The sequence below is a fragment of the Rubrivivax sp. A210 genome, assembly GCF_904426505.1.
In the GTDB taxonomy this organism is placed as follows: domain Bacteria; phylum Pseudomonadota; class Gammaproteobacteria; order Burkholderiales; family Burkholderiaceae_C; genus Rubrivivax.
Map to the genome: position 1 here is coordinate 163,578 of NZ_CAJGBN010000012.1, position 54,374 is coordinate 217,951.

Sequence of the window (54,374 nt, forward strand, 5' to 3'; positions counted from 1 at the left end):
GTGACGCGCCCGCCGCTGGCGCGCGCCAGGCCAGCCAGCACCGAGATCAGCGTCGTCTTGCCGGCACCGTTGGGGCCCAGAAGGCCGAAGAACTCGCCCTTGGCGATGTCGAAGGAGACGCCGTCCAGCGCCTTCAGCTCGCCGCGCGGAGTGCGGAAGACCTTGGAAACCTTGTCGAAACGGACGGCGGGAGCGGCGGGCGTAGGAGGCATGGAGCGCGGGATTGTAGGCAGTCGCAAGCGCGGGCCCCGATGCAAGAATGTCCGCATGGCCCCACCGCCCAAGAAGCCGCGCCGCACCGCCGAGCGCATCCTCGAGGTCACCCTCGATCTCTTCAACCGTTTCGGCGAACCCAATGTCAGCACCACGCTGATCTCGGCCGAACTGGGCATCAGCCCCGGCAATCTCTACTACCACTACCCGGCCAAGGACGAGCTGATCAACACGCTGTTCGGCCGCTGCGAGCGCGCGCTGGACGAGATCCTGCGCGCCGCCGACGGGGTCGAGAACGTCGAGGACGCCTGGCTCTTCTTCCACATGCTCTTCGAGCTGATCTGGAGCTACCGCTTCCTCTACCGCGACCTCAACGACCTGCTCAGCAAGAACCGCCGGCTGGAGACGCATTTCCAGTTCGTGCTCGAGAACAAGCGGCGCGCCATGCACGCCCTGCTCGACGGCCTGGCACGCAGCGGCGCGATGCGCATCACCGGCGCCGAGGCCGCGCCCACCGCCACCGCGATGGTGGTGGTGGTGACCTATTGGCTGAGCTACGAGTACGTGCGCGAGCCGCGCAAGGCGCTGGAGCCGGCGAGCGCCGCCGCCGCCATGGGCCGCGGCGCCTTCCACGCGCTGGCCCTGCTGCTGCCCTATCTGGACACCGCCTCGCGCGAGCACCTGCACACGCTGGCCGCGGCCTATCTGGGCGATTGAAAGCATAAAAGTCAGGAGACAGGACGATGAAGTTCAGCAAGAGAAAGTGGCTGCTGGCCTGCCTGCTGGCGGGCATGGCAGCAGGGGCCCAGGCGCAAGCGGCCTACCCCAGCAAGCCGGTGCGCATGGTCGTCACCTTCCCGGCCGGCGGCGCGCCCGACATCCTGGCGCGGCTGTTCGCCGACAAGGCCCAGCTCGGGCAAGCCGTGGTGGTCGACAACGTGCCAGGTGCCGGCGGCAACATCGGCGCCGACCGGGTGGCCAAGGCGCCCGCCGACGGCCACACCCTGGTGATGGGCACGGTGGGCACGCATTCCATCAACGGCAGCCTCTACGCCAAGATGCCCTACGACATGGTCAAGGACTTCGTCCCCGTGGCCCATGTCGCCAGCGCGCCCAACCTGCTGGTGGTCAACAACGACTTGCCGGTCAAGACCGTGGCCGAGCTGATCGCCCACCTCAAGGCCAACCCCGACAAGCTGAGCTTCGGCTCGCCCGGCATCGGCAGCTCGGTGCATGTCTCGGGCGAGCTGTTCAAGAGCCTGACCGGCACGCGCATGCAGCATGTGCCCTACAAGGGCCGCCAGTTCGCCATCCCCGATCTGGTGGGCGGGCAGATCCAGCTGATGTTCGACAACATGCCCTCGGCCCTGCCCATGGCCCGCGAGGGCAAGATCCGCGCGGTGGCCCAGACCACCGCCAAGCGTTCATCGGCCGCGCCCGATGTGCCCACCGTGGCCGAAACCGTGCCCGGCTTCGAGGCCACGACCTGGTTCGCCGTCTTCGCCCCGGCCGGCACGCCGGCCGCCGTGGTGGCGCGCGTGAACGCCGAGTTGCAGCGCGTCTTCGCCCTGCCCGATGTGGCCGACAAGCTCAAGACCCTGGGCCTTGAGCCTTGGATCTCCAGCCCAGAGGAACTGACGCGCTTCCAGGCCGCCGAGATCACCAAGTGGGCCAAGGTGGTGAAGGAATCCGGCGCCAAGGCCGAGTGAAACGAGGGGAACCGCCATGACGACCCGCCGCCAGTTCATCACCGCCACCACCGCCGCCGGCCTGGCCCTGCCCTCGTGGGTGGGCGCGCAAAGCTTCCCGTCGCGGCCCATCCGCTACATCTGCCCCTGGCCCGCGGGCGGCTCCACCGACGCGGTCATCCGCGCGCTGGCCGAGAGCGCGTCCAAGAGCCTGGGTCAGACCATCATCGTCGACAACAAGCCCGGTGCCGGCGGCCTGCTGGGCGCCAACGAGCTGGTCAATGCCAAGCCCGACGGCTACACCCTGAGCCAGCTGCCGCACGGCGTGTTCCGCATCCCCCACATGCAGAAGACGGCCTTCGACGTGCTGAAGGACTTCAGCTGGATCGCCTGCCTCACCGGCTACACCTTCGGCCTCGTGGTGCCGGCCGATTCGGCCATCAAGAGCATCGCCGACCTGGTGGCCTGGGCCAAGGCCAACCCGGGCAAGTTCACCTACGGCTCCACCGGCACGGGCACCAGCCCGCACCTGGCGGTGGAAGAGTTCGCCCAACGCGCCGGCATCGTGCTGAACCACATCCCCTTCAAGGGCAATGCCGACAATATGCAGGCCATCCTGGGCGGCCACACCATGGCCGCCAGCGACGCCACCGGCTGGGGTCCGCATGTCGAAGCGGGCAAGCTGCGCCTGCTGGCCACCTATGGCAGCAAGCGCACCAAGCGCTGGCCCAATGTGCCGACGTTGGACGAGTTGGGCTACAAGACAGTGAGCGATTCGCCCTTCGGCGTCTGCGGCCCCAAGGGCATGGACCCGGCCATCGTGCGCAGCCTGCACGACGCCTTCCGCAAGACCCTGGACGACCCCGCGGTGCAGGCCACCTTCGACAAGTACGACCAGACCGTCATCTACATGGGCACCGAGGCCTACACCCAGTTCGCGCGTGACAGCTTCGCGGCTGAGAAAGCCACTATCGAAAGACTGGGGCTGGCCAACAAAGGATAGGCCGCAAGCCAGTGCCGCCATGTCACCCATTGCGCCTTTCCCTGCCGAAGGCGGCTGCGACTGCCGCGCGGTGCGCTACCGCCTGCTGAGCGCGCCGCTTGTCGTGCATTGCTGCCACTGCCGCTGGTGCCAGAGAGAGTCCGGCGCAGCTTTCGCGCTCAACGCCATGATCGAGGCAGACCGCGTGCTGTCCCTGGGAGTGGAGCCTGAAGTCATTGCCACGCCCTCCGACAGCGGCGCGGGCCAGCACATCGCGCGCTGTCCGGCGTGCAAGCTGGCGCTCTGGAGCCACTACGCCGGTGCCGGCCCCGTCGTCAGCTTCGTGCGCGTGGGCACGCTCGACAACCCGGATCTGCTGCCGCCGGACGTTCACATCTTCACCGCGTCCAAACAGCCCTGGGTGCAATTGCCCGCCGACCGGCCCGCATTCACCGAGTATTACGAACGCGAGCAGGTCTGGCCGGCCGCCAGCCTGGAGCGCCGCCAGGCCATCCTGCCGCTGATCGAGGCCTACCAGGCTTCTCGCCGCTGACCGCTTGCTTGGGCGAGGCCGCCGCCGCGTCTACAGCAGCGCCTCGATCAGGCAAGGCCCGTTGCTGGCAAAGCCCTCGCGCAGCGCACGCGCCAGGCCCTCGGCGCTGTCGACCCGCGTGGCCGGCAGGCCGTGGCCGCGCGCCAGGGCCACCCAGTCCAGCGCCGGCCCGTCCAGCGACAACATCGCCGCCGCCTTGTCGCCGCTGAGGCGAGCGCCCACGCCCTGCAACTCCGCCTGCAGGATGCGGTAGGCGCGGTTGGCGAGGATCAGCACGACGATGGGAAGCGATTCGCGCGCCATCGTCCACAGCGCCTGCACGGTGTACATCGCGCTGCCGTCGCCCTCGAGCACCAGCACCGGCCGCCCCGGTGCGCCCAGCGATGCGCCCACCGCGCCGGGCAGGCCGAAGCCAATGGCGCCGCCCATCACCGCCAGCCAGTCGTGCGGCGCCGCGGCCGCCATCGGCCCGCCCAGGCCGCGTCCGCTGCTGACCGATTCGTCGACGACCACGGCGTCGGCCGGCAGCGTCGCGGCCACGACGGCGGCCAGCGTGTCGGGCGTGAGGGGGCCGATAGGGATAGCCGCATCCGGCGGCGCCAGCACAAAGGGCGCCGCGGCGGCCGTGGCGCCCAACTCATGGGCCAGCGCCTGCAGCACAGGCGTCACGTCATGGCGGGGCTCGGCCAGGCTCAGCAGCGCGGCGCCAGGCGGCTTGAGCTGCGACGGCTTGCCCGGATAGGCGAAGAAGGCGATGGGCTCCACCGATCCGGCCAGCACCAGGGCCTCGAGCCCGGCCAGCCGTGCTTGAGCGGCGTCGACGTTGTAGGGCAGGCGTTCGATGCGCGGCCGGCCGCGGCCACCAGGCATGCGCGCGTTGTAGAACTCCGCCATCAGCCGGCAGCCGGTGCGCTCGGCGATGGCGGCGGCGAGATGCTGGGCCTGAACGCTGGCCGCCCCGCCAGCGCCCAGCAACAACAAGGCGCGCGGGCCCAGGCGGGTGAGCAGCCGGGCGGCCTCCGCCACCGCGCCCGTCGGGGCCTGCGGCGGCAGCGGCGACGGCGCCACGGCCGCGCGGCCGCCGACGCCCCAGGCGGTGTCGGCCGGCAGCAGCAGCGTGGCGATGCGGCCCACGGCGCCATCGCGCGTGGCCTGCAGCGCCGCCGCGCCATCGGCACCGACATCGGCCGCGCTGGTGCTGCTGCGCACCCAGTGCGAGACGGTGCGCGCGATGGCCTCGGCCTCGCCCTTGAGCGGCGATTCAAGGCGCGCGTGATCGAGCGCGTGGTCGCCAACGATGTTGACCAGGCCCGAGCGCGCCTTGCGCGCGTTGTGCAGATTGGCCAGGCCGTTGCCCAGGCCCGGCCCCAGGTGCAAGAGTGTGGCCGCCGGCTTGCCGGCCATGCGCCAATAGCCATCGGCCGCCGCCGTGGCCACGCCCTCGAACAGCGCCAGCACGCAGCGCGGGCCGTCGCGGCGGTCGAGCGCGGCGACGAAGTGCATCTCCGAGGTGCCGGGGTTGGCGAAACACAGTTCCACGCCGCTGGCGGCCAGCGTCGCGACGAGGGATTCGGCGCCATTGAGCGGCGGGCTGGGGTGCTTGTCCATCGCCCCATTATTGAAGCCGGCCGCCCTGCCCGGCGCACGGTCTTTGGCCAGTCTTTGGCCTGCAGGCGGCAGCCGCCTAAACTGCCTTCCGCCCGAGGCCCGCAAGGGCTGCCGGCGCGGCCCGCAAGCCAAGCCCGAACCCGGAGGACGACCGATGAAACGACTCTTCTTCGCCGCCATCGCCATCGCGGCCCTGGCCGGCCCGGCCCAGGCCCAGACTGCCGCGCCGGCAGCCGCGCCGACGCCGCCGCGCGCACCCATCTCGACCACCCTGGTCGAGGGCACGGACAACGTCTACATCTTCCGCAATGGCTTCCACCAGTCCATCTTCGTCGTCACGCGCGATGGCGTCATCGCCACCGACCCGGTGGCCTATGGCCGGCCCACGGGGGGCCAGGCCTATCTCGACGCCATCCGCAAGGTCACCGACAAGCCGCTGAAGTACGTCGTCTACAGCCACCACCATTTCGACCACATCGCCGGCGGCCAGGCGCTCAAGGCGGCGGGCGCCACCTTCGTCGCCCACCACCGCGCCAAGGCCCGGCTGGAGGCGCTGAAAGACCCCCACACCGTGCTGCCCGACGAGGCCGTCGGCGACCAGGGCCGCACGATCACCCTGGGCGGCACGACGCTGGAGCTGAGCTACCACGGGCTCAACCATTCCGACTCGACGCTGGTGATGCGCCTGCCGAAGGAGAAGCTGCTCTTCGTCGTCGACACCATCCCGGTGGGCACGGTGCCGGGGCGCGGCATGATCGATTTCCACCCGCTCGAGGCCGAGGGCTTCATGCGCGGTGTGCTGGCGCTGGACTGGGACCGCCTCATCCCGGGCCACCCCGGGCCGGGCGACCGCCTGGGCACGAAGAAGGATGTCGAAGACCAGCTCAGGCTGCTGCAGACCGCCTCGGCCGAGATGAAGAAGCTGGCCCAGGACGGCAAGTGCTGGGACCAGGCCGAGAAGGACTTCGCCCTGCCCGGCTTCGAGGCCTGGCCCGGCTATGCCGCCGGCCTGCCCTTCATTGCCCGCCGCTACTGCGGTCTGTGGGGCCGCGGCACCTGATGCTGCAGCGCGGCGGCGGGTGCTAGCCTCGCGCCTGGGAGCCCCGCCATGCACGCCTTGCACCAGACCCTGATCGTCCTGCACTTCTTCGGCCTCGCGCTGGGCTTTGCCGCCAGCATCGCCAATCTGGTGATGTTCGGCCTCATCGCCCGCGCCGCGCCGGCCGACCAGGCGGTGCTGCGACGCTTTCCACCGAAGATGGCACCGCTGGCCGAGATTGGCGTGGGCCTGCTGTGGGCCAGCGGTGTGGCGCTGGTGCTGGGCAAGTGGGGCGGCTTTGGCACGATGCCCGGGCTCTTCCACGCCAAGCTCGGCGCGGCCACGGTGCTGGTGGCGGTGCTGGTCTATCTGCGCTGGCTGCGCGGTCGCGCCCAGGCGGGTGACAAGCAGGCCGGCTCACGCATCCCGAACGGGGTGCGCGTGGCGGCGGTGCTGGCCTCGACCGCGCTGGTGCTGGCCGTGCTGTCGTTCAAGTAGAGGCCTTCAGACAGCCGTTCAAGCCCGGCCGGTCGAGCCGAAACCGCCCGCGCCGCGCGCCGAGGCGTCGAAGTCTTCGACGACGCGAAAGGCCGCCTGCACCACCGGCACGATGACCATTTGCGCGATGCGCTCCAGCGGTTGCACCGTGTAGGCGGCGCTGCCGCGGTTCCAGCAGCTCACCATCAGCGGTCCCTGGTAGTCGCTGTCGATCAGGCCCACCAGATTGCCCAGCACGATGCCGTGCTTGTGGCCCAGGCCCGAGCGCGGCAGCAGCATGGCCGCCAGGCCCGGATCGGCGATGTGTACGGCCAGGCCGGTGGGGATGAGGGCGGCCTGGCCGGGCGCGAGCCGCAGCGGCTCGTCCAGGCAGGCGCGCAGGTCGAGGCCCGCGCTGCCGGGCGTGGCATAGGCCGGCAGCTGCGCCGCCACGCGCTCATCCAGAACCTTGATCTCGATGACGGTCATGCGCCACCCTGGGCCGCCATACGGCGCGCGATCTCGATCACCAGCTGGCGCGCCAGCGTGAGCTTGTCGCCGCGCGGCAGCGCCTGCTCGCCATCGGCATCGACCAGCACCAACTCGTTGTCGTCGCGGCCGAAAGTGGCGGGGCCGTTGTTGGCCACGATCAGCGGCACGCCCTTGCGCACCCGCTTCTGGCGCGCGTGCGCCAGGACATCGTGGCTCTCGGCCGCAAAGCCCACGCACCAGGGGCGCTCAGCAGCCGGCAGGCGGGCCACGGAGGCCAGGATGTCGGGGTTCTCGACGAAGGCCAGGGCCGGCGGCTGGCCGCTGCCATCCTTCTTGATCTTCTGCGCCGCACTCTGCGCAGGCCGCCAGTCGGCCACCGCGGCGGTAGCGACGAAGACATCGTGGCGCCGGGCCTGGGGCAACACCGCAGCCAGCATCTGCTCGGCGCTCTGCACGTCGATGCGGACCACGCCGCGCGGCGTGGCCAGGGCCACCGGGCCGGCCACCAGGGTGACCTCGGCACCGGCTTCGGCCGCGGCGCGTGCGATGGCAAAGCCCATCTTGCCGCTGGAAAGGTTGGTGATGCCGCGCACTGGGTCGATGGCCTCGAAGGTGGGGCCAGCCGTCACCAGCAGCCTGCGGCCGGCCAGCAGCTTGGGCTGGAAGAAGGCGATCAGCTCGTCGCACAACTCGGCCGCCTCGAGCATGCGGCCGTCGCCGATCTCGCCGCAGGCCTGGTCACCGGCCGCCGGCCCCAGCAGCCGGGCGCCATCGGCCGCCACCTGGGCCACGTTGCGTTGGGTGGCCGGGTGCGCCCACATCTCGCGGTTCATCGCCGGCGCCAGCAGCAGTGGGCAGTGCTCGATGGGGCGGGCCAGGCAGAGCAGGCTCAGCAACTCGTCGGCGCGGCCCTGGGCCAGGCGGGCGATGAAATCGGCGCTGGCCGGGGCCACCAGGATGGCATCGGCCTGGCGCGACAGGTTGATGTGCGCCATGTTGTTGGGCTCGCGCGCATCCCACTGGCTGGCAGCCACCGGGCGTCCGCTCAGCGCCTGCATCGTGACCGGCGTGATGAACTGCTGCGCCGCCTCGGTCATCACCACCTGCACGGTGGCGCCGGCCTTCACCAGCAGCCGCGTCAGCTCGGCCGCCTTGTAGCAGGCCACGCCGCCGCTGAGACCGAGCACGATGTGGCGGCCCTGCAGGGCCTGCACTTCCGACATGGGTGGCTCCGGATCAGGCGCCTAGGCGGCGGCGCCGTGGCACTTCTTGAATTTCTTGCCGCTGCCGCAGGGGCAGGGGTCGTTGCGGCCGGGCGTGGGCTCGACACGGCGCGTGGCCGGCCTGGGCGCGTGCTCCACCCAGTACAGGCGCAGATCCTGCACCGCCCAGCAGGCCTCGGCGATCAGCTCGTCGCGCGTGGGGTCGCCCTTGGGGTAGTACTGGAGGACGTGCTCCTTGAACTCCTCGCTGCCGGGCGCCAGCATCAGTGCCGCGACCTGGTCCATCAGCTGGCCGAACTCGAGCGCCGCCTCTTCGTCGGCCGGCTCGTCCCACAGCACCGGGAAGGCCTCGACGCCGTCCATGAAGCCCACCGCCCAGAGGCCGCCGGTCTGCACGCTGGCCACTTCCTCGGCATTGAGCGAATCCTGCTCGGCGAGCTTGGCACGGTCTTCGTCGGTCCATTCCGACATCAGCGGGTCCAGGCGCAGGGCCTCGGGGTCTTCCAGCAGCACCTCGGCATCGAGCTGCTTGCCCAGCACCGTCAGCCGGGCCTGCAGCGCGGAGAGGGCCTGGGCGTGGTCTTCGGGGTCGGCAAAGGCGCGCTCGAAGGCATCGCCGGCCAGCGCCGGCAGCCATTCGTCCACCGGCGGCAGGCGCGGGCCGGCGGCCAGTGCGGCCAGGAAGCCGTCCACCCACTCGAAGGAGAGTTCGGGGTCGAAGCCGGCCAGGCGTTCGCAGACGGTGTCGAAGGCCGCGATCTCGGCCTCGCTGTTCTGGGGCGGGCGCGCGGCGGCGGCGGCAAAGCTCATGGTGGGGCGCTCCTCGGGTCAGGCCTCGGGGGGCCAGGCCAGGGTCGGGGGGTTGGGATGGAGACGGGCCATGCTCAGCACGTCGGTGTAGACGCCGTGGCGCATCGCATAGCCGCGGTGGAGGCCTTCTTCGCGAAAGTCGAAGCGACGATACAGCGCAATCGCGCGCTCGTTGTCGGCGAAAACGGTGAGCTCGATGCGCAGCAGCTGGGCCCAGCCGTCGGCGTAGTCGCACAAGGCCTGCATCAGCGCCTTGCCCACGCCCTGGCCCTGGGCCTCGCGTGCGACGCTGATGCCCAGCATCGCCGCGTGGCGCCGGCGCAGCTGGGGCATGGGATGGAGGCCGGCACTGCCGACCAGGACGCCGCCGCGCTCGGCCACCAGGTGCAGGTGGTCGGCGCGTGACGGCGTGTTGTTGTCGGCCAGCCGCGCGTGCCACTGCTCGTCGCTGGAAAAGGGCAGCTGCATGAGGCCGGGATAGACCTCGGGGTCGCCCATCATGCGGGCGAACTCGGCCGCGTCGCGCGTGGTGGCGCGGCGCAGCGTGAGGGTGCCGGCCTCGTCCACGGCGCCCTCGGTCAGAGCTTGCCGGCCACCCAGCCGGCCACCGAGGCCAGCGCGGCCGGCAGGGCCGCGGCATCGCTGCCGCCGGCCATCGCCAGGTCGGGCTTGCCGCCGCCCTTGCCGCCCACCTGCAGCGCGACGAAGTTGACCAGCTCGCCGGCCTTGACGCGCGATGTGCTGTCGGCGGTGACGCCAGCGGCCAGCTGCACCTTGCCGCCTTCCACCGTGGCCAGCACGATGGCCGCCGTCTTGAGCTTGTTCTTGAGCTGGTCCAGCGTCTCGCGCAGCGCCTTGGCGTCGGCGCCTTCCAGCATCGCGGCCAGCACCTTGATGCCCTTCACGTCCACCGCCTGGGCCACCAGATCGTCGCCCTGGGCCGAGGCCAGCTTGCCCTTGAGCGCCGTCAACTCGCGCTCGAGGCCGCGCACCTGGTCGAGCAGCGAATCGACGCGCGCCCCCACCTCGCCCGGCGTCACCTTCAGCGTGCCGGCCACGCCGCCCAGCATGTGCTCCATCGCCTGCACATAGGCCAGGGCATTGCTGCCGGTGAGCGCCTCGACGCGGCGCACGCCAGCTGCCACGCCGCCCTCGGCGACGATGGTGAAGAAGCCGATGTCGCCGCTGCGCTGCACATGAGTGCCGCCGCACAGTTCGCGGCTGCTGCCGATGTCGAGCACGCGCACCTCGTCGCCGTACTTCTCGCCGAACAGCATCATCGCGCCCAGCTTCTGCGCCTCTTCGATGGGCAGCACGCGCGACTGCGTCGCGGCATTGGCCAGGATCTCGGCGTTCACCAGCTTCTCGACCTGCCAGATCTGCTCGTCGGTGAGCGGCGCGTTGTGCACGAAGTCGAAGCGCGTGCGCTCGGGCGTGACCAGGCTGCCCTTTTGCTGCACATGGGCGCCCAGCACCTCGCGCAACGCCTTGTGCATCAGGTGGGTGGCGCTGTGGTTGCGCACGGTGCGGGCGCGGCTCTCGGCGTCCACCTTGGCCACAAAACCGTCGCCGACCTCGACCTCGCCCTCGACGATGCGGCCCTGGTGGCCGTGTACCGCGGCCTGCACCTTGACCGTGTCCTCGACGACGACGCGGGCGCGCGCATTGCGCAATTCGCCGGTGTCGCCGACCTGGCCACCGCTCTCGGCATAGAAGGGCGTGTGGTCAAGCACGATGACGACGTCGTCGCCGGCCTTGGCGCGCTGCACCGGGCTGCCGTCGGCGTAGATCGCCAGCACCTTGCTGTGTTCACACACCAGGTGCTCGTAGCCGTGGAAGGCGGTGTTGGCACCGCTGTAGTCCAGCCCCGCCGCCATCTTGAACTTGGCCGAGGCGCGCGCCTGTTCGCGCTGGCGGTTCATCGCCGCGTTGAAGCCGGCATCGTCCACCGCCACGCCGCGCTCGCGGCAGACGTCGGCCGTCAGGTCGAGGGGGAAGCCGTAGGTGTCGTGCAACTTGAAGGCGACGTCGCCGTCCAGCGTCTTGACGCCCCCCGACAAGGCCGATTCGAGGATCTCCATGCCGTTGGCGATGGTCTGGAAGAAGCGCTCTTCCTCGGTCTTGAGCACCTCGGTGACACGCACCATCTCGCGCCGCAGCTCGGGATAGGCCTCGCCCATCTCGGCCGCCAGCGTGTGTACCAGCTTGTGGAAGAAGGGCTTGCGCGCGCCCAGCTTGTAGCCGTGGCGGATGCCGCGGCGGGCGATGCGGCGCAGCACATAGCCGCGGCCCTCGTTGCCGGGGATGACGCCGTCGACCACGGTGAAGCTGCAGGCGCGGATGTGGTCGGCGATGACCTTGAGGCTGGGGCTGCTCGCATCGGCGTTGTTGCCGGCCGGCGCCGCGCCGTCCACTGCCTGCTTGGCCGCCGCCAGCAGGTTCTGGAACAGATCGATCTCGTAGTTGCTGTGTACATGCTGCAGCACCGCCGCCAGCCGCTCCAGGCCCATGCCGGTGTCCACGCTGGGCTTGGGCAGCCTGTGCATCACGCCGTCCTCAGAACGGTTGAACTGCATGAAGACGTTGTTCCAGATCTCGATGTAGCGGTCGCCGTCCTGCTCGGGGCTGCCCGGCGGGCCGCCGGCGACCTCGGGGCCGTGGTCGTAGAAGATCTCGCTGCAGGGGCCGCAGGGGCCGGTGTCGCCCATCATCCAGAAGTTGTCGGACGCATAGCGCGCGCCCTTGTTGTCGCCGATGCGCACGATGCGCTCGGCCGGCAGGCCAATGACCTTGAGCCAGATGTCGTAGGCCTCGTCGTCCTCGGCGTAGACCGTGGCCCAGAGCTTGTCCTTGGGCAGCTTGAAGTGCTCGGTGAGCAGCTCCCAGGCATAGACCAGGGCGTCGTGCTTGAAGTAGTCGCCGAAGCTGAAGTTGCCCAGCATCTCGAAGAAGGTGTGGTGGCGCGCCGTGTAGCCCACGTTGTCGAGGTCGTTGTGCTTGCCGCCGGCGCGGATGCACTTCTGGCTGGTGGCAGCGCGGCTGTAGGGCCGCTTGTCGAAGCCCAGGAAGACGTCCTTGAACTGGTTCATGCCGGCATTGGTGAACAGCAGCGTCGGGTCGTCGCCGGGCACGACCGGGCTGGACGCGACGACCGCGTGGCCCTTGGACTCGAAGTACTTCAGGAAGGTGGAACGGATCTCGGAGGCTTTCATGGGCGGCAACAGCTCAGTAGAGGTTTTCAGTTCAGGACTTCGATACCCAGCCCACGGGCCGCGTCGACGAGACGCGCGTCGTGCGAGGCCATGGGGCAGCGGCGCGACAGCGCCATGTCGATGTACAGGGCGTCGTAGGGCGTGAGGTCGTGGGTGGTGGACAGTTCCAGGTGGCGCAGCGGATCGTTGACGCGCGGCGACACCAGTTCAACCTCCAGCGCCGCCAGATGGGAGCACAGCCCACGGGCCAGTGCCAGGTCGAAGCGACGCCGGCGCACGCCATTGCGCATGGCGCTGGCCACTTCGAGAGGCCAGATGAAGGGCGCCACGAGTTCGCTGCCCAACACCCCGCGCATACCTGCAGGCCGCTGCTCGTCGGGCATCACGCAGGCCAGGGCGTAGGACGCGTCGATGACGACCTGGCTCATTCGATGCGGCCCGTGGCAACCGACCAGACGCGTTCATCCCGCTCTTCGCGGCCCTCGCGAACCCACTCGACGATTTCTTCGGTGGTCAAGGGTTCACCGCGCTGGGCGATCTCGCGCCCGATCTGCTGCATCGCCGCCACCGCCTTCAGGCGGCGCTCGAGCAATGCCGCCGACACGCCCACGAAGGGCACGATCTTGGCCACCGGCTTGTTGTGGCGGGTGATGATGACTTCCTCGCCGCGCTCGGCGCGGGCGATCAGTTCCGACAAATGGGTCTTGGCTTCGAACAGGCCTATGGATTCCATGGCGGCGCCGGGACTGGTTGAATCAACCAGATTCTATGCGCGGCAGGCGGCGCTCAGGCCGCTGCCTGCTGGCCCTGCTGCTCGATTTGCGCAGCCAGAAAGCCGAACAGGCGCTCGTCATTGCTGAAGGCGACATTGAAGCGCAGCCAGCCGGTGGGCCGCGGCTCGACCAGGAAGAGCTGGCCCGGGCCGAGCATGATGCCCTGGCCCACGGCGGCGCGCGAGGCCTCGGCGCTGTCGGGCAGGTCGGGGTGGCGCGCCCACAGGTAGAGGCCGGCCTTGGGCTCGCCAAAGAGCTCGAAGCCCAGGCCGCGCAGGCGCTGGCCGACCACGCCGTGGGCCTCGGCCAGGCGTTCGCGCAAGCCTTTCAGGTGCTTGCGCCAACGGCCCTCGGTGAGGGCCCCGTGGGCCAGGCGCTCGGTGAGGTCGGACGAGGTCAGGCCCGAGACCATCTTGAGCCGCGCCAGCCCGTCCAGCAGATCCTGGCGCGCGGCGACGAAGCCGACGCGGATATTGGGCGAGATGGTCTTGGAATAGCTGCCGATGTGGACCACGCGCCGCAGCTGATCCAGGCTGGCGAGCGTCGAGCGCGGCTCGGGATCGAGGTCGGCATAGATGTCGTTCTCGATCACCGTCAGGTCGTGGCTCTCGGCCAGCTGCAGCAGGCGGTGCAGCATGGCCGGCCGCGCCACCGCGTTGCAGGGGCTTTGAAGGCGCGGCTGGGTGAAGAAGACGCGGGGCTTGTGCTCGATCAGGGCCGCTTCCAGCGCCGCCAGGTCGTAGCCGTCTGGCGTGCGCGGCACGCCGACCAGGCGCGCGCCCAAGAAGCGCAACATGAACATCAGGTTGGGGTAGCCGGGGTCGTCCACCAGCACGGCGTCGCCGGGCTTGACCAGGCGGCGCGCGATCAGGTCCAGCGCCTGGCTCGAGCCCTGGGTCAACAGCACGTTGGGGGCCTCGACGCCGATCTGGCGCTCGCCCAGGTTTTCGGCGATCAGCATGCGCAGCGCCAGATGGCCCTGGGGCAGGCCGTAGCCGCCCAGTTCCACACCGTCGGCCGCCAGCTGGCGCAGGCTGCGCCGCACGCCGTCCTCGAACAGCCAGTCCTGTGGCAGCCAGCCGCAACCGGCCTTGAGCGCGAGGCTGCGGCTCTCGAAGATCTGCTGCAGGTACCAGCTGCCGTCGAAGCTGAGGTCGGCCGGGGCGCGGTCGGGCGCCTCGCCGGGCTCGCCAGCGCGCCACTTGACGAAGAAGCCGGCGTTGCCGCGCGACACCACCCAACCCTGGGCCACCAGCCGGTCGTAGGCCTCGACGACGGTGAACACGCTGACCCCGTGCGAGACCGCGAAGGCGCGGATGGACGGCAGCTTGGCCCCGGCGCGCAGGGTCTGGGCCGAGATGAGCTGGCGCAGACCGTCCACGATCTGGGCCACCAGCGGCATCGGCGAATCGGGTTGGATGGCGAGCATGCCCCAAATCAGGGAGAAAACCGGCAGGAAAGGGAAATCCCGTAGCGGTCGCCGACCCTGCACAGTCAGCGGCGGTTTGGCGGGCCGTGTACATGGTAGCGCGGCGCCGGCGCGCCTAAAGTGCGCCCACCGCAGACCCGAAAGCCCCCACCATGCAACGCGAACCCCAGCTCACCAACGCCGCCCTGATGGCCCGCCGCCATGCCGCCGTGGCGCGCGGCGTCGGCCAGGCGCACGAGATCTTCGTCGCCCGCGCCCTCAACGCCGAACTCTGGGACGTGGAAGGCCGCCGCTACATCGATTTCGCCGGCGGCATCGCCGTGCTCAACACCGGCCACTGCCACCCGGCGGTGACGGCCGCCGTGCGCCAGCAGCTCGAGCTCTACACCCACACCTGCTTCCAGGTCGTGGCCTACGAGTCCTATGTCGAACTGGCCGAGCGCCTGAACGCCCTCGCCCCGGGCGCCTTTGCGAAGAAGACGCTGTTCCTGACCACCGGCGCCGAGGCGGTGGAGAACGCGGTGAAGATCGCGCGCAGCCACACCGGGCGCGGCGGCATCATCGCCTTCGGCGGCGGCTACCACGGCCGCACCCTGCTGACCCTGGGGCTGACCGGCAAGGTGGCGCCCTACAAGCTGGGCTTCGGACCCTTCCCGGGCGAGGTCTTCCACGCCCTGTTCCCGAACGAGCTGCACGGCGTGAGCGTCGAGGACGCGCTGGATTCGGTGCGTGCGATCTTCAAGAACGACATCGAGGCCACGCGCGTGGCCGCCTTCATCGTCGAGCCGGTGCAGGGCGAGGGCGGCTTCTACATCGCGCCGCCGGCCTTCATCGCCGGCCTGCGCAAGATCGCCGACGAACACGGCATCCTGCTCATTGCCGACGAGGTGCAGACCGGCGCCGGCCGCACCGGCACCTGGTTCGCCAGCGAGCAATGGCCGGTGGCGCCCGACCTCATCTGCACCGCCAAGTCGCTGGCCGGCGGCTTCCCGATCTCGGGCGTGGTCGGCCGCGCCGAGGTGATGGACGCGCCCGCCCCCGGCGGCCTGGGCGGCACCTATGCCGGCTCGCCGCTGGGCTGCGCCGCCGCGCTGGCCGTGCTGCAGGCCTTCGAAGACGAAAAGCTGCTGGCACGCGCCCAGGCCATGGGCGAGAACCTGGTGCAGGGCCTCAAGGCCATCGCCAGCCGCGTGCCGGCCATCGGCGATGTGCGCGGCCTGGGCGCGATGGTCGCCATCGAGCTGTTCCAGGGCGGCGACAAGCACCGCCCCGACGCCGACCTCACCAAGCGCGTGGTCGCCGAGGCGGCGCGGCGCGGCCTCATCCTGCTGTCCTGCGGCAGCTACGGCAACGTGGTCCGCATCCTGGTGCCGCTGACCGCGCCCGACGCCCTGGTGGCCGAGGGCCTGGCCATCCTGGCCGACAGCTTCGCAGCCTGCGCCTGATGGCCACCCTGCCCGCCCCCGCCGGCGCGGCGCCGGCAGCCACGGCCAACCCGCAGGCGCGGCCCGCTTCGGCCAAGCCGCTGGTCCACTTTGCCGGCGTGCAGAAAACCTACGACGGCCAGCACCTGGTAGTGCGCCAGCTCGACCTGGAGATCCAGCGCGGCGAGTTCCTCACGCTGTTGGGCCCCTCGGGCAGCGGCAAGACGACGACGCTGATGATGCTGGCCGGCTTCGAATCGCCCACGGCCGGCGAGATATTGCTCGATGGCCACCCGATCACGCGCACGCCGCCGCACAAGCGCAACTTCGGCATGGTGTTCCAGAACTACGCCCTCTTCCCGCACCTGACGGTGGGCGCCAACGTGGCCTATCCGCTCACCGTGCGCGGCGTGGCCAAGGCCGAGCAGGCCGAGCGCGTGGCCAAGGCGCTGGACATGGTGCGCCTCACCGGCATGGCGGCACGCTACCCGGGCCAGCTCTCGGGCGGCCAGCAGCAACGCGTGGCGCTGGCGCGCGCCCTCGTCTTCAACCCGCAGCTGGTGCTGATGGACGAGCCGCTGGGCGCGCTGGACAAGCAGCTGCGCGAGCACATGCAGATCGAGCTGAAGGAGTTGCACCGCCAGCTCGGCGTGACCTTCGTCTACGTCACCCACGACCAGGGCGAGGCGTTGACCATGAGCGACCGCGTCGCCGTCTTCAACGACGGCGAGATCCAGCAGATCGCCCCAGTGACCGAGATGTACGAGGCGCCCAGCAACCGCTTCGTCGCCAGCTTCATCGGCGACGGCACGGTGCTGAACGGCACCGTGCGCGCCAGCGATGGCGACCGCTGCGGCATCGTGCTGCCCGACGGTCGCGTCGTCACCGGCCTCAACGTCAACGACGCCCGGGTGGGTGCCACCGTGCAGGCCGGCATCCGGCCCGAGCGCATCGTGCTGCACCGCCAGGCCCTGCCCGGCCGTGCCAACCAGTTGCAGGCCCAGGTGATCGACGTGATCTACTTCGGCGACCACCTGCGCGCGTTGTGCCGCGTAGCCGACGGCCAGCCCGAGGCCACCGTCAAGCTGCCGCTGTCCAGCCCCTGGCTGCCGCACGAGGGCGACGAGGTGGTGCTGGAACTGCCCATCGAGTTCACCCGCGTCTACGCTTGATCCGCGCCTGATTTCTCACCGCTACTCCAACCCCCAAGGAAGACCCGCCATGAAGAAGATCGTCCTCGTTGCTGCCCTCGTCGCCGCGCTGCCCGCGCTGGCCCAGCAGCTCACCATCGTCAACTTCGGCGGCGCCAACGCCAACGCGCAGAAGAAGGCCTTCTACGAGGCCTTCGAGAAGAAGGGCAACAAGCTGGTGGCGGTGGAATACAACGGTGAGCAGGCCAAGATCAAGGCCATGGTCGAGACCAAGAACGTCACCTGGGACGTGGTCGAGGTCGAATCGCCGGATGTCGCACGCGGCTGCGACGAAGGCCTGTTCGAGCGCCTGGACTGGGCCAAGGTCGGCGCCAAGGCCGATTTCGTGCCGGCCGCCGTCACCGAATGCGGCATCGGCATCTTCGTCTGGTCCACCGTGATGGCCTACGACGGCGACAAGCTCAAGACCGCGCCCAAGAGCTGGGCCGATTTCTGGGACGTGAAGAAGATCCCCGGCAAGCGCGGCCTGCGCAAGGGCGCCCGCTACAACGTCGAATTCGCCCTCATGGCCGACGGCGTGAAGGCGGCCGACGTCTACAAGCTGCTCGCCACCAAGGAAGGCGCCGACCGCGCCTTCAAGAAGCTGACCGAGCTCAAGCCCAGCATCCAGTGGTGGGAGGCCGGCGCCCAGCCGCCGCAGTTCCTGGTGGCCGGCGATGTGGTGATGACCACCGCCTACAACGGCCGCATCGACGCCGCCAACCGCGAAGGCAAGAAGCTGCAGATCATGTGGGCCGGCGGCATCTATGACCTCGACTACTGGGTCATCCCCAAGGGCACGCCCAACAAGGCCAAGGCGCTGGAATTCATCGCCTACGCCAGCACGCCCGAGGCCCAGGCCGAATACGCCAGGAACATCGCCTACGGCCCCACCAACACCAAGGCGCTGGCCAAGCTCGACCCCAAGGTGCTGGCCAACCTGCCCACCGCACCGGCGAATGCCAAGGACGCGCTGCAGTTCAGCGTGAAGTTCTGGGCCGACCAGGGCGAGCAGCTCGAGAAGCGCTTCGCGGCCTGGGCGGCACAGTAAGCCCATGGGCGCGGCGGCGATGAACACCCTGGTCCTGCCCGGCATCGCCGACCCGCGTGCGCTGCAGCGGCAGCTGGCGCGCGCCGAGCGGCGGCGCAAGCTGCGCGCCTTCGCGCTCACGCTGCCGCTGCTCGTCTTTCTGCTGCTCACCTTCCTGGTGCCGCTGGGCGCGCTGCTGATGCGCGCGGTGGAGAACCCCGAGGTCGCCCAGGCCCTGCCGCGCACGGTGGCGGCGCTGCAGGCCTGGCCGCGCGAAGGCGAGCCTCCCGCGGCCGCCTATGCCGCACTGGCCGCCGACCTCGCGGCCCTGCCCGACCGCGCCGACGCCGGCACGCTGGCGCGGCGGCTCAACTCCGAGGCGCCGGGCGCGCGCTCGCTGGTGATGAACACCTACAAGGCGCTGCCGCTCGGCGAAGGCGCGACGGCCGCCACGCCCGAGGCCATCAAGGCCAAGCTGCTGGAGATGGACCCGCGCTGGGCCGAGCCCGGCTACTGGCAGGCCATCGCCAAGAACGGCTCGCGCTGGACGCCCGACTACCTGCTCGCCGCGGTCGACCTGCGGCGCAGCGCGGCCGGCGATATCGAACGCATGCCGCCCGACCAGCGCGTCTTCGGCCGCATCCTGATCCGCACCTTCGAGATCAGCGCCGTCGTCACCTTGTTCGCGCTGCTGCTGGGCTATCCGCTGGCCTGGTGGCTGTCCACGCTGCCGCCGCGCAAGGCCAATCTGCTGATGATCCTGGTGCTGGTGCCGTTCTGGACCTCGATCCTGGTGCGCGTGGCGGCCTGGATCGTGCTGCTGCAGTCGCAGGGGCTGGTCAACCGCGCCCTCATGGGCACGGGCCTGACGGAGCAGCCGCTGGAACTGCTGTTCAACCGCCTGGGCGTGGTGATCGCGATGGTCCACATCCTGCTGCCCTTCATGATCCTGCCGCTGTACAGCGTGATGAAGAGCGTGCCACCCACCTTTCTGCGCGCCGCGGTCTCGCTGGGCAGCCCGCCGCTGATCGCCTTCTTCCGCGTCGTCGTGCCGCAAACCTATCCCGGCATCGGCGCCGGCTCGCTGCTGGTCTTCATCCTCGCCATCGGCTACTACGTCACGCCGGCCCTGCTGGGCGGGCCCGACGACCAGATGCTGAGCTACTACGTCGCGCAGTACACCAATGTCGAGATCAATTGGGGCATGGCCTGCGCCCTGGGCGCGCTGCTGCTCACCGCGACGCTGCTGCTGTATGGCGTCTACCGGCGCATCGTGCGCTCCGAGCTGAGCCTGGGTTGACGAGGACACCGCCATGAATGCTCTGCAACGTGCCCTGCCGGTCTTTCCCGCCTACGCCACGCCGCTGGACAAGCTCGGCTGGTGGGCGCTGCGCATCACCTGCGTGGCGGTGCTGGCCTTTCTGCTGCTGCCCATCCTGGTGATCATTCCGCTGTCCTTCAGCAGCAGTTCCTTCCTGGCCTATCCGATACCGGGCTGGTCGCTCAAGTGGTATCACAACCTCTTCGAGTCGCCCGAGTGGATGCGCGCGGCGCGCAACAGCTTCATCGTCGCGCCCGCGGCCACGCTCTTGGCCACCACGCTGGGCACGATGGCCGCGGTGGGCCTGGCGCGCACCAACTTTCCCGGCAAGGGCACGCTGATGAGCCTGCTCATCGCGCCCATGGTCGTGCCCATCGTCGTGGTCGGCGTCGCCACCTACCTCTACTTCGCCCGCATCGGCATTGCCGACACCTACCTCGGCCTCATCGTCGTGCACGCCGCACTCGGCGCGCCCTTCGTGCTGACCACCGTGCTGGCCACGCTGCAGGGCTTCAACCACAACCTGGTGCGCGCCAGCCTGAGCCTGGGAGCCGGGCCGCTGGAGACCTTCTTCCGCGTCACCCTGCCGGTGATCGCGCCGGGCGTGATCTCGGGCGCGCTGTTCGCCTTTGCCACCAGCTTCGACGAGGTCGTGGTCACCCTCTTCCTCGCCGGCCCCAGCCAGGTGACGCTGCCGCGCCAGATGTTCACCGGCATCCGCGAGAACATCACGCCCACCATCGCCGCGGTGGCGACGCTGCTGATCCTGTTCACCACCGCCTTGCTGGGCGTGCTCGAATGGCTGCGCGGTCGTCGCGCCTGAAGCCCCGGGTTCAGCCCTTCCGCGCCGCCTTAGCATAGGCCGCTGCATCGCCAGGAGACACCATGGACATGAAGACTTCCCCGTTGGCCACGCTCAATGACGCCGGCCTGCTGCGCACCGAGGGCCTGATCAATGGCGAGTGGGCCGCCAGCCAGGGCGGTGCGCGCTTTGCCGTCACCGACCCGGCCACCGGGATGGAACTGGCCCAGGTGGCCAACCTGGGTGCCATCGACGCCGCGGCGGCCATCAGCGCGGCCGAGAAGGCCTGGCCGGCCTGGCGCGCCAAGACCGCCAAGGAGCGCGGCGCCATCCTGATGAAGTGGTTCGCGCTGCTGCACCAGCACGCCGACGACCTGGCCCGCATCATGACCGCCGAACAAGGCAAGCCGCTGGCCGAGGCGCGTGGCGAGGTCGGCTATGGCGCCAGCTTCCTGGAGTGGTTTGCCGAAGAGGCGCGCCGCGTCTACGGCGAGACCATCCCCACCACCGACGGCAACAAGCGTTTCCTCGTCATCCGCCAGCCCATCGGCGTGTGCGCCGCCATCACGCCCTGGAACTTCCCCATCGCGATGATCACGCGCAAGGTGGCGCCGGCCCTGGCCGCCGGCTGCCCGGTGATCATCAAGCCGGCCGAGCAGACGCCGCTCTCCGCACTGGCCGTGGCCGAGCTGGCCCAGCGCGCCGGCATGCCGGCCGGGGTGCTGAACGTGCTGCCCTCGGACAGCGAGAACTCGATCGAGATCGGCAAGGTGCTGTGCAGCAGCGATGTCGTGCGCCACCTGTCGTTCACAGGCAGCACCGAGGTCGGCCGCATCCTGGCGCGCCAGTGCGCACCGACGATCAAGAAGCTCAGCCTCGAGCTCGGGGGCAACGCGCCCTTCATCGTCTTCGACGACGCCGACATCGACAGCGCCGTCGAGGGCGCAATGATCAGCAAGTACCGCAATGCCGGCCAGACCTGTGTCTGCGCCAACCGCCTTTATGTGCAGGCCGGCGTCTACGACGCCTTCGTCGAGAAACTGGCCGCCAAGGCGGCAGGCATCAAGGTCGGCAACGGCTTCGAGCCCGGCATCAACCAGGGCCCGCTGATCGACGAGCCGGCGATGGCCAAGGTGGAGGGGCATGTGGCCGACGCGCTGGCCAAGGGCGCACGCCTGGTGGTGGGCGGCAGCCGCGCCGGAGACCGCTTCTACACGCCCACCGTGCTGGCCGAGGTCACCAGCGAGATGCTGTGCGCCAAGGAAGAGACCTTCGGCCCGGTGGCGCCGGTGTTCCGCTTCGAGACCGAGGCCGAGGTCGTGGCGCTGGCCAATGCCACCGAGTTCGGCCTCGCCAGCTATTTCTACAGCCGCGACATCGGCCGCATCTTCCGCGTCGGCGAGGCGCTGGAATACGGCATGGTGGGCGTCAACACCGGCCTCATCTCGACCGCCGAAGTGCCCTTCGGCGGTGTCAAGCAGAGCGGCCTGGGGCGCGAGGGCGCGCGCCAGGGCATCGACGACTACCTCGAGACCAAGTACCTCTGCCTGGGCGACATCCTCAAGTAGCCGCCCGGCAGCGTGGCAGCGCTGACTCCAGCGCCGCCCACTGTACCGCCGTCAGCCTCGCCTAGTACGCGGCATCAGTGCGCGTGCCCTCGGTGAGGCTGTGCACCTGGGTCTTCTCGGGCGCGTGGCTCAGCGCCTGCACCGCGGCCTGGGCGCCGCGCATCAGCAGACCCAGGTCCGAGGCGATGGCCACGTAGTCGTAGCCGGCGGCGCGGTAGCGCGTCACCGCCTCGGGCGTGCCGCCCACCGTGCCTATGGGCTTGCCCAGGGCGCGTGCGCGCCGCGCGGCGTCGGTCATCAGCGTCATCACCGCCGGGTGCGTGAGGTTGCCGACATGGCCCATCGCGCCCGAAAGATCGGCCGGGCCGACGAAGAGCGCGTCGACGCCTGGCACCGAGGCGATCTCCTCCAGCCGCGCAATGGCCTGCGGCGTCTCGAGCTGCACCACCACGCCAATGGACTTGTTGGCCGTGCGCAGGTGGTCGACCACGGTGCCGAAGCGCGAGGCGCGGCTCATGTCGACCATGCCGCGCACGCCCTCGGGCGGGTAGCGCGTGGCGGCCACGGCCTGCTGGGCCTCGCTGGCGTTCTGGATGAACGGGAACATCAGCGTCTGCGCGCCGGCGTCGAGCACGCGCTTGACGGTGACGGTGTCGTTCCAGGGCACGCGCACCAGCGGCACCATCTTGGTATTGCCCACGGCCTGCAGCAGGTGTACCAGGTCCATCAGGTCCACCGGCGTGTGCTCCATGTCGAGCACGCCCCAGTCGAATCCGGCCAGGCCCACGGCTTCGGCCACCATGGGGCTGGCCGACAGCACCCAGGTGCCTATGGGGGCCTTGGAGCCGCGTGCGCGCAGCAGCTGGTTGAAGGGGTTCACGTCAGCCTCCGGTTTCAGTGGATGATGGATTCTGACCCAGACAGCCGCCGCTCCGGTGCCCGCGCGGGGCGCCAGAATACGCCCCGCCCTAGCGATCAGGAGAGACGATGATTCACTTCGTGTTGCACGACGCCCGCGACAGCGTGGCCGTGGTGGTGGTGGAAGGCGTGCAGGCCGGCATGGCGCTGAACGGCTGGATCATGGACGAGGACCGCATGGTCGGCGTGCAGGCCCGCCAGGACATCCCCATCGGCCACAAGGTGGCCCTGGTCGACCTGAGTCCGGGCGACACCGTCCACAAGTACGGCATCGACATCGGCCGCGTGGTCGCACCCATCAAGGCCGGCGAGCACGCCCACGTCCACAACATCAAGACCAAGCGCTGGTAAGGCCATGAGCATCATCGACAAGCAGACCACCTTCCTGGGCTACCGGCGCGAGAACGGCCGCGTGGGCGTGCGCAACCACGTCATCGTGCTGCCGCTGGACGATCTGTCCAATGCCGCGGCGGAGGCGGTGGCGCACAACATCAAGGGGGCGATGGCCATTCCCCACCCCTACGGCCGGCTGCAGTTCGGCGCCGACCTGGAGTTGCATTTCCGCACCCTCATCGGCACCGGCTGCAACCCCAACGTGGCGGCAGTCGTCGTCATCGGCATCGAGGATGGCTGGACGCAGAAGGTGGTCGACGGCATCAAGGCCACCGGCAAGCCGGTGGCCGGCTTCGGCATCGAGGGCCACGGCGACCACGCCACCATCCTGCGCGCCAGCCAGGCGGCGCGCGGGTTCGTGCAGTGGGCCAGCGAGAAGCAGCGCGAGGTCTGCCCCATCCACGAACTGTGGGTGAGCACCAAGTGCGGCGAGAGCGACACCACCAGCGGCTGCGGCGCCAACCCCACGGTGGGCGACGCCTTCGACAAGCTGCACGCGCTGGGCAACTACCTGTGCTTCGGCGAAACCACCGAACTCACCGGCGGCGAGCACATCGTGGCCGCGCGCTGCGCCAATGACGCGGTGCGCGAGCGCTTCCAGTTCATGTTCGACCGTTACCAGGCGGTGATCGAGCGCCACAAGACCAGCGATCTTTCCGACAGCCAGCCCACCAAGGGCAATATCGCCGGCGGCCTGACCACCATCGAGGAAAAGGCGCTGGGCAATATCCAGAAGATCGGCAAGAAGTGCACCGTGGACGGCGTCATCGACAAGGCCGAGCCACCCACCCACCCGGGCCTGTGGTTCATGGACAGTTCCAGCGCCGCGGCCGAGATGGTGACGCTGTGCGCGGCCAGCGGCTACGTGGTTCACTTCTTCCCCACCGGCCAGGGCAATGTGATCGGCAACCCCATCCTGCCGGTCATCAAGATCTGCGCCAATCCGCGCACGGTGAGGTTGATGAGCGAGCACATCGACGTCGACAGCTCGGGCCTGCTGCAGCGCGAAATCACGCTCGGCCAGGCCGGTGACCAGTTGCTGCAATGCATGCTGCGCACCGCCAACGGCCGCCTCACCGCGGCGGAGGCCCTGGGCCACCGCGAGTTCGTGCTGACCCGCCTCTACGAGAGCGCCTGAAAAAAGGAGCGAACAAGATGGCCCGCATCGTCATCACTGAGCCCATGGACGAGCGCGCGGTGGCGCGCCTGCGCGCCGCGCACGACGTCTTCCACGACCCGCATCTGGTGGACGACGCACCGCGCCTGCTGCAGCTGGCCGGCGGCGCCGATGCCCTGATCGTGCGCAACCGCACCCAGGTGCGCGGCGCGCTGCTGCAGGCGCTGGCGCGCTGCCGTGTCGTCGGCCGCCTGGGCGTGGGCATGGACAACATCGACATGGACGGCTGCGCGGCGCGCGGCATGCAGGTGTTTCCGGCCACCGGCGCCAATGCGCTCAGCGTGGCCGAGTACGTCGTCACCGCGGCCCTGCTGCTGCTGCGCGGCGCCTACCAGGCCAGTGCCGCTGTGAGCGGTGGGCAATGGCCGCGCGCCGCACTCTCCAACGGGCGCGAGGTGGCCGGCAAGACCCTGGGCCTGGTGGGCTTCGGCTCCATCGGCCAGACCACGGCGCGGCTGGCGCGCGGCCTGGGCATGGAGGTCAGCGCCTTCGACGCCATGATGGACGAGGACCACCCGGCCTTCGCCCAGGGCGGCGTGCGCTGCGCCGGGCTCGAGGAGGTGCTGACCACCGCCGACGTCGTGAGCCTGCATGTACCGCTGCTGGGCAGCACGCGCGGCCTGCTCGACGCGGCGCGCATCGCGGCCATGAAGCCCGGCGCCGTGCTCGTCAACACCGCACGCGGCGGCATCGTCGACGAGCTGGCGGTGGCGGCGGCGCTGAAGAGCGGCCACCTGGGCGGCGCCGCGCTGGACGTCTTCGAGGCGGAACCGCAACCCGCCGCGCCGCATTTCGAGGGCTGCCCGAACCTGCTGCTGACGCCGCATGTGGCCGGCGTGACGCAGGAGTCGAACGACCGCGTCAGCGGCCTCATCGCCGACCGCGTGCTGCAAGCCCTGCGATGAAGGTCGCCATCGCCGCGCTCGAGGCCCTGGTCGCGCGGCAGCTGCAGCGCGCCGGCGCCCACGCTGAGATGGCCGCGGCCACGGCGCGCGCCCTGGTGCTGGCCGAGGCCCAGGGCCTGGGCTCGCACGGCCTGGTGCGCGTGGCGCAGTACGCCACCCATTTGCGCAACGGCCGTGTCGATGGCGACGCGCGGCCGGCGCTGCGCCAGCGCAAAGGCGGCGCCATGGTCGTCGACGCGGCCGAGGGCCTGGCCTTCGGCGCCTGCGCGTTGGCAGTGGACGAGGCCATCGCCGCGGCGCGCGAGCACGGCGTGGCGGTGTCCGGCGTCGTGCGCAGCCACCATGCCGGCGTGCTGGCAGACCACCTGCGCCCCGTGGCCGCGGCCGGCCTGGTCGGCCTGGCTTTTGCCAACTCACCCGCCGCGCTGCCGGCCGCCGGTGGCCGCCACGCCGTGTTCGGCACCAACCCGCTGGCGGCGGCATTCCCCCGCGCCGCCGCGGCGCCGCTGCTGATCGACCTCAGCCTCAGCGAGGTGGCGCGCGGCAAGCTGATGCTGGCGGCCAAGGAGGGCCGCTCCATCCCCGAGGGCTGGGCGCTGGACGCCGAAGGCCGGCCCACCACCGACCCGCGCGCCGGCCTGGCCGGCAGCATGCTGCCGGTGGGCGCTGCCACCTCAAGCAAAGGCGCGATGCTGGCCCTGGTGGTGGAACTGCTGGTCACGGCGTTGATGGGCGCCCGCTTCGGCTATGAGGCGTCGAGCTTCTTCGTCGACGAGGGTGACCGCCCCGGCATCGGCCAGGCCTTCATCGTCATCGACCCCGGCGCGCTGGCCGGCCAGGCCACTTACCTGGCGCGCGTCGAGGTGCTGGTGGCCGAGATGCTCAGCGACGAGGGTGTGCGCCTGCCGGGGGCGCGGCGCGAGGTCCTGCTGGAGCGCGCCCACGCCGAGGGCGTGAACGTCGATGATGCCCTGCTGGCGAGCTGGGGGGCCGATCCGACGGCCGCCTGAACGGCGAGCTCAGCGGGCCTCGTCGTTGGCCGCCGTGCCGGCGCCGCCTTCGCTGCGCCCCGCGTACTGGCGCACGCCCGCCGTCGCCACCCAGCCGGCCTGGGCGGCGGCGCGCTGCAGCAGCGAGCGCGCGTTCTTGCCGTGCTCCGGGTAGATGGCCAGGCCCACGGCGGCACGCAGGCTGCAGGTCTCGCCCGCCACCACCAGCGGCTGGTGCAGCGAGCGCGTGAGCTTGTGTACCACGCGTTCGCCGTCGCCGCGGTTCTCCATCCGGCCCAGCAGCACGGCAAAGGCATCGCGGCCGAGCGCGGCCACCACGTCGCTGGCGCGCAGGCCGCTGCGCAGCCGCACAGCAAGCTTTCGCCGCAGCAGCCGTGCCGCCACCTCGCCCAGGCGGGCCGCGGCCGCGTCCAGGCCTTCCAGCCGCAGCACGATCAGCCCCATGGGCACGGGCTCGCGGTCGCGCAGGGCCAGCAGCTGGCTCATGTGTTCGATCAGCTGAGCCTCATGCGGCAGGCCGGTGCCGAGATCAGTGGCATAGGCGGTGCGCGCGGCACGCTCCAGCCGCTTGCGCTCCACCGCGTGACGGATGGCACGCCGCAGCGCTTCGACACCCTCTGCCTCTGCAACGATGGCCTCGGTGCCGGCGCGCAGCAATGCCGCCTCGAGCGCATCGTCGGCCACGGCGGCCAGCACCACCACGGCATGGTCGACGGCGGCCGCGGACAGCTCACCCTGTTCGGCCAGCGCCGCCATCTCGTCGCGCGTGGCGGCTTGCATCAGCACGGCGTCATGCAGCGCGGGCCCGGCGCCCGGCGCGGTGAGGGCAATGGCAAAGCCGGCTGCCGCCAGCATGTCCTGGCGGCCGGCGGCGGCGCCCAGCAGCAGGAGGGTCAGGTTCTGGGATGACATGCGGCCATGATGGCGCAAAGAAAACCTGGATCAGGCGGCCTCGCCGCGTAAAGAAAAGCAGCTGGAGCGGGTGAAGGGAATCGAACCCTCGTATGAAGCTTGGGAAGCTGCCGTTCTGCCATTGAACTACACCCGCGCAGTGCCGAAGTTTATGCGATGGCGCGCCCGGCGCCGGCTGCACAGCGGCCCCGATGCCGGCAGCGGGGTTGGGGTCGATAGACATTTCCAATGAAAAACATTGGATCAATGCATCCCGCAAATGCTGCATCGCACCCAGAATTGACCCCGTTGCATCCTTTCCCCACCACCCCAACCAAGGAGTCCCGCATGTCCCTCATCAACACCCAAGTCCAGCCCTTCAAGACCCAGGCCTTCCACAACGGCAAGTTCATCGAAGTCACCGAGCAAAGCCTGAAGGGCAAGTGGTCGGTGCTGATCTTCATGCCGGCGGCCTTCACCTTCAACTGCCCGACCGAGATCGAGGACGCAGCCGACAACTACGCCGAGTTCCAGAAGGCCGGTACCGAGGTCTACATCGTCACCACCGACACCCACTTCTCGCACAAGGTGTGGCACGAGACCAGCCCGGCCGTCGGCAAGGCCAAGTTCCCGCTCGTGGGCGACCCCACGCACACCCTGACCAACGCCTTCGGCGTGCACATCGCCGAGGAAGGCCTGGCGCTGCGCGGCACCTTCGTCGTCAACCCCGACGGCATCATCAAGACCATGGAAGTGCATTCCAACGAGATCGCCCGCGACGTCAAGGAAACGCTGCGCAAGCTCAAGGCCGCCCAGTACACAGCCAGCCACCCCGGCCAGGTGTGCCCGGCCAAGTGGAACGAAGGCGCCAAGACGCTGACGCCGTCGCTGGATCTGGTCGGCAAGATCTAAGCCACCAACCCTGCCCGGTGCCCCGCGGCACCGGGTTGCGACTCCCACGACAAGGCCTTCGGACCCTGTCGGCAGCGCCTGCAGCCGGACGCTGCCGACCGGGCCGGAACACCCACGCCCGCATCCAAGCCTCACCAGGAGAACACCATGCTCGACAGCGCCATCCAGGGCCAGCTCAAGTCCTACCTCGAACGCCTGCAGCAGCCCATCGAGCTGGTGGCCAGCCTGGACGACCGCCCGGCCTCGGCCGAGATGCGCGAACTGCTGACCGAGATCGCGGCGCTGAACGACAAGGTCAGCGCCCGCTTCGACGGCAACGACGCCCGCCGCCCCTCGTTCCAGATCAGCCGCGCCGGCGCCGACATGGGCGTTCGCTTCGCTGCCATACCGATGGGCCACGAGTTCACCTCGCTGGTGCTGGCCCTGCTGCAGGCCGGCGGCCATCCGCCCAAGGTGGAAGCCGACGCCATCGAGCAGATTGCCTCGCTGGACGGCGACTTCGTCTTCGAGACCTATATGTCGCTGACCTGCCACAACTGCCCCGACGTGGTGCAGGCGCTCAACCTGATGGCCGTGATCAACCCGCGCGTGCGCCACGTCGCCATTGACGGCGGCCTGTTCCAGGCCGAGGTGGACGAGCGCCAGATCATGGCCGTGCCCACGGTCTACCTCAATGGCCAGCCGTTCGGCTCGGGCCGCATGGAGCTGGCCGAGATCCTGGCCAAGGTGGACACCGGCAGCGCGGCGCGCGACGCCGCCAAGCTGGGCGCCAAGGAAGATTTCGACGTGCTCATCGTCGGCGGCGGCCCGGCCGGCGCCGCGGCGGCGGTGTATGCGGCGCGCAAAGGCATACGCACCGGCGTGGTGGCCGAGCGCTTCGGCGGCCAGACCCTGGACACCCTGGGCATCGAGAACTACATCTCGGTGCTCGAAACCCAGGGGCCCAAGTTCGCCGCCGCGCTGGAGGCCCATGCCCGCGCCTATGGCGTGGACATCATGAACGGCCAGCGCGTCACGGCGCTGCTGCCCGCGGCCGAGCCTGGCGGCAAGATCGAGGTCAGGCTCGAGAACGGCGCGCTGCTGCGTGGCCGCACGGTGATCCTGTCCACCGGCGCGCGCTGGCGCAATGTCAACGTGCCGGGCGAGGCCGAGTACCGCAACAAGGGTGTGGCCTACTGCCCGCACTGCGACGGACCGCTGTTCAAGGGCCGCGATGTCGCCGTCATCGGCGGCGGCAATTCCGGCATCGAGGCCGCCATCGACCTCGCCGGCGTCGTGCGCCATGTCACGGTGATCGAGTTTCTCGACCAGCTCAAGGCCGACGCCGTGCTGGTGAACAAGCTCAAGAGCCTGCCCAACGTGACCGTACACACCGGCGCCCAGACCACCGAGATCACCGGCGACGGCCAGAAGGTCAACGGCCTGCGCTACAAGAACCGCGCCAGCGGCCAGGAGCACACCGTGGCGCTGGCCGGGGTCTTCGTGCAGATCGGCCTCGTGCCCAACACCGAATGGCTCAAGGGCACGGTGGAGCTGAGCAAGTACGGCGAGATCATCGTCGACGCACGCGGCGCCACCAGCCTGCCGGGTGTGTTTGCCGCCGGCGACGCCACCACCGTGCCCTACAAGCAGATCGTCATCGCCGCCGGCGACGGCGCGAAGGCGGCGCTGTCGGCCTTTGACCACCTGATCCGCACGCCGCAGGCGGCCTGAGCGGTATTGCCGGCGCCGCCGGGGCGCCGGCTTCAGTTTCTGCGCCAGCGGCCGAAATCAGGCCTTGAGGGCCCACGTTGTCGGGCCCTGAAGGTTTGCACCATGAAACTCGCCCGGTTCAGCGTCACCCAGCGGCTGGCCTTCGCTTTCAGCATCGTGCTGCTGATCTCGATCGCCGTGGCCGTGTTCTCGATCAGCAAGCTCGATCACATCGAGCGCAATCTCGACGACGTGGTGAGCAACAACCTCAAGGTCTCGTCCACCAACACGCTGGTGGACGCGGTCAGCATGACCGGGGTCTCGCTGCGCAACATCGTGCTGACCGAGGACAAGGCCAGGATCGACGCCGCCGTGGCGGCAATGAAGAAGGCCCAGGCCCACTACGACGAGCACTGGGCCGAACTGCTCAAGGCCCCGGCCGGGCAGCGCGGCAAGGCCTTGCGCGACAAGATAGCCGCGGCGCGCGCCGTGGCCCTGCCGCTGGACCAGAAGGCACTGGAACTCGCGCTGGCCGGCAAGCGGCCCGAAGCCATCGCGCTGATGATGGGCGAGGGCCATGCCGCCAACGCGGCGCTGATCGGGGCACTGGAAGAAGACATCAGCATGCTCGAGGGCCAGAGCACGACCAGCTTCGAGGACGCGCAGCAGGAATACGAGCAGGCCCGCCTGATGCTGATCGTGGCCAACCTGGTCGGCGTCGTGGTGGCCGTGGGCCTGGGCTGGCTGGTGACGCGCTCGATCACGCGCCAGCTGGGCGCCGAGCCGGGCGCGGTGGTCGACCTGGTGCAGGGCGTGGCCCAGGGCAACCTGAGCCAGGACATCCGGCTGCAGCCTGGCGACCGCAGCAGCCTCGTGGCGCATGTCAAGGCCATGCAGGAAGCCCTGGTCAAGGTGGTGGCCGGCGTGCGCGAGAACGCCGAGAGCGTGGCCACCGCCAGCAGCGAGATCTCGCAGGGCAATGCCGACCTCAGCCAGCGCACCGAGCAGCAGGCCTCGGCGCTGGAAGAGACCGCAGCCTCGATGGAAGAGCTGGGCGCGGCCGTGAAGCAGAACGCCGACCACGCGCGCCAGGCCAACCAGCTGGCCCAGGGTGCTTCGGAGGTGGCCACCCAGGGCGGCGCGGTGGTGGGCGAGGTGGTGGAGACGATGAAGTCCATCAACGACAGCTCGCGCCGCATCGCCGACATCATCGGCGTCATCGATGGCATCGCCTTCCAGACCAATATCCTGGCGCTGAACGCCGCCGTCGAGGCAGCCCGCGCTGGCGAGCAGGGGCGCGGCTTTGCCGTCGTCGCCGGCGAGGTGCGCAGCCTGGCCCACCGCTCGGCCGACGCCGCACGCGAGATCAAGACCCTCATCAACACCAGCGTCGAGCGCGTCGAGCAGGGCTCGGCCCTGGTCGACCGCGCCGGCGCGACCATGAGCCAGGTGGTGACCTCGATCCGCCGCGTCACCGACATCATGAGCGAGATCAGCGCCGCCAGCACCGAGCAGAGCCGCGGCGTGGCCCAGGTCGGCGAGGCCATCTCGCAGATGGACCAGGTGACGCAGCAGAACGCCGCCCTGGTGGAGCAGAGCGCCGCCGCCTCCGACAGCCTCAAGCAGCAGGCTGCCCAGCTGGTGCAGGCGATGGCCGTGTTCCGCGTCACCCAGGGCGGGCAGGCGCGGGCAAGCCACGCCGCGGCCCACGCCGCCCCGCCCCCGCGTCCGGCGCCGGCCAGCCCGCGCGAAGCCGCCAAGACGGTGATTGCCAAGGCCAAGACGCAGTCGACGCAGGCACCCCAGGCCGCCGCGCCGGTCAGGACCAACCCCGCCGCCAAGGCCGAGCCGCCTGCCCAGAGCAACGACGAATGGGAAACCTTCTGATCCCCCAGCCTCGCCAGGCCCGCCCGGCGCAGGATTTTTCCGGAGCCCACTGATGATGAAGACCACCCTCCTGGCCGCTGCCGTGGCCGCCGCCCTCGCCTTCGCCCTGCCGGCCCAGGCCGCCCCCGATGCCGCCGCGGCCAGCGCGCTGTCCAGCGCCAGCGGCTGCTCCAAGTGCCACACCGTCGACAAGGGCAAGCGCGGCCCGTCCTACAAGCAGATCGCCGCCAAGTACAAGGGCCAGGCCGACGCCGTGGCCAAGCTCTCGGACATGGTCACCAAGACGCCCAAGGTGAAGTACGAGAACGGCGACGAGGAAGAGCACAAGGCGCTCAACACCAAGGACGCGGCCAAGGTGCGCAACCTGGTCGAGTGGGTGCTGGCGCAGTAGGCCACCCGCCCGGGGCCTGGGGCGGCGCGACCCGCGGCGCAGGCACAATCGCCGCCCGATGGAAGACCGCCCCGACCCCCTTGACCCTCGTGACAGGCCCATACGCAGCTTCGTGCTGCGCCCCGGCCGCATCGGCCCCGGCCAGCAGCGTGCGCTGGCCGAGCTGGGCCCGCGCTACCTGCTGCCCTATGCGCCGCAGGCGCTGGACCTGGCCGCCACCTTCGGCCGCAGCGCCCCGACGGTGCTGGAGATCGGCTTCGGCATGGGCGACGCCACCGCCCAGGTGGCCGCGGCCCAGCCTCAGACTGATTTCATCGGCGTGGAGGTCCACCCGCCCGGCGTGGGCGCGCTGCTGCAGCGCATCGCCGAGCGCCAGCTCGCCAATCTGCGCATCGTGCAGTTCGACGCCGTGCCGGTGCTGCAGCAGATGATCGCGCCGGCCACGCTGGCCGGCGCCCATGTCTGGTTTCCCGACCCCTGGCACAAGACCAAGCACCACAAGCGGCGCCTGATCCAGCCGCCCTTCGCCGCCCTGCTGGCCAGCCGGCTGGCGGCGGGCGGCTACCTGCACTGCGCCACCGACTGGCAGCCCTACGCCGAGCAGATGCTGGAAGTGCTCTCAGCCGTGCCCGGCCTCGTCAACACGGCCGGTGCCGGCTATGCGCCACGCCCCGCGTGGCGGCCACTGACCAAGTTCGAGCAGCGCGGCCTGCGCCTGGGCCACGGCGTCTGGGACCTGGTCTTCAAGCGCTCCAGCTGACCCAGCCGCCCCAGGCGGTGGCCAGCACGATGGCACCGAAGGCGATGCGGTACCAGGCGAAGACCGTGAAGTCGTGCGTCGAGACATAGCGGATCAGCCAGCGTATGCACAGCAGCGCGCTGAAGAAGGACACCACCAGGCCCACCGCGAACATCGGCAGGTCGCTCGCGTGCAGCGCGGCGCGCTCCTTCCACACCGAGTAGGCGCCAGCCGCCATCAGCGTGGGGATACCGAGGTAGAAGCTGAACTCGGTGGCGCACTGGCGCGAGAAGCCGAAGACCATGGCGCCGATGATGGTGGCGCCCGAACGGCTGGTGCCGGGTATCAGCGCCAGGCACTGCATGCAGCCCACCTTGAGCGCATCCAGCGCCGTCATGTCGTCCACCGATTCGACGCGCGCACGCCGCGTGCCCTGCAGGTCGCGCTCGCCGTAGCGGCGCCGGTGCCAAGTCTCGACGAAGAGGATGACGACGCCGCCGACGATGAAGGCCATCGCCACCGGCACCGGGTGAAAGAGGTGCAGCTTGACCACCTTGCCGAAGGCCAGCCCCAGCACCGCCGCGGGCATGAAAGCGATGAGCAGGTTGCGCACGAAGCGCTGCGCCACCGGGTCGTGCGCGACGCCGGCCACGGTGCCTATAAGGCGCCGCCGGTACTCCCAGATCACCGCAAACATGGCGCCGGTCTGGATCGCGATGTCGAAGACCTTGGCCGCCTCGCCCGTGAAGCCCATCAGCGAGCCGGCCAGGATCAGGTGCCCGGTGGAGGAAATGGGCAGGAACTCGGTGAGCCCCTCCACCACGCCCATGAGGGCGGCCTTGATCAGCAGGATGGGGTCCAAGGGGCAGGCTCCGGGCGGTCGGCAAAGCGGCGGATCATAGCGGCCAGGGGTGACAGGCTCCCCGCACCGCAGCCCGCCCACGCCGCGCCGGCCGCGGTGCGCCATCCAGGCGCCACTTGACCCGCCAACCCCGCCCAGCCTATGATTACTGACCAGTCAGTCATTAAATTGATGCCTCTTCTCACCAAAGTCGCCGACGGCGGCATCCGTCAGCGCCGCAAGCAAGCCCGCCCCCAGGAATTGCTGGATGCCGCGCTGGCCGTCTTCGTCGCCAAGGGCTTTGCCGCCACGCGCACCGAAGAGGTGGCGCAGCGCGCCGGCGTCTCCAAGGGCACGCTCTACCTCTACTACCCGAGCAAGGAAGAGCTGTTCAAGGCGGTCGTGAGGCAGAACCTGTCGACGCTGATCGCCGAGGGCCAGGAACTGGTGAACTGCCACCGCGGCAGCGCCGCCTCGCTGATCGAGGAGTTGCTGCGCGTCTGGTGGGAGCGCTTCGGCAGCACGCCGGCCGCCGGCATCCACAAGATCGTGCTCGCCGAGGTGCGCAACTTCCCCGAGCTGGCGCAGTTCTACAGCGACGAGGTCATCATTCCCGCCGACCGCCTGTTCTGCAGCGCGGTGCAGCGCGGCATCGACAGCGGCGAGTTCCGCCCCCTGCCGTTGCACGACGTGGCGCATGCGCTGATCGCGCCACTGATCTTCACGGCCATCGAATGCCATTCCTTCGGCGCCTGTCCGATTCAGGGGATGGAGCCGGTCGATCCCCGTCAGCGTCTGCAGGTCCATCTCGATCTGCTGCTGCGCGGCCTGGTGACACGCGACGCAGGATCGAGCTCATGACCCGCCGCCTGCGCTGGAGCCTGGCCGGGGTGGCGCTGCTCGCGGTCGTGGCCGCACTGATGGTGTTGCGCCGCGGGCCGGGCGCCGCAGCCGCGCGCACCGCAGCGTCGGCGTCGGCAGCCGCTTCGGCGCCTGCGGCCGCCATCGAGCTGGCCGAGGGCGACGTGGCGCGCGCCGCGGCGGGCGAGCTGGTCACGCTGCTGCAGGTCTCGGGCGGGCTGCGCGCTGTCAACAGCGCCTTCGTCAAGGCCAAGGTGGCGGCCGAGCTGGCCGAACTGGGCGTGCGCGAGGGCGACGCGGTGGCGGCCGGCCAGCTGATCGGCCGCCTCGACGCCACCGAGTTCCGCTGGCGTCTGCGCCAGGCCGAGGACCAGGCCGCCGCGGCCCAGGCCCAGCTCGACATCGCCCAGCGCACGCTGGCCAACAACAAGGCCCTCGTCGCCCAGGGCTTCATCTCGCGCAATGCGCTGGACACGGCCGAGAGCAGCGCCGCCGGCGCAACCGCCTCGCTGCAGGCAGCGCGGGCCGCGGCCGAGCTGGCGCGCAAGGCAGTGGCCGACAGCGAGATCCGCGCCCCCATCGCCGGCCTGGTGGCGCAACGCCTGGCCCAGCCGGGCGAGCGCGTGCCGGTGGACGGCCGCATCGTCGAGATCGTTGATCTGTCGCGCATCGAGCTCGAAGCCGCGGTGGCACCCGAGGACATCCTCGGCCTGCGCGTCGGCCAGGCCGCCCGCGTACAGGTCGACGGCCTGGCCGAGGCACTGCCGGCGCGCGTGGTGCGCATCAACCCGGCGGCCCAGGCCGGCACGCGCTCGGTGCTGGCCTATCTGGAACTGGCGCCGGGCACGGCACGCAGCGCCGGCCTGCGCCAGGGCCTGTTCGCGCGTGCCGCCATCGAGCTGCAGCGCCGCCAGGCGCTGGTGATGCCGGCTTCGGCGCTGCGCGTCGACCAGGCCCAGCCCTATGCGCTGGCGGTGGAGGGCGGCAAGGTGGTGCAGCGCGTGCTGCGCACCGGCGCACGCGGCGAAGTACCGATTGCCGGCCGGCCCGAGGCCGCGGTGGAGATCATCGACGGCCTGGCCGCTGGCGCCACCGTGCTGCGCGCCACCGTGGGCGCGCTGCGCGATGGCACGCCAGTGACGCTGGCCGCTGCGGCCCCCGCCAATACCGCTTCGGCGCCGCGCTGAGCTGCCATGTGGTTCACCCGCGTCTCCATCGCCAATCCGGTGCTGGCCGTGATGGTGATGCTCGCCTTCGTCGTGCTGGGCCTGTTCAGCTACCAGCGCCTGTCGCTGGACCAGTTTCCCAACATCGACTTCCCCACCGTCGTGGTGAGCATCGACTACCCGGGCGCCAGCCCCGAGATCGTCGAGGCCGAGGTCACGCGCAAGATCGAGGAGGCAGTGAACACCGTCGCCGGCATCAGCGCGCTCAGCTCGCGCTCCTACGAGGGCACGGCCGTCGTCATCGTCGAGTTCAACCTCGATGTCGACGGCCGCAAGGCCGCCGACGACGTGCGCGAAAAGGTGGCGCTGATACGCCCGCTGCTGCGCGACGAGGTCAAGGAGCCGCGCATCTCGCGCTTCGACCCCGCCGCCCAGCCCATCTTCAACGTCGCGGTGATGGCCGCCGACGGCAAGCTGAGCCCGCAGGAGCTGACCACCTGGGCCACCCAGGTGCTGCAGAAGAAGCTCGAGAACGTGCGTGGCGTCGGCGCCGTCAGCGTCATCGGCGGCGTGCAGCGGCAGGTGAACGTTTACCTGCGCCCGGCGGCGCTGGAGGCCGCCGGCATCGCCACTGAACAGGTGGCCGCCGCGCTGCGCAGCGAGAACCAGGAAGCGCCGCTGGGCGCCATCCGCTCGCGCGAGCAGGAACGCGTGCTGCAGATGGACGCCCGGCTCAAGACGCCGCGCGACTTTCGCGACATCGTGGTCGCGCGCAAGGGCAATGCCGTGGTCAAGCTGTGGCAGGTGGCCGATGTCGTCGACGGCCCGCAGGAGATCGAGAGCCTGGCGCTCTACAACGGCCAGCGCACGGTGCTGCTGAGCGTGCAGAAGAGCCAGGGCGAAAACACCATAGGCGTGGTCGACGGCCTGCGCAAGGCGCTGGCCGAGGCCCAGGCCGTGACGCCACCGGGCATCCGCACCGAGATCAACCGCGACAACTCGCGCGCCATCCGCGTCAGCGTGGCCAATGTCAAGCGCACGCTGTTCGAGGGCGCGGCGCTCACCGTGCTGATCGTCTTCCTCTTCCTCAATTCCTGGCGCAGCACCGTCATCACCGGGCTCACGCTGCCGATCGCGCTCATCGGCACCTTTCTCTTCATGTACGTGTTCGGCTTCACCATCAACACCATCACGCTGATGGCGCTGAGCCTGTGCGTGGGCCTGCTGATCGACGACGCCATCGTCGTGCGCGAGAACATCGTGCGCCATGTGCAGATGGGCAAGAGCGCCCACGACGCCGCGCTGGCCGGCACCGACGAGATCGGCCTGGCCGTGCTGGCCACCACGATGTCCATCGTCGCCGTCTTCCTGCCCATAGGCTTCATGGGCGGCATCGTGGGCAAGTTCTTCCATGAATTCGGCATCACCATCGTCGCCGCGGTGCTGATCAGCATGTTCGTGAGCTTCACGCTCGACCCCATGCTCAGCAGCGTCTGGCACGACCCCGCGGCGGAGCACGGCTCGCACCTGGGCGACCGCCGCGTGACGCTGTATGACCGCACGCTGGGCCGCGTCACCGCCCTCTTCGACCGCCTGACCAGCTGGCTGTCGCGTGTCTACCAGCTCATCCTGGCCTGGGCCCTGGTACACCCGATCAAGACGGTGCTGATTGCCACCGCCACCTTCGTCGCCGCGCTGGCGCTGTTGGGCGCCATCGGCAAGGAGTTCGTGCCCAAGGCCGACTTCTCCGAGACCCAGATCAATTTCTACACCCCGGTGGGCTCGTCGCTGGAAGTGACCGAGATGCGCGCACGCCAGATCGACGCCGCGCTGCGCGAACTGCCCGAGGTGCGCCACACGGTGGCCACGCTGAACAGCGGCTTCGCCCAGGGCAAGATCTACGGCTCGGTCTATGTGCGCCTGGCCGACCGCAAGGACCGCAACCGCAGCGTCAGCGACCTCGTGGCACCCATGCGCGAGCGGCTGGCGCGCATACCCGGCATCACCGTCACCAACATCGGCTCGGTCGACATCGGCGGCGGCAAGAGCATCATGTTCTCGCTGCAGGGGCCCGACCTGGCCCAGCTCGAGCGCCTGGCGGGCCAGATCCTGCCGCGGCTGCGCAACATCCCCGGCCTCGTCGACCTGGACAGCACGCTCAAGCCCGACAAGCCGACGCTGGCCCTCACCGTCAAGCGCGACGCCGCCGCCGACCTGGGCCTCAACGTCGCCACGCTGGCATCCACCCTGCGCACCCTGGTGGCCGGGGTCTCGGTGGGCAACTGGCGCGCTGCCGACGGCGAGAACTACGACGTGCGCCTGAGCCTGGCACCCGAGGCGCGCGACGCCGCCAGCGACCTCGCCCACCTGCCCCTGGTGGTGGGCAGCAACGCCGACGGCACGGCGCGCGTGGTGCGCCTGAACCAGGTGGCCGACCTGCGCGCCGCCACCGGCCCCAACCAGATCAACCGCCGCGACCTCAGCCGCGAGATCAATGTCGACGCCAATGCCCTGGTGCGCAGCAGCGGCGAGGTCACCAACGATATCCGCGCCGTGCTCGACAGCACCGCCTTCCCGCCCGGCTACCGCTACAGCTTTGGCGGCAGCACCAAGAACATGACCGAATCCTTCCAGTACGCCGTGGGCGCGCTGGGCCTGGCCGTGGTCTTCATCTACATGATCCTGGCCAGCCAGTTCAAGAGCTTTCTGCAGCCCCTGGCGCTGATGAGCAGCCTGCCGCTCACGCTGATCGGCGTCGTCGGCGCGCTGATGGCCTTCCGCAGCACGCTCAACATGTTCTCCATCATCGGCATCGTGATGCTGATGGGCCTGGTGACCAAGAACGCCATCCTCCTGATCGACTTCGCGATCCGCGCCCGCGAGGGCGGCATGGACCGCACCGCCGCCCTGCTGGAGGCCGCCCGCGTGCGCCTGCGCCCCATCCTGATGACGACCCTGGCCATGGTCTTCGGCATGGTGCCGCTGGCCTTTGCGCTCACCGAAGGCTCGGAGCAGCGCGCGCCCATGGGCCAGGCGGTGATAGGCGGCGTCATCACCTCGTCGCTGCTGACCCTGGTGGTCGTGCCCGTCGTCTACTGCTGGCTTGACGACCTCGCCGCCTGGGCGCGGCGCGGCTTCCGCCGCAGCAGGAAACATGCAAGGGTGGCGGCCTAAAATCGCGCCCGCCGCATTCAGCCCAACCGATGAAAGCCATGAACAACGAGATCGCCCGTTTCAACATGATCGAGCAGCAGATCCGCCCCTGGGATGTGCTCGATGCCGCCGTGCTGTCGCTGCTGTCCACCGTGCGCCGCGAGGATTTCGTGCCGCCCGCCCTGCGCGCGCTGGCCTTCGTCGACACCCAGGTGCCGCTGATCGCCGGCCAGCCCGGCGGGCCGGCCATGCTCGAGCCCAAGGTCGAGGCCCGGCTGCTGCAGGAACTGCAGGTGCAGCGCCACGAGAAGGTGCTCGAGATCGGCTGCGGCTCGGGCTTCATGGCCGCGCTGCTGGCCCACCGCGCCCAGCAGGTCTACACGCTGGAATGCCGGCCCGAACTGGCCCGCATGGGGCGCGACAACCTGCACCGCAACGGCATCCTCAACGCCACCGTGGTCGAAGTCTCGGCCGCCGCCGGCACGCTGGGCCTGCCGGCCGAGGCGCCCTTCGACGCCATCCTGCTCTCGGGCTCGGTCCCCGAGGTGCCGCGCGAACTGCTGCAGCAGCTCAAGCCGGGCGGCCGCCTGGCCGCCGTCGTGGGCGAGGAGCCCGTGATGCGCGCACGCCTGTACACCCGCACGGGCGAAGCCTCATGGTCCGAGGCCGACCTCTTCGACACCGTGGCGCCGCGGCTCGACGGCTTTGCCGAGCCGACGCGCTTCCGCTTCTGAATCGCCGCATGGCCAACGCCGTCCATCGCCCGGAACGCGCGACTGATCGCAGTCCCTGCGCAGGCCGTCGCAAGGCGGCGGCAGCGTCGGCGTGGCAGCGATAAAAACCGCGGCGGCGCCGACGCCCGGCGCACCTGATCACTCCAAGGAACCCCGCATGCCCGCCTCCCTCCCCCGCCGGCCCCGTTTGTCTGCGCTGCTGGCCGCCCTCACGCTGGCCACCCTGCCCGGCCTGGCCGGCGCGCAGAGCCTGCGCGAGCTGTACGAGGCGGCGCGCGCCTTCGACGCCACCTACCTGGCGGCCAAGGACAACGCGCGGTCGGCCGAATTCCGAGCCGCCCAGAGCGACGCGCTGGCACGGCCGTCGGCGGTGGCCACCGGGGGGGCCTCGACGACGCAGACCGACCTGCCCCGCAGCAGCGGCCTGCGCAACAGCGACAGCCTCTCGGCCGCCATCAACGGCCGCTACCCGCTGATCAACCGCGCCAACGGCGTCACCATCGAGCAGGCGCGCAAGAGCCTGGTCTCGGCCCAGGCCGATCTCGACGCCGCCGAGCAGGATCTCATCCTGCGCGTCACCCAGGCCTATTTCGACGTGCTGGCGGCGCAGGACGCGCTCGCCACCACGCGCGCCAACAAGGCCGCCACCACCGAGCAGCTGGCTTCGGCCAAGCGCAATTTCGAGGTCGGCACCGCCACCATCACCGACACGCGCGAGGCCCAGGCCCGCTTCGACCTCGGCACGGCCCAGGAACTGGCGGCCGAGAACGACCTGCTCACCAAGCGCATCGCGCTCGACACCCTGGTCGGCCGCAACCATGTCGAACCCAGGCCCCTGGCCCTGCCGCCGGTGCTGCCCGCGGTGACGCCGGCCAACCCCGAGGAATGGGTCACCACGGCCGACCAGCAGCATCCCACGGTGCGCCGCGCCCGCGTCGGCCTGGAAGTGGCGGTGCTCGAAACCGCCAAGGCGCGCGCCGCCGACGCGCCCACGCTGGACGCCGTGGCCTCGGTGGGTGGCAACAACGCACGCGGCTCCGCAGTGGCACTCAGTGGCACCAGCACCTCGGCCAGCATCGGCGTGCAGTTCAACTGGCCGCTCTACACCGGCGGCGCGACGCAGAACCGCATCAAGGAAACGCTGGCGCTGGAAGACAAGTCGCGCAACGACCTTGAGGCGGCGCGCCGCGCCGTCGCCCAGGGCACGCGCGTGGCGTACTTCGGCGTGCAGTCGGGGCTGGCCCAGGTCAAGGCGCTGGAGGCGGCCGAGTCGTCGACCAAGCTGGCGCTCGAAGCCACCCAGCTGGGCTACAAGGTGGGCGTGCGCGTCAACCTCGACGTGCTGAATGCCCAACGCGATCTCTACAGCACCCAGCGCGACCTGGCCCGTGCGCGCTACGACGTGCTGGTGGGCAGCCTTCGCCTGCGCCAGGCCTCGGGCCAGCTGGCGCCGGCCGACATCGACAGCGTCAACCGCCTGCTGGCACCCTGAGCGCCGGCTGCGCAGGCAGCCGCGCCAGAATTTCATTCGCCATGCGCGCCGCGGCGCCGCGGTGGGCGGCGGCAAAGGCCAGCGCACGCTGCGAGGCCGCTTCGCGTTCCGGGCCTGTCGCCAGCGTCAGCGCCAGTGCCACGCCCTCCTGAATGCCGCCGGCACGGCGCGCCGCACCGGCTTGCAGCGCCAACTCGGCTGCCTGCTCGAAATTGAAGGTGTGCGGCCCCATCACCACCGGGCAGGCGCAGGCAGCCAGCTCGATCAGGTTCTGGCCGCCCAGCGGCGCCCAGCTGCCGCCCAGCAGCGCCACGTCAGCCAGCGCCGCATAAAGCGCCATCTCGCCCAGCGTGTCGCCCAGCCAGACATCGGCTGCGGCGGCCTCGGGCGGCGGCACTTCTTTGCCCCAGCCGCTGCGGCGCAGTGACGAGAGACCGCTGTCGGCCAGGAACTGCGCCACCTCGTCGAAGCGCTGTGGATGGCGCGGCACCAGCAGCAGCAGCGGGCGCGGGGCGGGCAACGCGCGCCAGGCCCGCAGCAGCGGCATTTCCTCGCCCTCGCGCGTGCTGGCCGCCAGCACGACGGCGCGGCCCAGCGATTGACGCCAGCGCCGGCCGCGCTCCACCAGTTCGGCTGGCGGCGCCAGGTCGTACTTGAGGTTGCCCAGCACCTCCGCGTCAAGCGCGCCCGAGGCGCGCAGCCGCGCCGCGTCGGCCTCGGTCTGGGCCAGCGCGCAGGCAAATCCGGCCAGTGCCGGGTGCAGCAGGGCCGCCAAGCGCTCGCCCTTGGCGCGGCTGCGCTCCGACAGCCGCGCATTGGCCAGCACCATGGGCACTCCGGCGGCACGCGCGCCAGCCATCAGATTGGGCCAGATCTCGGTTTCCATCACCACGCCCAGCGCCGGGCGGTGGGCGTGCAGAAAACGCCGCACGGCCCCCGGCGTGTCATAGGGCAGCCAGGCCTGGCCGTCGCCCTCGCGCAGCAGCGCGGCACCGGCGGCGCGGCCGGTGGCCGTGCCGTGGGTGAGCAGCAATCGCAACCCCGGCCGCTGCGCGCGCAGCGCATCGATGAGGGCCGCGGCGGCCCGCGTCTCGCCCAGCGACACCGCGTGCAGCCACAGCCGGCCCGGCGGCACCGTGCCATCCAGGCCGCCCAGGCGCTCAATCCAGTGGCTGCGGTAGACCGGCTCGGCACGGCCGCGCCACCACAGGCGGGCCAGGTAGAACGGCGTGGCCAGGCGCAGCAGCAGCGAGTAGGCCGAGCGCGCCAAGCCAGCGGCCCATCGCGGCGCCGGGCCGGGCGCCAGGCCTCGGGTCACGCTCAGTGCGCCGCCGCGGCCACCTGGGCGTCGGGCTTGACGGCGCGCAGCGCCGCCATCAGGCCGGATTCGATGCGCTGCAGCGCCGCGGCCGTGTGGCCCTCGAAGCGCAGCACCAGCATGGGCGTGGTGTTGCTGGCGCGGATGAGACCGAAGCCGTCGGCGAAGTCCACGCGCAGGCCATCGATCGTGCCGACATCCCCGCCCGCGAAGGCCAGGCGGCCGTCGGCGGCGCGCGCCAGCAGTTCGGCCACGACGCTGTGCTGCTCGCCCTCGGCGCAGGCCACGTTGAGCTCGGGCGTGGCATGGCTGGTGGGCAGGGCGTCGAGCAGGGCGCTGGGGTCGGCCTGGCGCGACAGGATCTCGAGCAGGCGCGCCGCCGTGTACATGGCGTCGTCGAAGCCGTACCAACGCTCGCCGAAGAAGAGGTGGCCGCTCATCTCGCCGGCCATGGGCGCGCCGGTTTCGCGCAGCTTGGCCTTCACCAGCGAATGGCCGGTCTTCCACATCAGCGGCACGCCGCCAGCCTCGCGGATGGCCACGGGCAGGCGCTGCGAGCACTTGACGTCGAAGATGATGGTGGCGCCGGGGTGGCGCTGCAGGATGTCGCGCGCAAACAGCATGATCTGCCGGTCGGGGTAGATGATGTTGCCGCCGCGCGTGACCACGCCCAGGCGGTCGCCATCGCCGTCGAAGGCGAGGCCGATCTCGGCCTCGGTGGCGTGTACCACCTTGATCAGGTCGGCCAGGTTCTCGGGCTTGCTGGGGTCGGGGTGGTGGTTGGGGAAGTCGCCGTCGACGCGGCTGTAGAGATCGATGACCTCGCAGCCCAGCGCGCGCAGGATGGCCGGCGCGCTGGCGCCGGGAATGCCGTTGCCGCTGTCGACGACGATCTTCATGGGCCGCGCCAGGCGGCAGTCGCTGGTGATGCGGTGGGCGTACTCGGGCACGATGTCCATGCGCGCGGCGCGGCCCGGGCGCTGCACCCAGTCTTCGGCCTCGATGCGGCGGCGCAGCTTCTGGATGTCCTCGCCGTGGATGGCGCGGCTGGCCAGCACCATCTTGAAGCCGTTGTAGTCCTTGGGGTTGTGGCTGCCGGTGACCTGGATGCCGCTGGTGCAGCCATGGGCGCCGCGCGTGGCCGCCACGTAATAGAGCATGGGCGTGGTCACGGCGCCGAGGTCGACCACGTCCAGCCCGGTGCTCACCAGACCGCGCACCAGCGCCGCTGCCAGCGCCGGGCCCGAGACGCGCCCGTCACGGCCCACCGCCACCGCGCGCTCGCCCAGCGCCAGCGCCTCGCTGCCGAAGGCGCGGCCCAGGGCTTCGGCAAAGGCCTCGTCGATGTTGCGGCCGACGACGCCGCGGATGTCATAGGCCTTGAAGACAGAGGGATCGAGCTGCATGGACGGCAAGGGTTTGGAGGGTGTGGACGATTGTAGGCAGCGGGCCTGCAGCAGCGGCGCTCGCGCCGGGTTGCACTGCGGCCGCGGCGCGGCCTGCCCGCGCAGCGCCGATGGTCTTGGCGCTGGCGCCACCGCGGGTGTATCTTGGACGGCCCGCCTTGAACCAGGAGTTGCCATGCACCGCGATGCTGCCCTGCCCACCTTCCGGCTGGATGCCGGTATCTCGCTGGCCCAGGCCTCGCCCTGGAACGACCACGCGGTCACCTTGGCCTCGCCGGCACTCGAGGTCGTGACCGACCTCAGCCAGGTCAAGGCCGCCACGGTGGCACCGAGTGCCACGCTGGCCCAGGCCGAGCAGATGATGATCTTCCAGGGCGTGCGCCTGCTCTTCGTCGTCAACGAAATGCCCTTCGTCGAGGGGCTCATCACCAGCACCGACCTGCACGGCGACCGGCAGTTGCGCCGGGTACACGACGCCCATCTGCGCTACGACGATCTCGTCGTCGCCGACGTGATGACGGCGCTAGCCCAGATCGACGCCATCGACTTCGACGCACTGGCCCATGCCAGCGTCGGCAAGCTGATCGCCACGCTCGAGCGTTTCGGCCGCAACCACATGCTGGTGGTGCAGCGGGCCAGCGCCGAGGCGCCGCGGCGCGTGCGCGGCATCGTCTCGCGCGCCCAGATCGAGCGCCAACTGGGCAAGCCCATCGAGATCACGCCCATCGCCAGCAGCTTCTCCGAGATCGAGCGCGCGCTGTCTTAAGTGTCCAGCTCGATCTTGCGCTCTCGCGCCAGCGCGGTCCAGCGGGCGATGTCGGCGCGCATGAACTGGCCAAAGGCCTCGGGAGACATGGCTGTCGGCTCCACCGCCTCGGCGGCCAGCCGCTCGCGCAGTTCGGGCGCGGCCAGCACCTGGGCCAGGCTGTCGTTGAGCGTCTTGAGCACTGGCGCCGGCAGGCCGGCCGGTGCCACCACGCCATACCACTGCTGGGCATCGAAGCCGGCCAGGCCGGCCTCGACCAGCGTCGGCACGTCTTTCAGCACCGGGTGGCGGGCCATGCCGGTGACGGCCAGCGCACGCACGCGGCCGCTGCGGATGTGCGGCAGGGCCGCCGCCAGGCCGGGAAACATGGCCTGGGTCTGGCCACCCAGCAGATCGCTGAAGGCGGGCGCGATGCCGCGGTAGGGCAGGTGTACGGCGAAGGTGCCGGTGGCCTGCTTGAAGAGTTCCATCGTCAGGTGCGTCAGCGAGCCCTGGCCGGCCGAGCCGTAGCTCACGCGGCCTGGATTCGCGCGCAGGTAGGCGATGAACTCGGCCACGGTGGCCACCGGCAGGCTGGCCTGGACGACCAGCACATTGGGCGTGCTGCCAATCATGCCCACCGGCGTGAAGTCCTTCACCGCGTCATAGGGCAGCTTGCTGCGCGTGGCCGGGCTGGTGCCGTGCGTGGCGACATAGCCCTGGAGCAAGGTGTAGCCATCGGGCGCCGCCTTGGCCGTGGTCTGGCAGGCGATGGCGCCACCGCCGCCACCGATGTTCTCGACCACGAAGCTCTGGCCCAGCAGCCGGGCCCAGCGTTCGGTGACCGTGCGGCCGACGAGATCGCTGCCGCCGCCGGCGGCCACCGGCACGATGTAGCGCAGCGGCCGTGACGGAAAGGCCTGGGCGTGCAGCGGCGGCAGGGCCAGGGCCAGCGGTGCGGCGGCAAGAAGTTGGCGGCGGCGCATGGCGTGCTCCTGGTTCAGAACTCGAAACCGGCGCCGGCCCGCAGCGCCTGCGTCGCCGGCCCGCCCAGCAGGGCCAGCAAGGCCGCGGCCTCCGCGGACGCGGAAGGGCTGAGCACTGCGGTGTAGGCCGTGGCCAGTTCGAACTGCGGCGGCAGCAGGCCGACCAGCACCACGCCCTCGGTGTAGAGGATTTCCGTGACCTGGGTGCAACCGATGGCCCCGTCCGATGCGTCGGCCGCCAGTTCGCGCATCGCCGTAGCGCCATTGGGAAAGGTGCGAAAGCGCGGCTGCAGTTCGTCGTGGATGGCCAGTTCGCGCAGCACGCGGGCGAAGTGGATGCCGGCCGTGGCGCGTTCGGGGTCGGGGAAGTAGATCGCCGAGGCCGCGCGCAGGACCGCCGTCAGGGCCGCCGGCGTGGCGACATCAGGCAGCAAGCGGCCGCTGCGCACCGCAACGCCGGTGCGCACCCGGCCCAGCGGCGCGCGGGCATCGGCGCGCAAGCGGCCCTCGGCCGCCAGCGCCTCGACCATGGCCGCGGTGCTGACCATCAGCTCGCAGGGCTCGCCGGCCAGCAGCGCCTCTTTCATGGCGCCGACGGCGCCGAAGCGGCCCTGCAGCTTGACGCCATGCGCGGCCTCGAAATCGGCCTGCAGCGCGCGCATCACGCCCTGGGCGGCGCCGGCACAGAGGAAATGAAGAGTCTTCATGCGGTGGGTGAGAGTCCGTGTCGGTGGCGGGTTGGAGGCCGGCGGGCAGCCCAGGCCGTTCGACGCATTCGACCTGCTCGGTTTACTCGGCTTACTCGGCCTTTGCGCCCGAGATCTTCACGATGTGGGCCCACTTGGCGATGTCGTCGGCCACGTAGCGCGCGAACTCGTCGACGCCCATCGTCAGCGGCGTCGTGCCCTGGGCCGCCCAGGCCCGCCGCACCTCGGGGTTGGCGGTGACCTTGCCGACCTCGGCATTGAGCCGCGCCACCACGGCCGCCGGCGTGCCGCGCGGTGCCATCAGGCCCAGCCATATCGTCGCCTCGTAGCCAGGCACGCCGGCCTCGGCCAGCGTCGGCACCTCGGGCAGCACAGCCGAGCGCGTCTTGCCACTGGTGGCCAGGGCGCGCACCTTGCCGGTCTTGATGTGCTCGGCCATGGTCGGGATGGCGTCGAACATCATCTCGAGCTGGCCGCCCAGCACATCGGTGCGCGCGCCGGCGCTGCCCTTGTAGGGGATGTGGACGATGGCCACGCCGGCCATGACCTTGAACAGCTCGCCAGCCATGTGGTACGGCGTGCCGGGGCCCGACGACGCATAGGACATGCCGCCCGGCTTCGCCTTGGCCGCCTTGATGAGTTCATCCAGCGTCTGGAAGGGCAGGCCGGCCTGGGTGACCAGCACGAGATCGGAGCAATTGATGGGCGCGACAGGCACGAAGTCGCGCGTCAGCACGAAGGGCTTGCTGGGGATCAGCGATTCGTTGACCGTGTGCGTGTTCGACATCAGCAGCAGCGTGCAGCCGTCGGGCGCCGCCTTGGCCACCGCGTCCGTGCCGATGACCGAGCCGCCGCCAGGGCGGTTGTCGACGACGAAGTTCTGGCCCAGGGCCTCCTGCAGCCGCTGGGCGAGAAAGCGCCCGTAGACATCGGCCGAGCCGCCGGGCGCAAAGGGCACGACGATGCGAACGGTGCGCGAGGGGCAGTCCTGGGCGTGCGCCGCCGAAGCGGCCGCAAGCGCAGCCCAGGCCATCGCCAACAGGATGCGGAACTTCGATTTCCGGTTCATGCATGTCTCCTGTCTGGCGCTAATTGGATTGAATTGGTTTAATCGGTTGCGCCACCACCCGCTAGTAACCCAGCATATTGGTACGCACATGGACCAGGTGGTCGAGGCAGAGCTTGCGCGCCAGCGGGGCGTCGCGCTCGCGCAGCGCCGCCACCAGGGCGCGGTGCTCCTGCTGGTATTCAAGCCGGCGTTCGGGCGTCGCGCTGCGGCGCTTGAGCATGCCCCACTCGCCCTGGGCGCGCGCCTCGTTCATGAGGCGGAAGATGCCGCGGATGAAGCCGTTGTGCGCCGCCTCGGCAATGGCCTCGTGCAGTGCGGCGTCCCAGCGCTCGAACTCCTCCAGTTCGCGCGCCGCCTCGGCATGGGCATTGCACTCGTCCATGCACTCGAAATCGGCAGCCGTGGCATTGCCGATGACCATCTCGATCAATGCCGGCTCGAGCACCAGGCGCGCGCTCATCAGTTCGGCCGGGCTGACAGCCTCGCCACTGACCGCTGGCAACAGGTCGGCCAGGGCCTCGTGTACGCGCTCGCTGACATAGGTGCCGCTGCCCACGGTCTGGGTGATGAGGCGGCGCCGCTTCAGATCGAGCAGCACGCGGCGCACGGTGGATCGGCCAAGGCCGTAGTGCTCGCTCAGCGCGCGCTCGGTGGGCAGGCGATGGCCGGCCCGCCAGACGCGGGTGCGCAGCTTGTCCAGAATGTCTTCGCGAAGATTGAAGGCGGGGTCCATGGCTGGCAATGGTATCCTTTTGGGCGATCTTGGTCGGAACCGGCATCCCCCCCAAACGAAGGAGCCCAGCGTGCGCATCGCCACCCTCCAACACCATGGCCGGCGCCGCATCGGCCGCCTCACCGCCGATCTGGAGGCGGTCGAACTGTTCGAGGTCGACGGCTGCCGCGGCGCGCTCGAACTCATCGAGCACGGCCTGCCTGCGCTCAGCGGCGAGCGCGTGGCACTGGCCGGCGCCCGCCTGCTGGCGCCGCTGCCCAGACCGCGCCGCAACATCTTCTGCGTCGGCCGCAACTACCACGCCCACGCCAAGGAACTGCGCGAAACGGTGTTCAAGGACAACGCCCCGAAGGTCGACGCCTGGCCCATCGTCTTCTCCAAGGTGCCCGAATGCGTGGTCGGGCCGGGCGACCCCGTGCGCCTGCCCAGTGCGATCTCGCGCCAGATCGACTACGAGGCCGAGCTGGCCATCGTCATCGGCCACGGCGGCTGCAATATCGCGCGAGCCGATGCGATGAAGCATGTCTGGGGCTGGACCATCGTCAACGACGTGACGGCGCGCGATGTGCAGATGCGCCACGGCCAGTGGCACCTGGGCAAGAGCTTCGACACCTTCTGCCCCATGGGGCCCTGGATCGTCACCGCCGACGAACTCGATGGCCGCGACACCCGCGTGCGCTGCTGGGTCAACGGCGAGCCGCGCCAGGATGCGCGCACCACCGACCTGATCTTCGACATCCCGACGCTGATCGAAACCTGCTCGCGCGGCATCTCGCTGGTGCCGGGCGACGTCATCGCCACCGGCACGCCGGCCGGCGTGGGCATGGGCCTGAACCCGCCGCGCTGGCTGGCCCATGGCGACGTGGTGCGCATCGAGATCGACGGCATCGGCGTGCTCGAGAACCGTTTCGTCGAGGAGGACCGCGCATGAAGCGCCGAAATCTCATCCAGCACGCCGCCGCCGCGTGGCTGCTGGCCGCCGCCACGGCCGCGTCGGCGCAGGGCGGCTGGCCTGAGAAGCCCATCACCATGATCGTGCCTTTCCCGCCCGGCGGCGTGGCCGACACGGTGGCGCGGCCCGTGGCCGAGGCGCTGAGCCGCGAACTGAGGCAGCCGGTGGTGGTGGAAAACCGCGTCGGCGCCGGTGGCGCCCTCGGCATGGGCACGGTGGCGCGCGCCACGCCCGACGGCTACACGGTGCTGATGACGCTGTCGTCGATCTCCATCCTGCCCGAGGCCGACCGCATCCTCGGCCGCAAGCCGGCCTATGCGCTGAACCAGTTGAAGCCCATCGCCCGCTACACGGCCGACCCGACGGTGCTGGTGGTGCGCGCCGATGCGCCCTGGAAGACGCTGGCCGACTTCATCGCCGACGCCAGGACGCGGCCCGGCAAGTACAACTACGGCAGCTCGGGCAACTACGGCACCATGCATGTGCCGATGGAGATGCTGAAGGCCAGCGCGGGCTTCCGCATGACCCACATCCCCTACACCGGCGCCGGCCCGGCCGTGCTGGCCCTGCTGGGCGGCCAGGTCGACGCGGTGTCCAGCGGGCCGGCCAGCGTGATGCAGCACATCAAGGCCGGCAAGCTGCGGGCGCTGGCCCACTGGGGTGAGAAGCCGCTGGCCGCCCTGCCCGACCTGCCCAGCCTCAGGCAGGCCGGCTACGGCGCCAGCTTCGCCCAATGGTCGGCCCTCTTCGTGCCGGCCGGCACGCCCGACGAGGTGGTGGCAAAGCTGCGCGCAGCCGCCGCCAAGGCCGCGCACGACCCGCAGGTGGTGCAGACCATCAACCGTGCCGGCAGCCCGCTGGAATACCTGGACGCGCCCGAATTCCAGGCCTATTGGGATGCCGACGCGGCGCTGATGGTCGAGGCCGTGCGGCGCATCGGCAAGGTCGAGTAAGGCTCAGCCCAGGCCGCGCTGCTTGATCAGCGCCAGCGCCGGCCTGAACTGCGCATCGGTGCAGGCCTCCAGCCATTCGAAGGCCACCATCTCGGCGCCGACGATCACGGCGCCGGCACCCTCCAGGCGGCGCATCGCAAGCCCGTGGTCTTGGGCGCAGCGCGAGCCGCAGGCGTCGGCGACGACATGCACATTGAAGCCGGCGCGGCGCAGGCCCAGCACCGTCTGCAGCAGGCAGACATGGGCCTCGCAGCCGGCCACGACCACCTCGCGCGCCTGCGGCGCCGCCGCGCGCAGCGCCGGCACCAGGCCGTCGCGGCAGGCATCGAAATGCATCTTCGGCAGCGTCGTGTCGCAAAGTTCGCGCAGCGCCGCGACATTGGGGCCCAGGCCGGCAGGGTTCTGCTCGGTGCCCATGACGGCCAGGCCCAGCAGGCGCGCCAGCCGGGCCAGGAAGATGGCCTCCGCCACCGCCTGCGCGCCACCATGGATGGCCGGCATCAGGCGCTGCTGGTAGTCCACCAGCAGCAGCAGGCCCTGGCGGCGGCCGACCGGCCGCAGTGCGAAGGGGGTCAGTGCCTCGTCCATGCCCCAGGAATGTACGCTTGACCCGGCCCGCGGCCCTTGCCTATGGTGGCCCGGCCAACCCGGAGACCGACATGCCCGCCGCCGAAGCCGCCCCACCCGCCACCGCCCACCTGATGCGCGGCGCCGACTACCGCGAATCGCTGCGCCGGCTGAAGCCCATGGTCTACCTCGATGGCCGCCAAGTCGAATCGGTGGCCGACGAGCCGGCGCTGCAGCCCGGCATCAATGCCCTGGCCTACAGCTACGACGCCGCCCACGACGCCGCACTGGCACCGCTGATGCTGGCGCGCCAGAGCGGGCGCAGCCTGCCGGTGAACCGCATGCTGCACATCGACGAATCGTCCGGCGACCTGCTCAACAAGCTCGAGGCGGTGCGCATCCTGTGCCAGGAAACCGGCTGTGCCCAACGCTACCTGGCCCACGACGCGCTCGGTGCCCTGGCCCAGGTGACGGCGACCATCGACGACGCGCGTGGTGGCTGCGAGCACCGCGACCGCTTCCAGGCCTATCTGCAGCACGTCCAGGACGGCGACCTCGCCCTGGGCATCGCGATGACCGACGCCAAGGGCGAGCGCGCCAAGCGCCCGCACGAGCAATCCGTGCGCGACAGCCATGTCCACATCGTCGAACGCAGCGCCCGTGGCATCGTGGTCTCTGGCTGCAAGGCCATCGTCACCGGCGCGCCCTATATGCACGAGCTGCTGGTGATGCCGGGCCGCGCGCTCACCGAGGCCGACGCCGACTTCGCGGTCTGCTGCGCCATCCCCGTCGACGCCCCCGGCCTGACCCTGGTGACGCGACCGGCGGGCCGCCCGGGCGAGAAGCCAGAGCACGGGGCGCCGCTGTTCTCGCGCCGCTACGGCCAGGCGACGGCCGTGCTCATCCTCGACCGCGTCTTCGTGCCCTGGGAGCGCGTCTTCTATGCCGGCGCATGGGAGCACTCGGCCGTGCTCACGCACAGCTATGCCACCCACCACCGCCACAGTTGCATCGCGGCGCGCGCCGGCTTCGGCGACCTGCTGATTGGCGCCAGCGCGCTGATGTGCGAGGCCAATGGCCTGGACCCCGTCGTTACGTCCAGCCTGCGCGAGCCGCTGGTGGAACTGATCAAGATCACCGAGGGCTTCTATGCCTGCGGCGTGGCCGCCAGCGTCTATGCCACGCGCGATGTACACAGTGGCAGCTTCATGCCCGAGCCGGTCTACGCCAACATCGGCAAGCTGCTGCTGGCCACGCAGATCTACGACATGCACCGCCTGGCACACGAGGTCTCGGGCGGCCTCATCGTCGCCCTGCCCGGCCCCGACGAAGACCACAACCCGGCCACCGCGGCCACGCTCTCTGAGGTGCTGCGCGCCAACCCCGCCGTGCCCTATGACAAGCGCATCGAGGTGGCGCGCTTCATCGAAGATTTGACCGCTTCCTACCAAGGCGGCTGGTACTCGGTGATCAGCCTGCACGGCGGCGGATCGCCAGCGGCGATGAAGCAGGAGATCTGGCGCCGCTACCCGGTGGGCGACAAGGTCGATCTGGTGGAGCGCCTGCTCGACCGCGGCGTGCTTGCCGCGGAGAGCAAAGCGGGCGAAGCGGGCCGCGCCATCACACGCAACCGCCAGCCCGGGCGTTGCTGCGACGCCGGCTGCAGCGCACCGGGCCAGGCCCTCATGGTCGACCTGCCGGCGCCGCGGCGGCGCCCGCGCAGCGCCAGCTGAACCCCGCTAATTGAAGCGGCAGGCCCCGGGCCCGTCGGGGTGTCCGCAACTGCCACAGGGGCTGGCGGCGGCCATCGCCGCCTCGGGCGCGGCGGTGGCGGTAGCAAACACCGACAACTGCTTGGCGAGCGACACCGAATGGCAGGCCGGGCACTCGGGCACGGTGTCTGAACGCACAAAGGCCTCGAACTCGCGTCCGCAATCCTGGCAGGCATATTCGTAGATGGGCATGGCGGGGCTCCGGTGGGATGGGCCTATTTTCGGCCATCGCGCGGGCGGCGCGGAACGGGGCTGAAGCGGCCCGGACGACAGGTCCGAAAACGGCCAGTCGAACACCCCCTTCGGCCTATCATGGCCGCATGGTCCTCGACGCCGATTCCGCCTACCTGGCCCTCAAGGCGCGCGATGCCCGCTTCGATGGGCGGCTCTTCGTCGGCGTCACCTCCACCGGCGTCTACTGCCGCCCGGTCTGCCGCGTGCGCACGCCGCGGCGCGAGAACTGCCGCTTCTTCGACAGCCGCGCCCAGGCCGAGGCGGCGCGCTTCCGCCCCTGCTTGAAGTGCAGGCCCGAGATCGCGCCCGGCCTGTCGCACACCGATTCATCGCGCAGCCTGGCCGACAGCGCCGCCCGCCTCATCGAGCAGTCCGTCCACCAGGGCGAGCCGGCGCGGCTGCCGGCGCTGGCGGCCCGCCTGGGCGTGACCGACCGCCATCTGCGGCGCATCTTCCAGGCCGCGCAAGGCGTGTCGCCACACGACTACCTCAACACCCAGCGCCTGCTGCTGGCCAAGCACCTGCTCACCGACACCGCGCTGCCGGTGACCCAGGTGGCGCTGGCCAGCGGCTTCGAAAGCCTGCGCCGCTTCAATGCCGCCTTTGCCGAGCACTACCGCCTCAATCCGACCCAATTGCGGCGGGCGCGCGGCGAGCCGGCGACGCGGGCCGCGACACCGCTGCGCCTGGCTTACCGGCCGCCGCTGGATGAGCAGGCCCTGCTGGACTTCTTCGCGCGGCGGCCGCTGCGCGGTGTCGAGCAGGTCGAGGGCCTCAGCCTGCGCCGCACCCTGGCCTGGACGCAGCAGGGGCGGCGCCTGGCCGGCTGGTTCGAGGCCCGATTCGTGCCGGATCGCCACGAGGTCCATGTCCACGCCGCGCCCGCCCTGGCCCCGGTGCTGGGCGCGGTGCTGCAGGGCGTGCGTCAGCTCTTCGACCTGGATGCCGACCCGGCCCTGATCGACCCCGTGTTGGCGAGCATGCCGCTGCCGGCACTGCCGGGCCTGCGCCTGCCCGGCAGCGTGGACGGCTTCGAGCTGGCGGTGCGCGTGATCCTGGGCCAGCAGGTCACGGTCAAGGCCGCGTGTACGCTCGCGCAGCGCCTGGTCGACCGCTTCGGCGAGCCGGTCGAGACGCCCTTCCCGGCCCTGACCCATCTGTTCCCGCAAGCCGCCACGCTGGCCACGGCCGACCCGGCCACCATCGGTGAGCTGGGCATCGTGCGCCAGCGCGTCGGCGCTCTGCAGGCCCTGGCCGCGGCGCTGGCCGAGGGCCGGCTGAGCCTGCAGCGCGGCACACCGTTGGCACCTACGATGGACGCGCTGCGCGCCCTGCCCGGCATCGGCGAATGGACGGCCCAGCTGATCGCGATGCGGGCCCTGGCCTGGCCCGATGCCTGGCCGGCTGCCGACATCGGCCTGATGAAGGCGCTCGGCACTCGGGATCAAGCCGAAATCACCGCCCGCGCCGAGGCCTGGCGCCCCTGGCGCGCCTATGCCGTGATGCGGCTGTGGCACCAACTGGAGCAAGCATGATGAAGACCCACGACCAGCCCGTCGCCGCCCAGGGCCGCATCGAGACCCCGCTGGGCCCGCTAACGCTGTGGGCCAGCGCACGCGGCCTGATGGCGGTGCTGTTCGACGCCCAGAAGCACCATCCTGGCGACAGCGCCGCGCCGCTGGACCCGCATCACCCGCACATCGCGCTCGCGGCGCAGGAACTGAACGAATACTTCGCCGGCAGCCGGCGGCAGTTCGCCGTGCCGCTGGACCCGCAGGGCACGCCCTTCCAGCAAGCGGTGTGGCAGGCCCTGCTCGAAATCGAGTGCGGCGCGCTCAGCAGCTATGGCGAGGTGGCGCGGCGCGTCGGCCGCCCGGCTGCGGTGCGCGCCGTCGGCGCCGCCGTGGGCCGCAACCCGCTGTCCATCATCGTGCCC

The 54,374-nt window shown here is 70.5% G+C and carries 53 protein-coding genes and 1 tRNA gene (2 of these 54 cut by a window edge); 32 read left to right on the forward strand and 22 right to left on the reverse strand.

Translation table 11 applies throughout. The features are described from left to right. Nucleotides 1–212: the beginning of an ABC transporter ATP-binding protein gene (locus JMV16_RS09495; RefSeq protein ID WP_201494005.1), read on the reverse strand. Its footprint begins 718 nt before the window's first position; 212 of the gene's 930 nt are visible here — the first part of the coding sequence; its start codon is at nt 210–212; the stop codon falls past the left edge of the window. Between the two features lie 55 nt (nt 213–267). On the opposite strand from JMV16_RS09495, the gene JMV16_RS09500 reads away from it, so the two are divergent. The 4 genes from JMV16_RS09500 to JMV16_RS09515 are packed head-to-tail and all read left to right on the forward strand — an operon-like array spanning nt 268 to nt 3,436. Next, the gene (locus JMV16_RS09500; RefSeq protein WP_201494006.1) at nt 268–930 is read left to right on the forward strand and encodes a TetR/AcrR family transcriptional regulator; all 663 of its coding nucleotides are present in this window, start codon (nt 268–270) and stop codon (nt 928–930) included. Between the two features lie 26 nt (nt 931–956). Continuing rightward, on the forward strand, nt 957–1,922 hold the full coding sequence (locus JMV16_RS09505) for a Bug family tripartite tricarboxylate transporter substrate binding protein (protein ID WP_201494007.1): 966 nt from the start codon (nt 957–959) through the stop codon (nt 1,920–1,922). Nucleotides 1,923–1,938: 16 nt separating this feature from the next. Then, nucleotides 1,939–2,904, forward strand: a complete 966-nt coding sequence (locus tag JMV16_RS09510) for a Bug family tripartite tricarboxylate transporter substrate binding protein (protein WP_201494008.1) — start codon at nt 1,939–1,941, stop codon at nt 2,902–2,904. 19 nt (nt 2,905–2,923) lie between these two features. Beyond that, complete coding sequence (locus tag JMV16_RS09515; protein WP_201494009.1) at nt 2,924–3,436, forward strand: GFA family protein; 513 nt, start codon at nt 2,924–2,926, stop codon at nt 3,434–3,436. 30 nt (nt 3,437–3,466) lie between these two features. Here JMV16_RS09515 and JMV16_RS09520 read toward each other — a convergent pair whose 3' ends face one another. Further along, on the reverse strand, nt 3,467–5,044 hold the full coding sequence (locus tag JMV16_RS09520; protein WP_201494010.1) for an acetolactate synthase large subunit: 1,578 nt from the start codon (nt 5,042–5,044) through the stop codon (nt 3,467–3,469). 154 nt (nt 5,045–5,198) lie between these two features. On the opposite strand from JMV16_RS09520, the gene JMV16_RS09525 reads away from it, so the two are divergent. Both JMV16_RS09525 and JMV16_RS09530 read left to right on the forward strand, forming a co-directional pair. Beyond that, nucleotides 5,199–6,104 carry an MBL fold metallo-hydrolase gene (locus JMV16_RS09525; protein ID WP_201494011.1) on the forward strand — a complete coding sequence of 302 codons (906 nt, stop codon included), beginning with the start codon at nt 5,199–5,201 and terminating at the stop codon, nt 6,102–6,104. A 48-nt stretch (nt 6,105–6,152) separates the two neighbouring features. Further along, nucleotides 6,153–6,581 (forward strand): hypothetical protein, encoded by a 429-nt coding sequence (locus JMV16_RS09530; RefSeq protein ID WP_201494012.1) that lies wholly within the window; start codon nt 6,153–6,155, stop codon nt 6,579–6,581. A gap of 18 nt (nt 6,582–6,599) precedes the next feature. On the opposite strand, the gene dut is transcribed toward JMV16_RS09530, so the two are convergent. The 8 genes from dut to JMV16_RS09570 are packed head-to-tail and all read right to left on the reverse strand — an operon-like array spanning nt 6,600 to nt 14,499. After that, nucleotides 6,600–7,049, reverse strand: coding sequence for a dUTP diphosphatase (gene dut, locus JMV16_RS09535; RefSeq protein WP_201494013.1), 450 nt, complete (start codon nt 7,047–7,049; stop codon nt 6,600–6,602). Further along, entirely contained in the window at nt 7,046–8,275 is a 1,230-nt protein-coding gene (coaBC, locus tag JMV16_RS09540) for a bifunctional phosphopantothenoylcysteine decarboxylase/phosphopantothenate--cysteine ligase CoaBC (RefSeq protein ID WP_201494014.1), read from the reverse strand. Before coaBC ends, dut begins: the two co-directional genes overlap by 4 nt. Nucleotides 8,276–8,296: 21 nt before the next feature. Next, nucleotides 8,297–9,085, reverse strand: coding sequence for a UPF0149 family protein (locus tag JMV16_RS09545; RefSeq protein WP_201494015.1), 789 nt, complete (start codon nt 9,083–9,085; stop codon nt 8,297–8,299). Nucleotides 9,086–9,103: 18 nt separating this feature from the next. Then, on the reverse strand, nt 9,104–9,652 hold the full coding sequence (locus JMV16_RS09550; protein WP_236580432.1) for a GNAT family N-acetyltransferase: 549 nt from the start codon (nt 9,650–9,652) through the stop codon (nt 9,104–9,106). 11 nt (nt 9,653–9,663) lie between these two features. Then, entirely contained in the window at nt 9,664–12,297 is a 2,634-nt protein-coding gene (alaS, locus tag JMV16_RS09555) for an alanine--tRNA ligase (RefSeq protein WP_201494016.1), read from the reverse strand. 26 nt (nt 12,298–12,323) lie between these two features. Continuing rightward, complete coding sequence (locus JMV16_RS09560) at nt 12,324–12,725, reverse strand: type II toxin-antitoxin system VapC family toxin (protein ID WP_201494017.1); 402 nt, start codon at nt 12,723–12,725, stop codon at nt 12,324–12,326. Continuing rightward, the gene (locus tag JMV16_RS09565) at nt 12,722–13,030 is read right to left on the reverse strand and encodes a type II toxin-antitoxin system Phd/YefM family antitoxin (RefSeq protein ID WP_201494018.1); all 309 of its coding nucleotides are present in this window, start codon (nt 13,028–13,030) and stop codon (nt 12,722–12,724) included. The genes JMV16_RS09560 and JMV16_RS09565 overlap by 4 nt, the downstream gene beginning before the upstream one ends. 53 nt (nt 13,031–13,083) lie before the next feature. After that, a complete protein-coding gene (locus JMV16_RS09570) occupies nt 13,084–14,499 on the reverse strand; it encodes a PLP-dependent aminotransferase family protein (protein ID WP_201494019.1) in 1,416 nt (471 codons plus the stop codon). A 152-nt stretch (nt 14,500–14,651) separates the two neighbouring features. Between JMV16_RS09570 and gabT the strand changes: the two genes are divergently transcribed. The 6 genes from gabT to JMV16_RS09600 all read left to right on the forward strand — a co-directional run bounded on the left by gabT (nt 14,652) and on the right by JMV16_RS09600 (nt 21,834). Further along, nucleotides 14,652–15,944 carry a 4-aminobutyrate--2-oxoglutarate transaminase gene (gene gabT / locus JMV16_RS09575; protein ID WP_201494020.1) on the forward strand — a complete coding sequence of 431 codons (1,293 nt, stop codon included), beginning with the start codon at nt 14,652–14,654 and terminating at the stop codon, nt 15,942–15,944. Then, the gene (locus JMV16_RS09580; protein WP_201494021.1) at nt 15,944–17,095 is read left to right on the forward strand and encodes an ABC transporter ATP-binding protein; all 1,152 of its coding nucleotides are present in this window, start codon (nt 15,944–15,946) and stop codon (nt 17,093–17,095) included. The genes gabT and JMV16_RS09580 overlap by 1 nt, the downstream gene beginning before the upstream one ends. 49 nt (nt 17,096–17,144) lie before the next feature. Continuing rightward, nucleotides 17,145–18,164, forward strand: a complete 1,020-nt coding sequence (locus JMV16_RS09585; RefSeq protein ID WP_201494022.1) for an ABC transporter substrate-binding protein — start codon at nt 17,145–17,147, stop codon at nt 18,162–18,164. A 19-nt stretch (nt 18,165–18,183) separates the two neighbouring features. Then, nucleotides 18,184–19,443: an ABC transporter permease gene (locus JMV16_RS09590; protein ID WP_201494023.1), complete on the forward strand. Its 1,260-nt coding sequence runs from the start codon at nt 18,184–18,186 to the stop codon at nt 19,441–19,443. A gap of 13 nt (nt 19,444–19,456) precedes the next feature. Further along, nucleotides 19,457–20,287 carry an ABC transporter permease gene (locus JMV16_RS09595; RefSeq protein WP_201494024.1) on the forward strand — a complete coding sequence of 277 codons (831 nt, stop codon included), beginning with the start codon at nt 19,457–19,459 and terminating at the stop codon, nt 20,285–20,287. A gap of 62 nt (nt 20,288–20,349) precedes the next feature. Beyond that, the gene (locus JMV16_RS09600) at nt 20,350–21,834 is read left to right on the forward strand and encodes an NAD-dependent succinate-semialdehyde dehydrogenase (RefSeq protein ID WP_201494025.1); all 1,485 of its coding nucleotides are present in this window, start codon (nt 20,350–20,352) and stop codon (nt 21,832–21,834) included. A 61-nt stretch (nt 21,835–21,895) separates the two neighbouring features. Here the strand turns inward: JMV16_RS09600 and JMV16_RS09605 are convergent, their stop codons facing one another. Beyond that, the gene (locus tag JMV16_RS09605; protein ID WP_201494026.1) at nt 21,896–22,714 is read right to left on the reverse strand and encodes an HpcH/HpaI aldolase family protein; all 819 of its coding nucleotides are present in this window, start codon (nt 22,712–22,714) and stop codon (nt 21,896–21,898) included. A 107-nt stretch (nt 22,715–22,821) separates the two neighbouring features. On the opposite strand from JMV16_RS09605, the gene JMV16_RS09610 reads away from it, so the two are divergent. The 4 genes from JMV16_RS09610 to JMV16_RS09625 are packed head-to-tail and all read left to right on the forward strand — an operon-like array spanning nt 22,822 to nt 26,237. Continuing rightward, entirely contained in the window at nt 22,822–23,103 is a 282-nt protein-coding gene (locus JMV16_RS09610) for a UxaA family hydrolase (protein ID WP_201494027.1), read from the forward strand. A 4-nt stretch (nt 23,104–23,107) separates the two neighbouring features. After that, nucleotides 23,108–24,283: a UxaA family hydrolase gene (locus JMV16_RS09615; protein WP_201494028.1), complete on the forward strand. Its 1,176-nt coding sequence runs from the start codon at nt 23,108–23,110 to the stop codon at nt 24,281–24,283. A 17-nt stretch (nt 24,284–24,300) separates the two neighbouring features. Continuing rightward, the gene (locus JMV16_RS09620) at nt 24,301–25,227 is read left to right on the forward strand and encodes a hydroxyacid dehydrogenase (RefSeq protein WP_201494029.1); all 927 of its coding nucleotides are present in this window, start codon (nt 24,301–24,303) and stop codon (nt 25,225–25,227) included. Then, nucleotides 25,224–26,237, forward strand: a complete 1,014-nt coding sequence (locus JMV16_RS09625) for an Ldh family oxidoreductase (RefSeq protein WP_201494030.1) — start codon at nt 25,224–25,226, stop codon at nt 26,235–26,237. Before JMV16_RS09620 ends, JMV16_RS09625 begins: the two co-directional genes overlap by 4 nt. Nucleotides 26,238–26,246: 9 nt before the next feature. Here JMV16_RS09625 and JMV16_RS09630 read toward each other — a convergent pair whose 3' ends face one another. Beyond that, nucleotides 26,247–27,149, reverse strand: coding sequence for a GGDEF domain-containing protein (locus tag JMV16_RS09630; RefSeq protein WP_201494031.1), 903 nt, complete (start codon nt 27,147–27,149; stop codon nt 26,247–26,249). Between the two features lie 62 nt (nt 27,150–27,211). After that, nucleotides 27,212–27,285: transfer RNA gene (locus JMV16_RS09635), tRNA-Gly, on the reverse strand. Between the two features lie 191 nt (nt 27,286–27,476). Here JMV16_RS09635 and ahpC point away from each other — a divergent pair. The 5 genes from ahpC (at nt 27,477) to trmB (ending at nt 32,770) form a co-directional block, all read left to right on the forward strand. Further along, nucleotides 27,477–28,040, forward strand: a complete 564-nt coding sequence (gene ahpC, locus JMV16_RS09640; protein WP_201494032.1) for an alkyl hydroperoxide reductase subunit C — start codon at nt 27,477–27,479, stop codon at nt 28,038–28,040. Nucleotides 28,041–28,187: 147 nt separating this feature from the next. Beyond that, nucleotides 28,188–29,753 (forward strand): alkyl hydroperoxide reductase subunit F, encoded by a 1,566-nt coding sequence (ahpF, locus tag JMV16_RS09645; RefSeq protein WP_201494033.1) that lies wholly within the window; start codon nt 28,188–28,190, stop codon nt 29,751–29,753. 102 nt (nt 29,754–29,855) lie between these two features. Beyond that, nucleotides 29,856–31,619, forward strand: a complete 1,764-nt coding sequence (locus JMV16_RS24520) for a methyl-accepting chemotaxis protein (RefSeq protein ID WP_201494034.1) — start codon at nt 29,856–29,858, stop codon at nt 31,617–31,619. A 55-nt stretch (nt 31,620–31,674) separates the two neighbouring features. After that, on the forward strand, nt 31,675–32,010 hold the full coding sequence (locus JMV16_RS09655) for a c-type cytochrome (RefSeq protein WP_236580433.1): 336 nt from the start codon (nt 31,675–31,677) through the stop codon (nt 32,008–32,010). Between the two features lie 58 nt (nt 32,011–32,068). After that, complete coding sequence (trmB, locus tag JMV16_RS09660; RefSeq protein WP_201494036.1) at nt 32,069–32,770, forward strand: tRNA (guanosine(46)-N7)-methyltransferase TrmB; 702 nt, start codon at nt 32,069–32,071, stop codon at nt 32,768–32,770. Here trmB and JMV16_RS09665 read toward each other — a convergent pair. Then, the gene (locus JMV16_RS09665) at nt 32,754–33,611 is read right to left on the reverse strand and encodes an undecaprenyl-diphosphate phosphatase (RefSeq protein WP_201494037.1); all 858 of its coding nucleotides are present in this window, start codon (nt 33,609–33,611) and stop codon (nt 32,754–32,756) included. The two genes, trmB and JMV16_RS09665, sit on opposite strands and share 17 nt — an antisense overlap. A gap of 171 nt (nt 33,612–33,782) precedes the next feature. Here JMV16_RS09665 and JMV16_RS09670 point away from each other — a divergent pair, with 171 nt between their 5' ends. The 5 genes from JMV16_RS09670 (at nt 33,783) to JMV16_RS09690 (ending at nt 40,996) form a co-directional block, all read left to right on the forward strand. Further along, on the forward strand, nt 33,783–34,451 hold the full coding sequence (locus JMV16_RS09670; RefSeq protein ID WP_201494038.1) for a TetR/AcrR family transcriptional regulator: 669 nt from the start codon (nt 33,783–33,785) through the stop codon (nt 34,449–34,451). Then, nucleotides 34,448–35,638, forward strand: coding sequence for an efflux RND transporter periplasmic adaptor subunit (locus tag JMV16_RS09675; protein WP_201494039.1), 1,191 nt, complete (start codon nt 34,448–34,450; stop codon nt 35,636–35,638). Before JMV16_RS09670 ends, JMV16_RS09675 begins: the two co-directional genes overlap by 4 nt. 6 nt (nt 35,639–35,644) lie before the next feature. Further along, nucleotides 35,645–38,791 carry an efflux RND transporter permease subunit gene (locus JMV16_RS09680; RefSeq protein ID WP_201494040.1) on the forward strand — a complete coding sequence of 1,049 codons (3,147 nt, stop codon included), beginning with the start codon at nt 35,645–35,647 and terminating at the stop codon, nt 38,789–38,791. A 38-nt stretch (nt 38,792–38,829) separates the two neighbouring features. Next, entirely contained in the window at nt 38,830–39,504 is a 675-nt protein-coding gene (locus tag JMV16_RS09685; RefSeq protein WP_201494041.1) for a protein-L-isoaspartate O-methyltransferase family protein, read from the forward strand. Nucleotides 39,505–39,661: 157 nt separating this feature from the next. Beyond that, on the forward strand, nt 39,662–40,996 hold the full coding sequence (locus JMV16_RS09690) for a TolC family outer membrane protein (protein ID WP_201494042.1): 1,335 nt from the start codon (nt 39,662–39,664) through the stop codon (nt 40,994–40,996). Here JMV16_RS09690 and JMV16_RS09695 read toward each other — a convergent pair. Together JMV16_RS09695 and JMV16_RS09700 are read right to left on the reverse strand one after the other, a co-directional pair. Continuing rightward, nucleotides 40,974–42,314: a 3-deoxy-D-manno-octulosonic acid transferase gene (locus JMV16_RS09695; RefSeq protein WP_236580434.1), complete on the reverse strand. Its 1,341-nt coding sequence runs from the start codon at nt 42,312–42,314 to the stop codon at nt 40,974–40,976. The genes JMV16_RS09690 and JMV16_RS09695 overlap by 23 nt on opposite strands. A 2-nt stretch (nt 42,315–42,316) precedes the next feature. Continuing rightward, complete coding sequence (locus JMV16_RS09700) at nt 42,317–43,720, reverse strand: phosphomannomutase/phosphoglucomutase (RefSeq protein WP_201494043.1); 1,404 nt, start codon at nt 43,718–43,720, stop codon at nt 42,317–42,319. Nucleotides 43,721–43,895: 175 nt separating this feature from the next. On the opposite strand from JMV16_RS09700, the gene JMV16_RS09705 reads away from it, so the two are divergent. Then, on the forward strand, nt 43,896–44,486 hold the full coding sequence (locus tag JMV16_RS09705; protein WP_201494044.1) for a CBS domain-containing protein: 591 nt from the start codon (nt 43,896–43,898) through the stop codon (nt 44,484–44,486). Here JMV16_RS09705 and JMV16_RS09710 read toward each other — a convergent pair. The 4 genes from JMV16_RS09710 to JMV16_RS09725 form a co-directional block, all read right to left on the reverse strand. Continuing rightward, a complete protein-coding gene (locus JMV16_RS09710) occupies nt 44,483–45,451 on the reverse strand; it encodes a Bug family tripartite tricarboxylate transporter substrate binding protein (RefSeq protein ID WP_201494045.1) in 969 nt (322 codons plus the stop codon). The genes JMV16_RS09705 and JMV16_RS09710 overlap by 4 nt on opposite strands. A 14-nt stretch (nt 45,452–45,465) precedes the next feature. Continuing rightward, nucleotides 45,466–46,158 (reverse strand): molybdate ABC transporter substrate-binding protein, encoded by a 693-nt coding sequence (locus tag JMV16_RS09715; protein WP_201494046.1) that lies wholly within the window; start codon nt 46,156–46,158, stop codon nt 45,466–45,468. Nucleotides 46,159–46,249: 91 nt separating this feature from the next. Continuing rightward, a complete protein-coding gene (locus JMV16_RS09720; RefSeq protein WP_201494047.1) occupies nt 46,250–47,227 on the reverse strand; it encodes a tripartite tricarboxylate transporter substrate binding protein in 978 nt (325 codons plus the stop codon). 61 nt (nt 47,228–47,288) lie between these two features. Further along, a complete protein-coding gene (locus JMV16_RS09725) occupies nt 47,289–47,960 on the reverse strand; it encodes a FadR/GntR family transcriptional regulator (protein WP_201494048.1) in 672 nt (223 codons plus the stop codon). Between the two features lie 70 nt (nt 47,961–48,030). On the opposite strand from JMV16_RS09725, the gene JMV16_RS09730 reads away from it, so the two are divergent. Both JMV16_RS09730 and JMV16_RS09735 read left to right on the forward strand, forming a co-directional pair. Then, nucleotides 48,031–48,891 (forward strand): fumarylacetoacetate hydrolase family protein, encoded by an 861-nt coding sequence (locus tag JMV16_RS09730; RefSeq protein WP_201494049.1) that lies wholly within the window; start codon nt 48,031–48,033, stop codon nt 48,889–48,891. Next, a complete protein-coding gene (locus JMV16_RS09735) occupies nt 48,888–49,865 on the forward strand; it encodes a tripartite tricarboxylate transporter substrate binding protein (protein ID WP_201494050.1) in 978 nt (325 codons plus the stop codon). The genes JMV16_RS09730 and JMV16_RS09735 overlap by 4 nt, the downstream gene beginning before the upstream one ends. 3 nt (nt 49,866–49,868) lie before the next feature. Here the strand turns inward: JMV16_RS09735 and JMV16_RS09740 are convergent, their stop codons facing one another. Continuing rightward, on the reverse strand, nt 49,869–50,453 hold the full coding sequence (locus tag JMV16_RS09740) for an isochorismatase family protein (RefSeq protein WP_201494051.1): 585 nt from the start codon (nt 50,451–50,453) through the stop codon (nt 49,869–49,871). Between the two features lie 71 nt (nt 50,454–50,524). Here JMV16_RS09740 and JMV16_RS09745 point away from each other — a divergent pair, with 71 nt between their 5' ends. Beyond that, nucleotides 50,525–52,165, forward strand: coding sequence for a 4-hydroxyphenylacetate 3-hydroxylase family protein (locus JMV16_RS09745; RefSeq protein WP_201494052.1), 1,641 nt, complete (start codon nt 50,525–50,527; stop codon nt 52,163–52,165). A 6-nt stretch (nt 52,166–52,171) separates the two neighbouring features. Here the strand turns inward: JMV16_RS09745 and JMV16_RS09750 are convergent, their stop codons facing one another. Beyond that, a complete protein-coding gene (locus JMV16_RS09750) occupies nt 52,172–52,396 on the reverse strand; it encodes an FmdB family zinc ribbon protein (RefSeq protein ID WP_201494053.1) in 225 nt (74 codons plus the stop codon). Nucleotides 52,397–52,524: 128 nt separating this feature from the next. Between JMV16_RS09750 and JMV16_RS09755 the strand changes: the two genes are divergently transcribed. Both JMV16_RS09755 and JMV16_RS09760 read left to right on the forward strand, forming a co-directional pair. Beyond that, complete coding sequence (locus tag JMV16_RS09755) at nt 52,525–53,973, forward strand: Ada metal-binding domain-containing protein (RefSeq protein ID WP_201494054.1); 1,449 nt, start codon at nt 52,525–52,527, stop codon at nt 53,971–53,973. Beyond that, nucleotides 53,973–54,374: the 5' portion of a methylated-DNA--[protein]-cysteine S-methyltransferase gene (locus tag JMV16_RS09760; RefSeq protein WP_201494055.1), read on the forward strand. Its footprint extends 114 nt past the window's final position; the window shows 402 of its 516 coding nt (coding positions 1–402); the start codon lies at nt 53,973–53,975; the stop codon falls past the right edge of the window. Before JMV16_RS09755 ends, JMV16_RS09760 begins: the two co-directional genes overlap by 1 nt.

Excerpts from the sequence above, each read along its gene's own strand:
- JMV16_RS09500 (WP_201494006.1), top strand. The coding sequence starts at position 268 with ATGGCCCCACCGCCCAAGAAGCCGCGCCGCACCGCCGAGCGCATCCTC.
- JMV16_RS09505 (WP_201494007.1), top strand. The coding sequence starts at position 957 with ATGAAGTTCAGCAAGAGAAAGTGGCTGCTGGCCTGCCTGCTGGCGGGC.
- JMV16_RS09510 (WP_201494008.1), top strand. The coding sequence starts at position 1,939 with ATGACGACCCGCCGCCAGTTCATCACCGCCACCACCGCCGCCGGCCTG.
- JMV16_RS09515 (WP_201494009.1), top strand. The coding sequence starts at position 2,924 with ATGTCACCCATTGCGCCTTTCCCTGCCGAAGGCGGCTGCGACTGCCGC.
- JMV16_RS09520 (WP_201494010.1), bottom strand. The coding sequence starts at position 5,044 with ATGGACAAGCACCCCAGCCCGCCGCTCAATGGCGCCGAATCCCTCGTC.
- JMV16_RS09525 (WP_201494011.1), top strand. The coding sequence starts at position 5,199 with ATGAAACGACTCTTCTTCGCCGCCATCGCCATCGCGGCCCTGGCCGGC.
- JMV16_RS09530 (WP_201494012.1), top strand. The coding sequence starts at position 6,153 with ATGCACGCCTTGCACCAGACCCTGATCGTCCTGCACTTCTTCGGCCTC.
- dut (WP_201494013.1), bottom strand. The coding sequence starts at position 7,049 with ATGACCGTCATCGAGATCAAGGTTCTGGATGAGCGCGTGGCGGCGCAG.
- coaBC (WP_201494014.1), bottom strand. The coding sequence starts at position 8,275 with ATGTCGGAAGTGCAGGCCCTGCAGGGCCGCCACATCGTGCTCGGTCTC.
- JMV16_RS09545 (WP_201494015.1), bottom strand. The coding sequence starts at position 9,085 with ATGAGCTTTGCCGCCGCCGCCGCGCGCCCGCCCCAGAACAGCGAGGCC.
- alaS (WP_201494016.1), bottom strand. The coding sequence starts at position 12,297 with ATGAAAGCCTCCGAGATCCGTTCCACCTTCCTGAAGTACTTCGAGTCC.
- JMV16_RS09560 (WP_201494017.1), bottom strand. The coding sequence starts at position 12,725 with ATGAGCCAGGTCGTCATCGACGCGTCCTACGCCCTGGCCTGCGTGATG.
- JMV16_RS09565 (WP_201494018.1), bottom strand. The coding sequence starts at position 13,030 with ATGGAATCCATAGGCCTGTTCGAAGCCAAGACCCATTTGTCGGAACTG.
- JMV16_RS09570 (WP_201494019.1), bottom strand. The coding sequence starts at position 14,499 with ATGCTCGCCATCCAACCCGATTCGCCGATGCCGCTGGTGGCCCAGATC.
- gabT (WP_201494020.1), top strand. The coding sequence starts at position 14,652 with ATGCAACGCGAACCCCAGCTCACCAACGCCGCCCTGATGGCCCGCCGC.
- JMV16_RS09580 (WP_201494021.1), top strand. The coding sequence starts at position 15,944 with ATGGCCACCCTGCCCGCCCCCGCCGGCGCGGCGCCGGCAGCCACGGCC.
- JMV16_RS09585 (WP_201494022.1), top strand. The coding sequence starts at position 17,145 with ATGAAGAAGATCGTCCTCGTTGCTGCCCTCGTCGCCGCGCTGCCCGCG.
- JMV16_RS09590 (WP_201494023.1), top strand. The coding sequence starts at position 18,184 with ATGAACACCCTGGTCCTGCCCGGCATCGCCGACCCGCGTGCGCTGCAG.
- JMV16_RS09595 (WP_201494024.1), top strand. The coding sequence starts at position 19,457 with ATGAATGCTCTGCAACGTGCCCTGCCGGTCTTTCCCGCCTACGCCACG.
- JMV16_RS09600 (WP_201494025.1), top strand. The coding sequence starts at position 20,350 with ATGGACATGAAGACTTCCCCGTTGGCCACGCTCAATGACGCCGGCCTG.
- JMV16_RS09610 (WP_201494027.1), top strand. The coding sequence starts at position 22,822 with ATGATTCACTTCGTGTTGCACGACGCCCGCGACAGCGTGGCCGTGGTG.
- JMV16_RS09615 (WP_201494028.1), top strand. The coding sequence starts at position 23,108 with ATGAGCATCATCGACAAGCAGACCACCTTCCTGGGCTACCGGCGCGAG.
- JMV16_RS09620 (WP_201494029.1), top strand. The coding sequence starts at position 24,301 with ATGGCCCGCATCGTCATCACTGAGCCCATGGACGAGCGCGCGGTGGCG.
- JMV16_RS09625 (WP_201494030.1), top strand. The coding sequence starts at position 25,224 with ATGAAGGTCGCCATCGCCGCGCTCGAGGCCCTGGTCGCGCGGCAGCTG.
- JMV16_RS09630 (WP_201494031.1), bottom strand. The coding sequence starts at position 27,149 with ATGTCATCCCAGAACCTGACCCTCCTGCTGCTGGGCGCCGCCGCCGGC.
- ahpC (WP_201494032.1), top strand. The coding sequence starts at position 27,477 with ATGTCCCTCATCAACACCCAAGTCCAGCCCTTCAAGACCCAGGCCTTC.
- ahpF (WP_201494033.1), top strand. The coding sequence starts at position 28,188 with ATGCTCGACAGCGCCATCCAGGGCCAGCTCAAGTCCTACCTCGAACGC.
- JMV16_RS24520 (WP_201494034.1), top strand. The coding sequence starts at position 29,856 with ATGAAACTCGCCCGGTTCAGCGTCACCCAGCGGCTGGCCTTCGCTTTC.
- JMV16_RS09655 (WP_236580433.1), top strand. The coding sequence starts at position 31,675 with ATGAAGACCACCCTCCTGGCCGCTGCCGTGGCCGCCGCCCTCGCCTTC.
- trmB (WP_201494036.1), top strand. The coding sequence starts at position 32,069 with ATGGAAGACCGCCCCGACCCCCTTGACCCTCGTGACAGGCCCATACGC.
- JMV16_RS09670 (WP_201494038.1), top strand. The coding sequence starts at position 33,783 with ATGCCTCTTCTCACCAAAGTCGCCGACGGCGGCATCCGTCAGCGCCGC.
- JMV16_RS09675 (WP_201494039.1), top strand. The coding sequence starts at position 34,448 with ATGACCCGCCGCCTGCGCTGGAGCCTGGCCGGGGTGGCGCTGCTCGCG.
- JMV16_RS09680 (WP_201494040.1), top strand. The coding sequence starts at position 35,645 with ATGTGGTTCACCCGCGTCTCCATCGCCAATCCGGTGCTGGCCGTGATG.
- JMV16_RS09685 (WP_201494041.1), top strand. The coding sequence starts at position 38,830 with ATGAACAACGAGATCGCCCGTTTCAACATGATCGAGCAGCAGATCCGC.
- JMV16_RS09690 (WP_201494042.1), top strand. The coding sequence starts at position 39,662 with ATGCCCGCCTCCCTCCCCCGCCGGCCCCGTTTGTCTGCGCTGCTGGCC.
- JMV16_RS09700 (WP_201494043.1), bottom strand. The coding sequence starts at position 43,720 with ATGCAGCTCGATCCCTCTGTCTTCAAGGCCTATGACATCCGCGGCGTC.
- JMV16_RS09705 (WP_201494044.1), top strand. The coding sequence starts at position 43,896 with ATGCACCGCGATGCTGCCCTGCCCACCTTCCGGCTGGATGCCGGTATC.
- JMV16_RS09710 (WP_201494045.1), bottom strand. The coding sequence starts at position 45,451 with ATGCGCCGCCGCCAACTTCTTGCCGCCGCACCGCTGGCCCTGGCCCTG.
- JMV16_RS09715 (WP_201494046.1), bottom strand. The coding sequence starts at position 46,158 with ATGAAGACTCTTCATTTCCTCTGTGCCGGCGCCGCCCAGGGCGTGATG.
- JMV16_RS09720 (WP_201494047.1), bottom strand. The coding sequence starts at position 47,227 with ATGAACCGGAAATCGAAGTTCCGCATCCTGTTGGCGATGGCCTGGGCT.
- JMV16_RS09725 (WP_201494048.1), bottom strand. The coding sequence starts at position 47,960 with ATGGACCCCGCCTTCAATCTTCGCGAAGACATTCTGGACAAGCTGCGC.
- JMV16_RS09735 (WP_201494050.1), top strand. The coding sequence starts at position 48,888 with ATGAAGCGCCGAAATCTCATCCAGCACGCCGCCGCCGCGTGGCTGCTG.
- JMV16_RS09740 (WP_201494051.1), bottom strand. The coding sequence starts at position 50,453 with ATGGACGAGGCACTGACCCCCTTCGCACTGCGGCCGGTCGGCCGCCGC.
- JMV16_RS09745 (WP_201494052.1), top strand. The coding sequence starts at position 50,525 with ATGCCCGCCGCCGAAGCCGCCCCACCCGCCACCGCCCACCTGATGCGC.
- JMV16_RS09750 (WP_201494053.1), bottom strand. The coding sequence starts at position 52,396 with ATGCCCATCTACGAATATGCCTGCCAGGATTGCGGACGCGAGTTCGAG.
- JMV16_RS09755 (WP_201494054.1), top strand. The coding sequence starts at position 52,525 with ATGGTCCTCGACGCCGATTCCGCCTACCTGGCCCTCAAGGCGCGCGAT.